This is a genomic window from Siculibacillus lacustris (assembly GCF_004328075.1).
In the GTDB taxonomy this organism is placed as follows: domain Bacteria; phylum Pseudomonadota; class Alphaproteobacteria; order Rhizobiales; family Ancalomicrobiaceae; genus Siculibacillus; species Siculibacillus lacustris.
Map to the genome: position 1 here is coordinate 1 of NZ_SJFN01000033.1, position 50826 is coordinate 50826.

Genomic DNA, 50826 nt, shown 5'->3' on the forward strand with positions numbered 1-50826 from the left:
GGTTATGGCGATCGATGAAGTACGAATGCATCTACCTCCACGCCTACGAGACCGGCTCGGAAGCCCGCAGCGGCATCGGCCGGTGGATCGACTACTACAACTTCGACCGACCTCACTCGACACACGGAGGGCGTACGCCCGTCGAGGTCCACGAGGAGGCCGGCGACATCAGACTGGCGGCGTAACGGACCACAGGCCCAAGCTTACGAAGGCCGCCAATCTGTCCGGCCCGGCGGGACCACCTCAGTTCATCGTCTTCTTCGGCGCGAACGTCCTGGGATTTCAGATCAGCGCCTGGACCGCGGTGTCGGTCGGCCTGACGCTCTACGGCAGCGCGTTTCTCGGCGAGATCTGGCGCGGGTGTCTGGAGGCGGTGCCGAAGGGGCAATGGGAAGCGGCCCGGGCACTCGGGCTTCACGAGTGGAAGACGCTCTACCTGATCATTCTGCCGCAGGCGTTGCGTCTGGCGATACCGCCGACCATCGGGTTTCTCGTCCAACTGATCAAGAACACCTCGCTGGCATCGATCGTGGGCTTCACCGAGCTGACGCGCACCGGGCAGCTGATCAACAATGCGACGTACCAGCCGCTGCTGATCTTCATCACGATCTCGCTCATCTACTTCGCGATGTGCTGGCCGTTGTCCTTGGCGAGCAAACGGCTGGAACGGCGGTTGGCGTCCAAGATGTGACGCCCAGGGGGCACGCGGTGTCCCCGAACTTCAAAGTGCAGAGCGCGCCGGGGAACGGCGCCCGATCGACGTGGCAACTCTGGAGGAGGGCCTGATGAGCAAGGAAAATTCGGTCGCCGGGGGCGATCTCGAGGTCGACGCCTCCAAGATGCGGGTGTCGCAGACCGAGGTCGCGGTGCAGATCACCGACATGAACAAGTGGTACGGCGATTTCCAGGTTCTCAAAGACATCAATCTCACGGTGATGCGGGGCGAGCGCATCGTCGTCTGTGGGCCGTCCGGTTCGGGCAAGTCGACCATGATCCGCTGCATCTGCCGTCTGGAAGAGCACCAGAAGGGCCGGATCATCGTCGACGGCAAGGAACTGACCAGCGATCTGGAAAAGATCGACGAGGTCCGCCGCGAGGTCGGCATGGTGTTCCAGCACTTCAACCTGTTCCCGCACCTGACCATCCTGGAGAATTGCACCCTCGCGCCGATCTGGGTGCGCAAGATCCCCCGGAAGCAGGCCGAAGAGACGGCGATGCACTTCCTGCGCCGGGTGAAGATCCCCGAACAGGCCCACAAATACCCGGGGCAGCTTTCGGGCGGTCAGCAGCAGCGCGTGGCGATCGCCCGGTCGCTGTGCATGAACCCGCGCATCATGCTGTTCGACGAGCCGACCTCGGCGCTCGATCCCGAAATGATCAAGGAGGTTCTGGAAACCATGGTCGGTCTGGCGGAAGAAGGCATGACCATGCTGTGCGTCACCCACGAAATGGGTTTCGCCCGCAAAGTCGCCAACCGCGTCATCTTCATGGACAAGGGGCAGATCGTCGAAGAGAACACGCCGCGGGCGTTCTTCGACGAACCGCAACACGAGCGCACCAGACTCTTCCTCAGCCAGATCCTTCACTAGCAGGCCGCGGACGACGTCGGTTCGCAGACGGCGTCAAGGATCGTGTCGGTTCGGGCTGAAGGCAAGCCCCACCCGGCGCCGTTGCCAAGGCGCGTCTTTCGGCCGAGACCGACATCGTCGAGCAACGGCCGGGGTCGACAGAGCGATCAGAAGGGGCGCGCCTACGGCTGAACGAGGGCGTTTCGATCGTCGTATCGCCAATGACGTGCTGTCCGTTCTTCCCGCCATCCGGAACTGGAAATTTCCAGGCGGACCTCGTTGTCGTCCCTTCGCCAACAACCAACTTGGCCCAGGCGTGGTCGGGCTCATGAACCGGTGGGAGTTTGGCACTCGGCTCGGAACTTCCCGTTCAGGCTTTCGATGAACACGTCGTCGGTCGGCTTGCCCGGCCGAGAGAAGTAGCTTCGCTGGCCTTCGGCTCTGTTCCGTTGTCGCTGACGATCATCCTCGGCGTGCCGCGTCCCACCGATCCAATACGGTTGCCACCCGCAGCACGAGAGCGACGTGTTGGCAGCCAGGGCGATGTTCTGGCGGGTGCAGTCGTCGACGATCGTCATAGTGCGGAAGCGGTGGCCATCGGTGAGCTGGTCCGATACGAGCAAAGGCCGGCGAAGCCATTGCTTCTCGGCGATCTCGGCAGCGAGCATCGCCGCGACGATGCGCCGGGGGTCGTGGTTGCGCTTCAGGGCCGCCGCGACGATCTCATCGTAGGCCGCCTTCATGCCGCCTCAAGAGATATTCCGGCGTGTCAGGCCACGAAACGGCACTGCCGCTCCCCGCGCCAGGGCTTCCGAACAGTCGACCACCCATCCGGCCATCAGTTCCGCCGTCCCTGGCGGCACCATCGATCTGGACGCATTGGGGCCCAAACCGAGCAGCACCTTCGCAGCCGCTACGGTGGCCGTCAGGTTGTCGCGCTGCTCGGCGATTGCTTCGAGCCGATGGATGAGGCGGGCCTTCCCGGAGCAGCGCAGAGCGTCGACCTCGGATCGGTATTTCGCCATGACCGCCGGATGCCGCAGGAGCCGATAGGCGTAGTCCTGGGTGATGCCGACCTTGGCGGCGGCACGGTCGAGGCCGTCCCAGACCATCGCCTCGACCATGGCCGAGGCTGAGGAGTTCAGGCCATGGGCGGCGGAACCCTTACGGGCCGGCTGGCGACGCGGCTGGCGGACTCGGGGCGAGGTATCGGGTGAGCGTTTGGTCATTCCCGCACGGTGCCGAAACGTGGTGGGGGCGACACTGCACTTGGGAGGCGGCGCGGGAATCGAGGAATTTTCAGGCCGGAAAAAATTCCGGGAGACCGACCGGAGTATTTCGGAGGTCAGTCGTGCGGGCGAGGTACGACGTCATCGATGTCGACCCGGTTTTGCCCCCCTGGTCTTCGTGACGGCCTTCCAGGAATCCGCCTGTCAGATTGGGGCGAAGAGTTGAAACCTTGCGATCAGGGGGCGGTGTCAGCCCGTCGAGCTCGACCGGTTGACGCGCTGCGGGCTTTGAGCGGGAGGGCAGGGGAGGGTCGACCGTCCACCGTCGTTCACCGCCATCCGCTCGAAATCACGACGTGGTGGTGGGTGGAGTGGTGGGTGAGGGTCGGATAGTCAGACCGAAACCGCTGAAAACAGCCGTTTTGCGTGGGTGAAGTGGCGGAGAGGGAGGGATTCGAACCCTCGGAACGCTTGCACGTTCAACGGTTTTCGAGACCGCCCCGATCGACCACTCTGGCACCTCTCCGCGAGACGAGCTCGGTCGAACGAGCGAGCGTCCCTATATACGGCGCCTTCCGGGGTGACAAGTCCCGGTCGCGCGCTTCCTGCAAGAAACCGTCGCGGCGGCCGTCTCGCCGTCATTCCCGCGGCCATTGCCACGCCGTCCCGCCATCGCCATCGCCATCGCCGCAGGCCTTCCCGCGCCGTCCCGCCGCCACCGCGGTCGCCGTCCCGCCCCGCGGCAGATGCGCACGAATCGGTTCCCTCCGTCGCCCGCCGTGTCCGCATCGCCGCAGGCGTCGCCGGCGCTCGAACCGGTTCCCGCCGCCGGGACCACCGCCGGATCCGTCGTTCCCACCGCCCCAGGGACCCGCCGCCGCCGGATTGGGCCGCCGCTGCCGGGACCCGCCGCCGCCGGGGGCGGCACGCGCGGGCGCCGGGCGGAGAGCGACGTCGCGGACGTGGCAGCGGTGCGAAGACACCCCCTCGCTCCCCGATCCCATCCCCCCCGACACCCCGCCTCTCCGCGCCCGCCCGCCTCGCTCCGCGCCCGCCCGCCTCGCTCCGCGCCCGCCCGCCTCGCTCCGCGCTCGCCCGTCGCGCTTCCCGCCATCTACCCTCGCTCCTCTCCATCCCCCGCGACGCCCCTCGCCGGCGCCGGCGGTCCGGTCCTCCCCGGTCGCCCGCCCCCTCCMCCCCCGCCCACCGCCCCACGCGGCGTCGCGTCGCAGGTTCGGCGCCACATCGGCGTCCGCAGGGGGGCGGATGCCCGCGCGGCGCCGTTGCGCTTCCCGCGGGGCCGCGTCAGGATGCACTCCCCCGCCTCGACCCGCGTCGCGCCTCGGTGGCGGGCGCGTCCTTTCGGAGCCGTCCCCCATGAAGAGCCTCGACGAAAAACTCGCCCGCATCCGGTCCGGCGCCTGGACGCCGGTCGATTTCGTCATCGCCGACGCCAAGGACGGCGAAATGGGCTTCGGCGCCACCGCCCCCGGGCCGGTGCGCGGCCCCGACGGCACCCCCGGCACGGCGCTGCTCCCCAAGGCCGCCTACCTCGAGGCGATGCGCGCCATGACCCGCTCCGGTCTGGTCGACATCATGCTGACCTCGGCCTCCGCCGCCGAGACGCTGGCCGGCGAGGGCCTGTTCGACGGTTCGCCGGTGACCCTCGCCGCCCGCCTGAACGACACCACCGACATCTGGAACATGCGCGGCGCGATCTATACCAGCCTGCCGTCGCGCCCCTTCCGCTCGGCCCGCGTCGACCGCGTCCGCAGCGTCGCCGATCTCGGCCTCTATTCGGTGACCTTCTCCAACGACCTCGACCGCGATCTCGCCTCGCTCGAGGCCTATGCCGCCTTCCGCGACGAGGCCAGCGCTGCCGGGATGCGGCACTTCCTCGAAGTGTTCAACCCGGCCTTCGACGTCGGCCTTCCCGCCGACGGGCTCCCGGCCTACGTCAACGACTGCATCGTGCGGGCGCTCGCCGGCGTGGTCGCGATCGACCGCCCGCTGTTCCTCAAGATCCCCTACAACGGGGCTGCGGCGATGGAGGAACTCGCCGCCTTCGACCCCGGCAACCTGATCGTCGGCATCCTCGGCGGCGCCCGCGGCACCACCCGCGACACCTTCGAGCTGATCGCCCAGGCCGCCCGCCACGGCGCCCGCGTCGCCCTGTTCGGCCGCAAGATCAACTTCGCCGAATCGCCGCTCGAACTGGTGCGCCTGATGCGCGCCGTGGTCGAGCATCAGGTGACGCCGATCGAGGCGGTGCGCGCCTATCACGACGAGCTGATGCGCCATCACCTGCGGCCCGACCGCGACATCGTCAGCGATCTCGTGGTGACCGACCCGAACCTCACGGCGGAAGCGCTGCCATGACCAGCCCCCGCGCCGGCGTCGTCGCCGCCGGGTCGTGGATCGTCGATCGCAACAAGGCGATCGACCATTGGCCGGCCGAAGAGACGGTCGCCGAGATCGTCGAGGAGCGCCACGAGGGTGGCGGCAACGGCTTCAACGTCGGGATCGACCTCGCCCGGCTCGGCCTACCGGCGCCGATCTGGGCGATGGGCGTGGTCGGCGACGACGCCGAGGGCCGCTTTCTGCGGACGACCGCGCAATCCCGCGGCATCGACACCAGCCGGCTGGCGGTGAGCGATGCCGCCCCGACCTCGGCGACCGACGCCATGTCGTCGGTGGCGACCGGCCGGCGCACCTTCTTTCATGCCCAGGGCGTCCATGCCCTGATGAGCCCGGCCGACTTCGACTTCGACGGCCTTCCCGCCCGCTATCTCCACCTCGGTCTGCCCGGGCTGCACCGTCGCCTCGACGGCCCGTGCGACGGCGAGGTCAACGGCTGGGTGGCGATTTTGAAGAAGGCCGGCCGCGCCGGTCTGGTGCGCAACATCGAGGTCGCCTCGATCACGCCCGAGCGCCTCGCCGCGGTGGTCGGCCCGTGCCTGCCCCATCTCGATCTGCTGGTCGTCAACGACCGCGAGATCGGCGCCTTCGCCGGCATCGAGACGGTGGTCGACGGGGTGACCGACGTCGCCGCCTGCCGCCGCGCGCTGGCGATCGTGCTGGAGCGCGGCGCCATGGATCTGGCGGTCGCCCATTTCCCGACCGGCGCGCTGGCGCTGGCCCGCGACGGCAGTGCCGCGGAGCGTCCGTCGGTGGCGGTGCCGGCGAGCGCCGTGGTCGGCACCAACGGCGCCGGCGATGCCTTCGCCGCCGGCGTCCTCTATGCCCTGCACGAGGGCCGACCGCTCGATGGGGCACTGGCCCTCGGCCATGCCGCGGCGGCGGCGAGTGTCAGGGCGATCACCACCACCGGCTCGGTCGAGACGGCCGAGGCCTGCCTGGCCCTCGCCGAGCGTTGGGGCTGGCGCGCGACGCTGTGATCGGAGGCCCGCCGGGACTTGCGCCGGCCGGCGAGATCGGCCATTTCAGGACCCTCGACCCCAAGCGCCGGGGTCCGGACGAGGGACGATCATGACCGACGACGCAGCCGACGACGACATCGACGTCCTCGCCCCGGGCACCGTGGTGGTGGTGATCGATCCGCTGTGCGGCTGGTGCTGGGGCGCCGCCCCGGCGCTGGAGAAGCTCGCCGCCTCCCATCTGCCGCTGCGCCTGGTCGCCTCCGGCCTGTTCATCGGCGATCGCCCGGTGACCCCGGAATTCGCCGGCTACGCCTGGGACAACGATCAGCGCATCCGCGCCCTGACCGGTCAGGTGTTCTCGGAGGCCTACCGCGAGAAGGTGCTGGGGGCGACCGATTCGAAGTTCGACTCCGGTCCCGCGACCCTGGCCTTCACCGCGGTGCAACTGCGTGAACCCGGCCGCGAACTGGCGGTGCTGCACGCGCTCCAGGCGGCGCGCTGGGTCGACGGCCGCGACATCACCGACGAGGCGGTGGTCGCCGCGGTGCTGCGCGAGACCGGCATCGACGAGGACACCGTCGCCGCGTTCCTGAGCGAAGACGAAGGGGTGATCCGTACCCTCAACGAGCGCGCCACCTTCGCCCGCGACCTGATGCACCATTTCAGCGCCCGCGGCGTGCCGGTGCTGTTGCGGGTGATCGACGGCGGCGCGGTGCGCCTCGACGGGCGGATGCTGTTCGAGGACGTCGACCGGATCGTCGCCAATATCGAAGCGGTGAAGCCGCCGGCGCCGATCACACCGGGATCCGCGTCGTCCGCTTGACGGTGCGCAGGGTCAGCTGCGACTGCACCCGCACCACGCCGGGCAGGCGCGTCAGCACCTCCGAGTGCAGACGCTCGAGGTCGGCCATGTCGTGGAAGATCACCCGGAGCAGATAGTCCGATTGGCCGGCGAGCAGGTGGCATTCCTGGATCTGCGCGACGTGACGGACCTTGGCCTCGAAGGCGTCGAGCCGGTCGCGGTCCTGGCTGCCCAGGGTGATCGAGACATAGGCGGTGCCGGCGAAACCCGCCGCCTTCTGGTCGAGCACCAGATGCGTCCCGGCGATCAGCCCGCTCTCCATCAACAGGTTGACGCGGCGCAGACAGGCCGAGGCCGACAGATGCACCCGCTCGGCCAGCTCGGCATTGGACAGCCGGCCGTCGGCCTGCAGTTCGGACAGAATCTGGCGGTCGCGATCGTCGAGGTTCATCGTCGCAGAATATTCGAAACATTTCGGGTTTCAAGCAAGAAGCGGTTTCTACGAACCGTTTGAAATCCCTAAAATGGCGGGAAATTGCGCGCAACCCGCTTCATTCTTCGGAGATTGTTCGATCGGACGGTCGGTCGACGGCTTCCCCGGAGGAGGGTTCCATGCGCATCGGTGTTCCCAAGGAGATCAAGGACCACGAGGACCGTGTCGGTCTGGTTCCGGCATCGGTCGCCGAACTCACCGCCCACGGCCACGAAGTTCTGATCGAAGGGGGCGCCGGGCTGGGCGCCGGCATCACCGATGCCGACTTCCTCAAGGCCGGCGCCAAGATCGTCGAAGGGCCGGACGCGATCTGGGCGACCGCCGAGATGATCGTCAAGGTCAAGGAGCCGCTGGCGATCGAACGCAAGAAGCTCTCCGCCGGCCAGCTGCTGTTCACCTACCTCCACCTCGCGCCCGATCCGGAGCAGACCCGCGACCTCGTCGCCTCGGGCGCCACCTGCATCGCCTACGAGACCGTGACCTCGGCGACCGGCGGCCTGCCGCTGCTCACCCCGATGTCGGAAGTCGCCGGCCGCATGGCCGCCCAGGTCGGCGCGCATGCGCTGGAGAACGCCTCGCAGGGCCGCGGCATCCTGCTCGGCGGCGTCCCCGGCGTCGCCCCGGCCAAGGTCGTGGTGCTCGGCGGCGGCGTCTCCGGCACCCACGCCACCACCATCGCGCTCGGCATGGGCGCCGACGTCACCGTCGTCGACCGGTCGGCGGAGGTGCTGCGGCGCCTCGAGCGGCAGTTCGGCGCGCGCGTCAAGACCGCCTTCTCGACCCGCGACACCGTCGCCGAGCTGGTCGCCGAGGCCGATCTGGTGATCGGCACCGTGCTGGTGCCCGGCGCCAACACGCCGAAGCTGGTGACCCGGGCGATGCTCGCCACCATGAAGCGCGGCGCGGTGATCGTCGACGTCGCCATCGATCAGGGCGGCTGCACCGAGACCTCGCACGCCACCACCCATTCCAACCCGACCTATGTCGTCGACGGCATCGTCCACTACTGCGTCGCCAACATGCCGGGCGGCGTCGCCCGCACCTCGACCTTCGCGCTCGCCAACGCCACGCTGCCCTTCGCCGTGGCGCTCGCCGAGAAGGGCTGGCGCAAGGCGCTGGCCGACGATCCGCATCTGGCGAACGGCCTCAACGTCCACGCCGGCCGCGTCACCTGCCCCGCCGTCGCCGATGCGCTCGGCTACGACCTGCTGCCCGTCGCCGAGGCGCTGAACCTCTGACGCGAAGCCCGTTCGGCATGAGAACCCCCGCGTCGGAGCGATCCGGCGCGGGGTTTTCGTCGGTGGGTATTGCTGCGGCCGCGTCGGTCGCCGTCGGCATCACACCCGCCGCCACAGTTTCGGCACGGCGTCCCACAGCGTCGCGGTGGCGAAGGCCAGGAACAGCGCGCCGGTCACCCGCACGATCCACACCGCGTGCAGCCGGTAGAGCCGGCGCATGAACGAGGTGCCGACCGACCACACCAGGATCATGTCGCCGATCAGGAAGCCGGCGAAGGCCGCGGCGAGCAGGCCCGGCATCGCCGAAAACGTCAGGCTCTCGGCCTGGCCGGTGAACAGCGCGGTGAACATCGACAGCGCCACCGGATAGCTCTTGGGATTGGTCAGCCCGAACAGCACGCCGCGCCGCCACGGATGGTCGCCGATCAGATCGTCGGCGCCGCGCGCCGAAGCGGTGGTCACCGCCCGCCAGCCGAGCCGCCCGAGATAGAGACCGCAGGCCAGCGCCACCAACTCGAACACCAGCGGATCGAACACCCGCGCCCCGACCATCGCCAGCACGGCGAGCGTGCACCACAGCGTGTCGCCGAACAGATGCCCGGTCAGGAACCACCACGCCGGCGCCCGCCCGCGCGCCGCGCCGATGCCGATCAGCGCCAACACCGCCGGCCCCGGCGACACCACGTAGAGACAGCCGGCCGAAGCCGCGGCGAAATAGGGAAGCAGGGTCATGCGGGACCTCGGGAGCGGGGAGGGACGGAGCGACGACGCGGCGCGAGTCCCCCACTGTCCTACGGGACGCCGCAAAAGCCGAGTCCCGATCGATGCGGCCGGTGGCAGAGCCGACCGTCTCCGCGGCCGCCCGCGCCGCCCCGCCTCGGCACGAATCCTGCTGCGCCCCATCCTCAGAGCGTGCCCGCCGGCCGTCCCGTGTCGAAGATGCGACGATCGCCGGCGGGCCCGCGACATCGACGGAGAGGATGCGACGCAGATGGCGGTACATTTGGTCAAGGTCGCCTACGAGGGTCTGGTCACCAAGGCGCTGAAGAATTCCGAACCCGGGCCGACCAGCGGCGGCACCGTGGTCTACGAGGTCCAGGGCGTGCCGCCCGATCTCGGCATCGACGACGTCGTCGCCGCGGTCAGACGGGTCGGCGGCAAGCCCCGCCGACACGTCGATCACGAGGTCGCCTGGGCCGATCTCGTCGGCTGAGCGCGGCCACGAGGGGAGGGCGGGGCCGCCGCGCGCCCGGCCTCGGCGCCGCCGATTTTTCTTTTCCCCGTTCGCGGGCTAAGCTCCGCCCATGACCCTCGACATCGCCACCCGCGTCTACGACCACGGCTTCCGCATCGACCCGATCGTGCGGACGCTGCTCGACACCGACTTCTACAAGTTTCTGATGGTGCAGCTGATCCGCGCCCAGGCCCCGAACGTGCGGGCGACCTTCGGGCTGGTCAACCGTACCACCTCGGTCAAGCTGGCGGCGATCGTCGACGAGCGCGAATTGCGCGACCAGCTCGACCACGCCCGCACCATCCGCTTCCAGAAGAACGAATTGATCTGGCTCGCCGGCAACACCTTCTATGGGGTGCGCCACATCTTCTCGGCCGATTTCCTCGACTGGCTCGAGACCTTCCGCCTGCCCCCCTACGAGCTCGCCCGCACCGCCGACGGCCAGTACGAACTGACCTTCGAAGGACCCTGGGCCGAGACCTCGATGTGGGAGATCCCGGCGCTGTCGATCCTCAACGAGTTGCGCGCCCGCGCCGCCATGAAGGGCATGAGCCGCTTCGAGCTCGACGTGCTCTATGCCCGCGCCAAGGCTCGCGTCTGGGCCAAGATCGAGCGCCTGCGCGTCCTCGAGCGCGAGGTCGGGCAGGTCCCGGTCGCCGAGTTCGGCACCCGCCGCCGCCACGGCTTCCTCTGGCAGAAATGGTGCGTCGAGGCGCTGAAGGAGGGGCTCGGCGACAGTTTCGTCGGCACCTCCAACGTCAAGATGGCGATGGACGCGGCGCTCGAGGCGATCGGCACCAACGCCCACGAACTGCCGATGGTCTATGCCGCGCTCGCCCGCGACGACGCCGAGTTGCGCGACGCGCCCTACCGGGTGCTCGCCGACTGGGCGCGGATGTATCACGGCAACCTCTTGGTGATCCTCCCCGACACCTTCGGCACCACGAGCTTCCTGCGCGACGCCCCCGACTGGGCCGCCGACTGGAAGGGCGTGCGCCCCGATTCCAAGCCGCCGCTGGAGGCCGCCGACGAGGTCATCGCCTGGTGGCAGGCCCGCGGCCGCGATCCCACCGACAAGCTGATCGTGCTCTCCGACGGCATGGACATCGACACCATCGAGGCCGCCGCCCGCCATCTCGCCGGCCGCTGCCGCCTGTCGATCGGCTGGGGCACCCACCTCACCAACGACTTCCGCGACTGCGCCCCGGCCGGCTCCAACCCGCACCTCGAGGCGATCTCGCTGGTCTGCAAGGTGGTCGCCGCCGACGGCCGCCCGGCGGTCAAGCTCTCGGACAACCCGGAAAAGGCGGTCGGCCCGGCCGACGAGGTGGCGCGCTACGCCCGCGTCTTCGGCACCGAGGGCTTCCGGTCCCATCGGGTGATCGTATGAGCGACGAGATGCCCCCGGCCGCGGCGCCGCCCGTCGCGCCGCCGCCGCGCACCGCGGTGGAGATCTTCGTCGACGCCGACGCCTGCCCGGTCAAGGACGAGATCTTCCGCGTCGCCGGCCGCCTCGGGCTGATCAGCCACGTCGTCGCCAACACCTGGATGCGCCTGCCCGAGGATCCCAACATCCGCCGGGTGGTGGTGGGGGAGGGGCCCGACGTCGCCGACGATTGGATCGCCGAGCGGGTCGGTCCGGGCTGCGTGGTGGTGACCACCGACGTGCCGCTCGCCGATCGCTGCGTCAAGGCCGGCGCCCGCGTCGTCACTCCGACCGGCCGGATCCTCGATGCCGGCTCGATCGGCATGGCGCTGGCGACCCGCGACCTCCTCGACGACCTGCGCTCCGCCGGCGCCGTCACCTCCGGCCCGCGGCCCTGCGCGGCCAAGGACCGCCAGGCCTTCCTGCAGGCGCTCGACCGCGAGGTGCGGCGGGCGGCCAAGATCCTGGCGCAACCGGTCGCGCCGCTCACACCCGCGAAGGGATCCGTCGATGTCTCGTAAAGCTCATGCCGCCGCCGGGGCCGTGGCCGTCGGGCCCTATTCCCATGCGGTCGAGGCCAACGGCTTCGTCCATCTCTCCGGCCAGACGCCGATCGATCCGGCGACCGGCCGCCTCGTCGACGGCGACGTCGGCGTAGCGACGACGCAGTGCCTGGAGAATCTCTTCGCGGTGCTCGCCGCCGCCGGGCTCGGGCCCGACGACGTCGTCTCCTGCGCGGTCTATCTCACCGACATGGCCGACTTTCCGGCGATGAACGCCGCCTATGCCCGCGCCTTCGCGGAGCCCTATCCGGCCCGCACCACCATCGGCGTTGCCGCCCTGCCGCTCGGCGCCCGGGTCGAGATCGGCCTGATCGCCGCCCGGCCGCCGCGCGCCGTCTGAGCCGCCGTTCAGCCCTTGCGGAACACCACCACCGCCTCGACGTGATGCGACCACAGGAACTGGTCTATCGGCGTCACGGGCCCCATGGTCCAGCCGGCGTCGATCAGATAGCGGGCGTCGCGGGCCAGCGTCGCCGGATTGCACGACACCGCGACGATCGTCGCGATCTCCGACTTGGCCAGTTCCTTGACCTGGGGCGCGGCGCCGTCGCGCGGCGGGTCGAACACCACCACGTCGAAGCCGGCGAGCTCCTTGCCCATCAACGGCCGGCGCGTCAGGTCGCGTGCCTCGACGGTGACGGTCTTGAGGCCCGGCGTGTGGCGCGCCGCCTGGGTCAGGGCGGCGAGCGAGCCCTTGTCGCTCTCCACCGCATGGACCTGGGCGAGGGACGCCAGCCGCAGCGCGAAGGTGCCGCAACCGGCGAACAGATCGGCGATCCGCGCCGGCCCCTTGGCGCGCTTCGGCCGACGGGCGAGCGCCGCTTCGACCGCCTCGACCACCAGCCGCGCCATCGCCTCTTCCGCCGCCGCCACCGCCTGGACGAAGCCGCCCGGCGGCGGCATCACCGCCACCGTGCCGAAGCGGATCACCGGCGCCTGCGCCTCGACGACCACCTCGCCGCCGACCGACAGCCGGGCGAAGCCGAGCTCGAGCGCCAGGGCCAGCGCCTGGGCGCGGCGTTCCGGCGGCAGCGTCGCCTCGCCGACCGAGACGTCGAGCCCGGTCTCGGTGTCGAGCACCGTGAAGGTCGCGCCCTTGGTTCCGAAGGCGAACAATTCCGACAGGCGGGCGAGCTTGGGCAGGCTGGCGCGGATCCGCGGTGTCACCAACAGGCAGGCCGAGGCGTCGACCACGTCGTGCGACAGGCGCGCCCGGAAGCCGATCACCGGTGCGCCGGTGCGCCGCTGCAGCGCCACCACCGCCCGCCGCCGGCTCGCCGGTCCGGTGGCGATCGGCTCGGCGACTTCCGCGGTGATGCCGCGATCGGCGAAGGCGGCGACGATCTGCTGCCGCTTCCAGGCGAGATAGGGCACCGAATCCCAATGCTGCAGCGAGCAGCCGCCGCAACGGTCGAACACCGGGCAGGGCGCTTCGACCCGGTCGGGACTGGCGACCAGCAGCTCTTCGACCCGGCCGCGTTCGTTGACGCCCTCGCCGGAGATCGACACCCGTACCGTCTCGCCCGGCAGCGCGCCGCCGACGAACAGGCGCCGCTCTTCGACGCCCTCGCCGACGAGGCCGACACCGTCACCCTTGTGGGCGACGTCGGTGATGGAGACGATGGCGGTGGCATGGGCGTTCAAGGGGCGTGTCCTCTATTGGGGCGTTCGCGGGTTCTGCCCGAAGTCAGGCGTCGTGGCGAGGGGTCCGTTCGGCCGGCTCGCGTGCGTCGGTGGGCTTGCGCGCCGCCAACAGATGTTCCTGGTTGCCGTCGCCGCCGCGGATCGGCGCCGGAATCCGGCCGATCTCCTGCCAGCCGGCCTCGGCCACCACCGCGGCGACCTTGTCGATCGCGGTCGCCGCGACCTCGGCGTCGCGGACGATGCCGCCCTTGCCGACGTGCTCGCGGCCGACTTCGAACTGCGGCTTGACCAGCATCACCGCGATCGCTCCCGGCGCGGCGAGCGCCAAGGCCGGCGGCAGGGCCAGCGCCAGCGAGATGAACGAGACGTCGACCACCACGAATTCCGGCGCGCCGTCGAGATCGTCGGGGGTCAGATCGCGGGCGTTGAGCCCTTCGATCGAGGTCACCCGCGGATCGGCGGCGATCGCTTCGACCAACTGGCCGTGACCGACGTCGATCGCCGTGACATGGGTCGCACCGCGCGCCAGCAGCACCTCGGTGAAGCCGCCGGTCGAGGCGCCGACGTCGAGACAGCGCCGCCCCTCGGGCGACAACGCGAAGGCGTCGAGCGCGGCGATCAGTTTCAGCGCCGAGCGCGACACCCAGGCGGCGGCCGGATCGACCACTTCGACCGCCGCGTCGAGGGCGACCATCTGGCCGGGCTTGGCCGCGACCGCACCGCCGAGCCGCACCTCGCCGCGCCGAATCGCATCGGCGGCGCGGGCACGCGACGGCGACAGGCCGAGCCGCACCAGGGCGACGTCGAGGCGTTCACGGGTCATGGGGGGACCGATCTAGAGGCAGAGGGCGAGGCTCGCGGCGAGCGTGTCGAACCACACGCCCGAGCCCCAGCGCACCCACGCCCACACCGCGCCGGCGAAGGCGAGGACGAGAATCGGGGTGCCGATCAACAGGACCGGGCGAGGAACGGCGAGCGAGGACATGGCCGCATCATAGACCGTCGCGGCGCGGAAGGGAATTCGAGCGGGGCGCGGCCGCAGGTCGATCGCCCGTGAGCCCGCCCGACCCTCGGTGGTGACTCCCCGACCCTCGGCCGTCATCCCCGGCCGGAGCCGGCCTGCCGGCGGAGGGGAAGGGGATCCAGCGATGTTCGGGTTGGAAACCTTCGGCGTTTCCCGTGTGGCCTCTGGGTCCCCTTCCCCTCCGCGCCTTCGGCGCTCCGGCCGGGGACGACGGTGGGGCGAGACGCGACCGACCCGGAGGATCCGGGCTTCGAGGAAATCCCGATACGATCCCCTGCACGCGGCCCCGAGAATCACCGCCGGGTGATCAGATTGCGGATCTTCGCGAGCGCCTTGTCGGTCGGCTCCTGGAAATTGATCACCCCGACGAAGCGGCCCTCGGCGTCGAGCAGGTAGGTCGCCGCGGTGTGGTCCATGGTGTAGTCGCCGTCCTTGCCCTCGACCTTGCGGGCGAACACCCGGTAGGCGGCGAGGATTTTGTCGGTCGCGGCGCGGTCGCCCGACAGGCCGACGAAGCGCGGATCGAACGAGCCGAGATACTCGGCGAGCTTGGCCGGGGTGTCGCGCTCCGGATCGACGGTGACGAACACCACGCGGAAGCGCTCGGCGTCGGCGCCGAGCTGGGCCATCCACTGCGACGCCTCGAGCAGGGTGGTCGGGCAGACGTCCGGGCAATAGGTGTAGCCGAAGAACATCGCCGTCGCCCGCCCCTTGAGGTCGGCTTCGGTGAACGGCCGGCCCTGCTGGTCGACCATCGCAAAGGGACCGCCGATCCCGCTCACCGGCCGCATCGCCGGCACCTGGTCGGGGGGGATGGTGTCGCGCACCGCATAGCGGACGGCGAGGCCGACGATCAGCACGACGATCGCCGCCCAGACGACGGCGCGAAACTTCTGCAGCAGCGTCATCCGCGTCCCCTGTCGCCGCCGAGGACGCGCACCGGCTCGATACGCGGTTCGGCGCGCCCGAGGGCGTCGAACACCCGCCGCACGATTCCCGCCGCGTCGAGCCCGACCGCCGCCATCGTCGCCGCCGGGTCGCCGTGGTCGAGGAACGAGTCGGGCAGGGTCAGCACCCGCACCTTGAGATGGCCGTCGAGCAGGCCGTCGTCGCTGAGCGCCTGCAGCACGTGGCTGCCGAAGCCGCCGACCGCACCTTCTTCGACGGTCACCAGAACCTCGTGGTCGCGCGCCAGTCGGCGCAGCAGATCGCGGTCGAGCGGCTTCATGAAGCGCGCGTCGGCCACCGTCGTCGACAGGCCCGCCGCCTCCAGCGTCTCCGCCGCCTCGAGCGCCGCGGCCAGCCGGGTGCCCAGCGACAGGATCGCCACCTTGGTGCCCTCGCGGATCACCCGGCCGCGGCCGATCTCCAGGATCTCGCCCACCGCCGGCATCTCGACGCCGACGCCCTCGCCGCGCGGGAAACGGAAGGCCGAGGGCCGATCGTCGATCGCCGCCGAGGTCGCCACCATGTGGACCAACTCCGCCTCGTCGGCCGGCGCCATCACCACGAAGTTCGGCAGGCAGCCGAGAAAGGCGAGGTCGAAGGCCCCGGCATGGGTGGCGCCGTCGGCGCCGACGAAGCCGGCGCGATCGATCGGGAAACGCACCGGCAGCTTCTGCAGCGCCACGTCGTGGGCGACCTGATCGAAGCCGCGCTGCAGGAAGGTCGAATAGATCGCGCAGAACGGCTTGAAACCGGCGGCGGCGAGCCCGGCGGCGAAGGTCACGGCGTGCTGCTCGGCGATGCCGACGTCGAACATCCGCTTCGGAAACGCCTGACCGAACAGATCGAGCCCGGTGCCGGTCGGCATCGCCGCGGTGATGCCGAGGATCTTGTCGTCGCGCCGCGCCGCGTCGATCAGCGCCTCGGCGAACACCCGCGTATAGGACGGGGCATTGGCCTTGGGCTTGGCCTGTTTGCCGGTGATCACGTCGAACTTGCCGACGCCGTGATACTTGTCGCTCGCCGCCTCGGCCGGGGCGTAGCCCTTGCCCTTCTTGGTGATGACGTGCAGCAGGATCGGCCCGTCCTTGGCGTCGCGGACGTTGCGCAGCACCGGCAGGAGATGGTCGAGATTGTGCCCGTCGATCGGACCGACGTAGTAGAAGCCGAGCTCCTCGAACAGCGTCCCGCCCATGGCGAAGCCGCGGGCGAATTCGTCGGCCCGTTCGGCCGCCACTTCGAAGAACTTCGGCAGGCGCTTGGTCACCTGTTTGCCGATGTCGCGCAGCTGCATGAAGGTGCGCGACGACACCAGCCGCGCCAGATAGGCGCTCATCGCGCCGGTCGGCGGGGCGATCGACATGTCGTTGTCGTTGAGGATGACGATCAGCCGCGAATCCATCGCCCCGGCGTTGTTCATCGCCTCATAGGCCATGCCCGCCGACATCGAGCCGTCGCCGATCACCGCCACCACGTTGTGGCGGCCGCCGGCGAGGTCGCGGGCTTCGGCGAAGCCCAGCGCTGCCGAGATCGAGGTCGAGGAATGGGCCGCCCCGAACGGATCGTAGGGGCTCTCGTCGCGCCGGGTGAAGCCCGACAGGCCGCCCGGCTGGCGCAGGGTGCGGATCCGGTCGCGCCGCCCGGTCAGGATCTTGTGCGGATAGGTCTGGTGGCCGACGTCCCAGATCAGGATGTCGTTCGGCGTGTCGAACACCTTGTGCAGGGCGACCGTCAGTTCGACGACCCCGAGGCCGGCGCCGAGATGGCCACCGGTCACCGACACCGCATCGATCATCTCGGCCCGGACTTCGTCGGCCAACTGGCGCAACTGACCGTCCGCGAGTTTCCGGACGTCCTCCGGAGTCTTGACGGTGTCGAGCAGGGGAGTCTCGGGGGGAACGGACAAATTCTCGGTCTCTCGCGATGCGGCCGCTCGGACGTCCGGCAGCCCGCGGTCGGGACGCGCGGACCGACCCTCATGGTTACATGAGGGCCCCGGCCCCTGCAAATCATCGTTCGAAGACGGTGCCGCGACGGCCGCGCCGCGCCCCGTCAACGCCCCTCGACGTCGAGCGGCTCGACGCCGACCGGCCGGCCCTCGGCCGACAGGCGGATCTTCTCGACCCGCGCCTCCGCCGCCGACAGGAGGCGGGTGCAGTGGGCCTTGAGGGCCTCGCCGCGCTCGTAGGCGGCGATCGATTCTTCGAGCGCGACGTCGCCCCGCTCCAGGCGGGCGACGATCGTCTCGAGCTCGGCGAGCGCCTTTTCGAAGGTCAGGGCGGCGACGTCGGCGGCGACAGCGGGCAGGTCGGTCACGATCGGGATCTCGTCGGCGAGGGTTGCGAGACCGCGAGGAGGCACGGCGGGGCGCCGACTGTCAATCGCCCGCGGCCTCAACGATCCTCGACGAGGCCGCTGGTCTTGCCGGCCGGCAGCTTCTTGGCATAGACGATCTCGAAGTCGTAGACGGTGACGTCGCCCGAGGACTCGGTCGCCTGGATCACCGCGGAATCGGTGCCTTCGCCCTTGGTCGGCACCGGCCAGGTCACCCGTGACCAGTTGAATTTCTTGCCGTTGCAGGCGGCATAGGGGCCGGTCGGGTCGGTGGTGCCGGGCGCCGTGACCGTCTTGACCGTCAGCTTGGCGAGCTTCGGCTGCTTGGTCACGGCGAGCGCCGGCGCCGGCGCGGCCGAGCAGTCTTCGCGCATCTCGCGGAAAGAATCGACCACCACGGTCTGCGCCTTGCCGGACACGGCGACCCACAGGCGCTTCTCGATCCGATCGGTGTCGGCGCGCGCCGCGCCGATCGCGCAGGTCCCGGCGACCGCCACGGCGACCAGGGCGACAGCGAACGGGCGACCCGCCCGGGTGGCCCAACGATTCGTGTCGAATGCCATGTCGGTGGTCTCCTCTCGTTGAAGTGGCGTCGATCTTTACGGAATCCGTGGGCGAGCACCAGAGGGAAGAACACCGATTCGGCCGAGCCCCCTCAGGGCCTGCGCGCAGGTGCCGCAGCCGCGGCCGCCACCGCCGCCCGTTCCGCCCGCACCAGACCGACGAGCGGCAGGGCGGCGGCTAGCCCGAGCAATCCGCCGACCAGCGCGGTCAGCACGCCGGCGGTCGCCCCGCCGACGCCGATGATGATCGCGAAGGCGGTCGGCGAGGCCGCGAACACCAGATTCTGCGGCAGCATCATGCCGCCGCTCAGCGTGCCGAAGTCGCGCGAGCCCAGCAGCGACAGCGGCAGGGTGGCCCGCAGCACCGCCAGGATGCCGTTGGCGCCGCTCCACAGGATCACGAAGGCGATGATCCCGGCGCTCGGCGCGAAGGGCAGGAAGGCCAGTCCGATCGCCGGGGTCAGAATGGTCATGGCGATCAGCGTCACGGTCAGCGGCCCGAGCCGCCGCCCGAGGGTCAGTTCGATGCCGCGCGCCGCCACCGAGGCCGGTCCGCTCATCGCCGCGATGGTCACCGCGGTGGCGCGATCGAGCCCCATCACCTCGAACATCGAGATGAAGTGCAGGGGCAGGCCCCAGGCCGCGAATCCTTGCGCCGCGAAGGCGAAGGTCATCAGCCCGGCCGCCCAGCGCCGCCGCCGCGGATCGACCAGCGGCCGCACCGCGCCGGTCGGCTCCTCGTCGGGTGCGGTCGGTTCGTCGCCGTCGTGCCAACGCGCGGCGATCCACAGATGGACCGGCAGCACCACCACGAGATTGAGCAGCCCGAAGATCCACAGCGTCGCCCGCCAGCCGACCACCGCGTCGAGCGCCGCGGTCACCGGCCAGAACACCGTCGCCGACAGGCCGGTCAGGAGCGCGATCCAGCTGATCTGATGGCGCGCCTCGACCCCGCCGAGCCGGGTCACCAGGGTCTGGGACGCCAGCGTCAGACACAGCGATTGGGCGAGCCCGAAGGCCACCCAGGTGACGAACCAGGTGGTCCGCGACGGCACCGCCGCGAACAGGAACAGCCCACCGGCGATCAGCATCGAGCCGTAGGACAGCGACCGCGCCACCCCGCGCCGGTCGAACAGCCGCCCCGCCGCCGGTGCGAACACGCCGCCCAACGCGACCATGATGGTCACGCCGAGAAAGGTCGTCTCGGTGCTGAAGCCGAGGTCGCGGGCCAGCGCCTCGGCGAGACCCGAGGGCATGTAATAGGTCGTGCCCCAGCCGATGATCTGGGTGAGCGCGAGGGCCAGGACGAGGGAGAGCGGGCCGGCGGGGCGGGGGCGACGGGTCATCGCCGCACCATGGGGATCTGTACGGATCTCCGCAAGCCGGCTCCGCGCAACCCTCCCTCTCAACTCTTCATCAGGGTCATGACATGGGCGGCGACCGAGCGGGCGAGGCCCTCGAGGTCGTAGCCGCCTTCCAGGATCGACACCACCCGGCCGTTGCAATGGCGCTCGGCGAGGTCCATCAGCCGCGCCGTGGCCCAGGCGAAGTCCGATTCGACCAGATTGATCTGGCTCATCGGATCGCGGGTATGGGCGTCGAAACCGGCCGAAATCACCACCAGATCCGGTCGGAACGCGTCGATCCGCGGCAGAATCGCGAAGTCCATCGCCTCGCGGAACTCCGCCCCGCCGGCCCCCGCCCACAAGGGCGCATTGACGATGTTGTCGGCGATTCCCGTCTCGGCGATCTCGCCGGTGCCCGGGTAGAACGGCATCTGATGGGTCGAGGCGTACATCAGGTCGCGCTCGTTCCAGAAGATGTCCTGGGTGCCGTTGCCGTGGTGGACGTCGAAGTCCATCACCACCACCCGCTCGGCGCCGTGGCGGGCGCGCGCCCATTTGGCGGCGATGGCCGCGTTGTTGAACAGGCAGAAGCCCATGGCGCGCTTCGATTCGGCGTGGTGACCGGGCGGCCGCACCGTGCAGAAGGCGTTCTTGACCTTCTTCTCGAACACCTCGTCGACCGCCTGACAGGCGCCGCCGACCGCCCGCAGCGCCGCTTCGAGCGAGCCCGGCGAAATCGTCGTGTCGTCGTCGAGGCGCAACAGACCCTCGCTCGGCACCGAGCCGGCGATCTCCTCGAAATGGCCGACGTCATGGGCGAGGCCGACCATCTCGGCGGTGCCCAGCGCCGCCGCCTCGCGCTCCAGCGGTTGGAACCGTTCGGCTTCGAGGATGCGGTCGATGACCCGGATCCGGTCCGGCCGCTCGGGGTGGCCGAGCGGCGTGACGTGGCCGAGGCAGGCCGGGTGATGGATCAGCAACGTCGACATCGATTCGTCCTTCCTCCCCGACCCTTCCGTCCTCTGGCGGGACGGTTGGTGCGGCGCGCCGGCCCCGGGCGGCCGGATCGCCGCCGAGCGTACGAAGGACGGCCCCGGTCGATCCGTCGCAGGCCCCTTCGCGATGCCGTTCTGCTACGATGACGGATCGTGGTCCGATCGTCACGCGCGGACCGTGAGAGAAATCAAAAACGCCGTCATACCTTCGGGTATCGCGGCGCTCGCGCGCGCCGGGTCGCGACCAGCGCGCCGGAGGGGCGCCGGCCATCGACGCCTCGCGCCGTGGTGGCGCAGAGCCTTCCGTTACCGCGCGCCTCGGTCGGTCGCCTCGCGACCGTCCGCCGCCTCAGGGGCGCGGCGCCGCTGCCCGCCGCAGCCGATCGACGATCGCTTCGCCGAGCCCGTCTTCCGGGATCGGCGCCACGGCGATCGAGGCGAAGCCTTCGCCGTCGAGCTCGCGCAATGCCCGGAACAGCCGCGCCGCCGCCTCGCCGAGATCGCCCGACGGGCTGAGATCGAGGATCCGTCCCGCCCGTTCGGACCCCGTCGGCCGGGCCCCGGCGAAGGTCAGCAGCGCCTCGCCCGGGGCCACCTCCGTCGCGTCGAGCCGCACCCGGGCGTTCGGCGCATAGTGCGAGGTCAGCATGCCCGGCGCCGCCACCGCCACGCCCAGTGCATCGTCGTCGGCGTCGCGGCTCGGCGGATCGGCGAGCGGCCCGCCGATCACCGCCTCGATCGCCGCGCGCGGGATGCCGCCGGGGCGCAGCAGCCGCGGCGTGCCGTCGATCAGCGCGACGATCGTCGATTCGACCCCGACCGGCGTCGCCCCGGTGTCGATCATCTCGGCGACCGAATCGCCCAGCTCCTCGACCACGTCGGCCGCGGTGGTCGGGCTGACCCGGCCCGAGCGGTTGGCGCTGGGGGCGGCGACCGGTCGCCCGAACCGCGCCAGGATCGCCCGCGTCACCGCATCCGCCGGTACCCTGAGGCCGATGGTGTCGAGCCCGGCCGAGGCGAGATCGCAGATCGCGCTTTCGGCGCGCTTGGGCACCACCAGGGTCAGCGGGCCCGGCCAGAAGGCCGCCGCCAGACGCCGCGCGACGGCGTCGAAGATCCCATGAGCTTCCGCCGCGGCGAGATCGGCGACGTGAGCGATCAGCGGATTGAACCGCGGCCGGCCCTTGGCGGCATAGATCGCCGCCACCGCCCGGCCGTCGGTGGCGTCCGCGCCGAGCCCGTAGACCGTCTCGGTCGGCAGGCCGACCAGCCGTCCGGCGGCGAGGGCTGCGACCGCCGCGGCGATCGCCGCTTCGCGGGTGGTGGGGTCGATCGGGCGATGCACGGCCATGGAGCCTCGGGGGATGGGACGGTGCGGCGCGGCGCCGTCGTCGGGAGATGCGCTCATCCGGGGGAGGGGGCGCCTGAGACCAAGGTCGCAGCGGCCCGCCATTGACCCCGGACGCCGCCTTTCTAGAGTGCAGACGAACCACGCAGTCAACTGCCGTCCGATGCGCAGTCCTGTCGAAACGTGACGCATTCGTGAAGGAGCTGTCCGACCATGCCTTACCGCGCCCCCGAAGCCGACATCCTGTTCGCCCTCAAGCGCGCCGCCGGCCTCGACCGGGCGATGAAGGCCGGCGCCTTCGCCGAACTCGGCGACGGACTGCTCGAAGCGGTGATCGGCGAGGCCGGCAAATTCGCCACCGACCGCATCGCGCCGCTGCTGCGGGTCGGCGACCGCGCCCATACGCCGATCGTCGACGGCCGCGTCACCATGCCGGCCGGCTGGACTGAGACCTATCGCGCCTGGGCCGAGGCCGGCTGGAACGCGCTCTCCGGACCCGAGGCCTTCGGCGGCCAGGACCTGCCGACGCTCTTGTCGGTCGCCACCTTCGAGATGTGGAATTCCGGTTCGATGGCCTTCGCGATCGGTCCGACCCTGACCATCGGCGCGGTCGAAGCGCTGTTCAAACACGGCTCCGACGCTCTCAAGGCGACCTATCTCGCCAAGCTGGTCTCCGGCGAGTGGATGGGCACCATGAACCTGACCGAACCGCAGGCCGGCTCCGATCTCGCCGCACTCAAGGCCCGCGCCGAGCGCGCCGGCGACGGCACCTACCGGATCTTCGGCCAGAAGATCTTCATCACCTACGGCGACCACGAGATGACCGACAACATCGTCCATCTCGTCCTCGCCCGCCTGCCCGACGCCCCGGCCGGCACCCGCGGCATCTCTCTGTTCGTCGTCCCGAAATATCTGGTCAATCCCGACGGCAGCCTCGGCGCCCGCAACGATGTGGTCTGCGCCGGCATCGAATCGAAGCTCGGAATCAACGGCTCGCCGACCTGCACCATGGTCTACGGCGACGGTGGCGGCGCCATCGGCTGGCTGGTCGGCGAGGAGAACAAGGGGCTGGCCTGCATGTTCACGATGATGAACAACGCCCGCCTCGCCGTCGGCATCCAGGGGGTCGCGGTCGCCGAGGCCGCCACCCAGCACGCCCTGGCCTACGCCGCCGAGCGCCGTCAGGCCCGCGCCCCCGGCTGGACCGGCGAGGGCATGAGCCCGATCGCGCTGCATCCCGACGTCCGCCGGATGCTGGCGACCTCCAAGGCGCTGACCGCCGCCGCCCGAGCGATCTGCTATTCCTGCGCCATGGCCATCGACATGAGCCGCCGCAGCGAGGGCTCCGAGGCCGAACGCTGGGCCCAGCGCGCCGGTATCGTCACGCCGCTGGCCAAGGCCTTCTCCACCGACGTCGGCATCGACGTCGCCAATCTCGGCATCCAGGTGTTCGGCGGTATGGGCTTCATCGAGGAGTCTGGGGCTCCGCAGTTCCTGCGCGACGCCCGCATCGCCGCGATCTACGAGGGCACCAACGGCATCCAGGCGATCGATCTGGTCACCCGCAAGCTGCCGCTCGCCCAAGGGGCGGCGGTCGCCGCGCTGATCGCCGAATGGCGCGCCGCCGCCGCCGCGACCGCCGATCTCCCCGGCTTCGGCGAGACGGCGCAACGCCTCGCCGCGGCGATCGACGACCTCGCCGCCACCGTCGCGTGGTTCGCGGCGCCCGGTCGCGATCCGGCCGAAGCGCTCGCCGGGGCGACGCCGTTCCTGCGCCTGATGAGCCTCGTCGCCGGCGGCGCCTGGCTCGCCGGCGGTGCCGCCGAAGCCTCCACCGAGGGCGATGCCGACGCCGGTGCCCAGGTCGCGCTGGTGCGCTTCTTCGCTGAGAATCTGCTGGCCGAAACCGCCGCGCTGCGCGATCGGGTGGTCGCCGGCGCCCCGAGCACGCTGGCCGCCGCCGCCTTCCTCGACGCCTGACCCGAGCCCACCCCCGACGCCGACCCCGGAGACCTTCGATGACCCAAGACCGTCCCCTCGTCGGCGTCACGCGCCGCGGCGCCGTCGCCGAGATCCGCATCGATCGGCCGGAGAAGAAGAACGCTCTGACCGCGCCGATGTATGCGGCGATCACCGCAGCGCTGATCGCCGGCGAGGCCGATCCGGCCGTCGCCGTGCATCTCCTCTGCGGCTCGCCCGGGGCCTTCTCCGCCGGCAACGACGTCGAGGAGTTCCTCGGCTTCGCCCGCGAGGGCCGCCTCGGCGACGAGGTCGTCGCCTTCCTGGTGGCGCTGGCGAGCCTCGACAAGCCGCTGGTCTGCGCCGTCGACGGCCTCGCCGTCGGGGTCGGCACCACGCTCCTGTTCCACGCCGATCTGGTCTATGCCTCGGATCGCTCGGTGTTCCGCACGCCCTTCCTCGATCTCGGCCTGGTGCCCGAAGCCGCCTCCAGCCTGCTGGCGCCGCGGCTGATGGGCCATGCGGCGGCCTTCGAACTGCTGTGCCTCGGTGCGCCCTTCGATGCCCGCCGGGCGCTGGCGGTCGGGCTCGTCAACCGCATCGTCGCCGCCGACGACCTCGAACAGTTCGCCCGCGAGGCCGCCGACGCGCTCGCCGCCAAGCCGGCCGCGGCCTTGGCCGCCGCTCGCCGCCTGCTGCGCAGCGGATCGGTCACCACCCGCGCCGAGGTGCTCGCCCGCATCGATCTGGAAGCCGAGGAGTTCCGTCGCCGCCTGACCTCCGCCGAGGCCCAGGCGGCCTTCGCCGCCTTCATGGCCCGGCGGCGCTGACGCCGCCGCTCAGCCGACCAGACGGAAATAGAGATCTTCGAGGTGATGGCCGTAGTCGCGGTCCTCGGGGCGGCCGTCGCCGCGCCGGTGCAGGATGTAGGGCCGATAGGTGCGGTAGATCCGCTTGACGTCGATCGAGATCGCCCGGGCGATGGTGTCCTCGTCGCAGCGGGCGGTGTCGAGACAGCGGGTGAACTCGTCGAAGGAGCCGATCAGCAGGTCGATCTTGTCGCCGAGCCGATGCTCGCGCACGAAGGCGACCAGCGAGGCGTCGCGTTCGGCGATCAGGCCGTCGCGCACACCGTCGTCGCCCTCCGCCTGGATCCGTCGCTGCAGATCGTCGATCTGGTCCCACCACGGTTTCATGTCGTCGGCGAGCTGGACATAGGCGACATGGGCGGGCGTGTCGACGAAACGGTCGACCAGATCCAGCGCCGTGCCGATGCGAGCGATGTCGGCGCTGCGCGGCAGCACCACGAAATGCTGCCAGGCCCCCCAGGCCCAGCCGCCGAGTGCCACCACCACCACCGCGGCGATCCGCAGCACCCGGCCCGTGTCGAGCCGCGGCGCCGGCGGGGCGTCGGCATCGTCGAAGCTTCGGTCGTCGTCACGTACCGCCACCAGGGTCTCCCTCATCGCGCCGGACGCGGTTTGGCGCAGCACGGACCGCCGCAGCACACGTCCTTCCACGGCGGCCGTTCGACCGGATGGGGCCGCGGCTGCGCGGCGAGCTGCGACAGCGTCGTCGAAACGATCAACAACACCGCCGCGAGGATCGCAACACATGGCAGAAGGAAGCGCAAGCGCTTGGTGATCATGGCTTTCCTGCTCCTGCTCGACGAACGGCGGAGAGTCTCGCCGCTTGACGGAAACTGGCAGTTCGTGAACGTATACGTAAACTACCTGTCTTCGATTGTCCCACGATCAGGATGAACGGCACCCGAATGGCCACACTCAACGGACGCACCCTCTTCATCACCGGCGCCAGCCGCGGCATCGGCCTCGCCATCGCGCTGCGCGCCGCCCGCGACGGCGCCCGCATCGCCATCGCCGCCAAGACCGATACGCCCCATCTGCACCTGCCCGGCACCATCCACGAGGCCGCTGCGGCGATCCGCGCCGCCGGTGGCGAGGCGCTGCCGCTGGTCGTCGACGTCCGCGACGAAGAGTCGGTGGTGCGCGCGCTGGAGACCACCGTGGCGACCTTCGGCGGCCTCGACGCGGTCGTCAACAACGCCTCGGCGATCCGCCTCTCCGACAGCCGCACCACCGAGATGAAGCATTTCGACCTGATGATGGGGGTCAACACCCGCGGCACCTTCATGGTCACCAAACATGCGGTGCGCTTCCTCGAGACGTCCGACAATCCGCACGTGCTGATGCTGTCGCCGCCGCTCGATCTGAAGGAGAAGTGGTTCGCCCCGCACACCGCCTATTCGATCGCCAAATACGGCATGAGCCTTTGCGTCCTCGGGCTCGCCGGCGAATTGCGCGCCGCCGGCATCGCCGTCAACGCCCTGTGGCCGCGCACCACCATCGCCACCTCGGCGATCCGCTTCGTGGTCGGCGAGACCCTGATCCGCCACAGCCGCACGCCCGAGATCATGGCCGACGCCGCTCACGCGGTGTTGACCCAACCCGCGCGCGACTTCACCGGCAACTTCCTGATCGACGACACCTTCCTGGCGTCGCTCGGCGAGACCGACTTCGACCGCTACCGGGTCGATCCGACCCGGGCGCTGGCCCCGGATTTCTTCGTTCCCGAAGACAGCGTACCGCCGGTCGATCTCGGCCCGGTGCCGGGCGCCGTGGCGCCGACGCCCTGAGGCCTCAGCGGGCGCGGCGGGCGCGCAGGAAGGCCTCGAGTTCGGCGTCGCCGCCTTCCGAGAGCACGATGCGCGGCTTGGCGTAGAGATCGCCGCGGCCGCCGGTCTTGTTGGGCAGGCCCTTGCCCTTCAGCCGCAGGGCCCGCGCGCAGGTGGTGCCGGCCGGCAGGGTCAGTTCGACCACGCCGTCGAGGGTGGTCACCCGCACCCGGCCGCCCAGCGCCGCCTCGTCGAGGCTCACCGGCACGTCGACCTCGAGATCGTGGCCGTCGACCTGGAACTGCGGATGGCGGCGGAACACCACGGTGACCAGCGCGTCGCCCGGCGTCGCGCCGGGCTGGCCCTGACCCTTGAGGCGGATCTGCTGGCGATCGACCACGCCCTCGGGCAGTTGCACGTCGAGCGACCGCCCCGAGGGCAGTTCGACCCGCACCTTGGCGTGGGACGCCACCTCTTCGAGGCTGACCGGCACCTGCACTTCGACGTCGTCGCCGCGCCCGCGCGTCTTGGCGCCCGCCGCTCCGGCGCCGGGGCCGGCGGCACCCGCGCCCATGCCTGGGCCGCGCCCGAACCCGGCGCGCCCGCCGCCGAAGGCCTGGCCGAGGATGTCGGTGAGAAAATCGTCGAAGGGCGGTTCGGCACCATGACCGCCGCGCGGACCGCCGCGTCCGCCGCCGAACGGTCCGCCGCCGCGGAAGTCGAAGCCGCCGGGACCGGCCGAGAACTTCGGCTTGCCCTCGGCGTCGATCTCGCCGCGGTCGAACTGGGCCCGCTTGCCCCCGTCGCCGAGGATCTCATAGGCCGAGTTCAGCTCCGCGAAGGCCTCCTTGGCCTTGGGATCGTTCCGATTCTGATCGGGATGGTGCTTCTTGGCCAACCGGCGGAAGGCCTTCTTGATCTCGTCGGCGCTCGCCGACCGGCCGACGCCGAGGACGTCGTAGGGATCGCGCATCGTCAACTCCTCGTGGGCCATGACCATGGCCGCGCGGCCGGCGACCGGGGGCGAAGAACCCGATCGGCGACCGTCGAAATTTCGTCACCCCCACATGTGGGACGGTTCGCCGGCGAAAACCAGAGGAATGTCGCTCAGCTCCCGTCGCGGCGCGTTCACCCGGCCGGTGTCGCGTCGGCGGGATCGAAGCGCACCAGGTCCCAGGGGCCGACGTAGCCCTGACAGGCGCGCCCGGAATAGAGCCGCACGCCGCCGATCGTCGCCACCGTCGCCTGGAAGTCGCGGCAGGCGGCGCCGTTGCGCGCCCGCCCGGCGACCAGGCCGGAGATCGTCCCGGAATTGCCGGTGGCCGGATTGTGCCAGGCCAGGGGGGCGGTCGGGGAGGGCGCGGTCGCCGAGCGCTCGACGGTGCGGCGGATCACCTCGCCGTCGCTGTCGGCCGCGGGGTTGGCCGGCTTCGGCTTGGGGATCGCTCCGGTGATGTCTTCGGCCGGCGGCGCGGCCGGCGGGGTCGAGGTCCAGGCCGACAACGGCATCATCACGCCGCAGCCGCCGAGGCCCGAGGCGAGGAGGACGACGCCGAGCGTCGACGCAAGGCGCCCTTGCGCCGGTCGCGGCTGGCGCGACGGGCCGTGCGGCCTGTAGGATGGCGTACCGAGACCGGCCAAGGGGACACTCCAAAACACGATGACCGACCGACCCACAGACGATCCGCGATCTGCGTTAACGTTGGGTGACTTTTCTGCGGCGGAAGAACCGGTTCGCCTGTTCGCCACCTGGCTGAAAGACGCCGAAGCCAAGGAGATCAACGATCCCAACGGCATGGCCCTGGCGACCGTCGATGCCGAGGGCTTCCCCGACGTTCGTATGGTGCTGCTCAAGGGCTTCGACGCCGCGGGCTTCGTGTTCTACACGAACTACGAGAGCAAGAAGGGCGCCGAGCTGCTGGCCACCCGCAAGGCGGCGCTGCTGTTCCATTGGAAGTCGCTGCGCCGGCAGGTGCGGGTGCGCGGTCCGGTCGAACTCGTCACCGAAGCCGAGGCCGACGCCTATTTCGCCACGCGCTCGCGCACCAGCCGCATCGGCGCCTGGGCCTCGCGCCAGTCGCGGCCGCTGGAGAGCCGCTTCGCGCTGGAGAAGGCGGTCGCCGAATACGGCCTGAAGTTCGGCTTCGGCGAAGTGCCGCGCCCGCCCCACTGGTCGGGCTTCCGGGTGGTGCCGCGCGCCATCGAGTTCTGGCACGACGGCGCCTTCCGCCTCCACGACCGCATCGAATTCACCCGGGCCGCCCCCGATGCGCCCTGGGACAAGGTCCGGCTCTACCCGTGACCGGCGTTGCGGTCACAGCCAGCGCCGCCACTTGAACACCGTGAAGGTGGTCGCCACCGAGGCGACCATCAGGCCGAGGGCCATCGGATAGCCCCAGGTCCAGTCGAGCTCCGGCATGGCGTGGAAATTCATGCCGTAGATCGAGGCGATCAGGGTCGGCGGCATGAACACCACGGCGAGGATCGAGAAGATCTTGACGATGGTGTTCTGCTCGAGCGCCACCAGACCGAGGGTCGCCGACAGCAGGAAGTTGACCTTCGAGTCGAGCGACTTGGCGTGATCGGCGAGCGAGCGTGCGTCGTGGCCGAGGGTGGCGAGCCGGGCGAGCCCGTCGCGATCGAGGCGATCGTTGCCGTTGGCTTCGCCGAGGAAGTGGAACAGCCGCGCCAGCGAGACGATCGAATCCTCGTAGCGAGCGACCGCACCGCCGAGCCGACCGATGTTGGTCAGGGCCGTCTCCAGGTCTTTCTCGCGCTGGCCGCGCGGCCGAAACACCGCGGTCGACAAATGGTCGATGTCGGCGGCGATCCGCTCGAGCCCGTCGGCGACCCGGTCGATGATCGTCTCGAGCAGCCCGATCAGGATCGATCGCCCGTCGACCAGTTCGGCCCCCGGCCGTTCGGCCCGCGCCCGGAAGATCTCGAAGGAGCGCGGCCGGTCGTAGCGCACCGTCGCCAGCCGGTCGCCGAGCAGAATGAAGGTCACCGGCGTCGACCGCGGCGTCTCGGTTTCCGACTGGACCGGGATCAGGGCGGTCATGAACAGCGCCCCGTCCTCGACGTAGAGCCGGCTCGACGCCTCGATCTCCTGCATTTCGTCGCGGGTCGGGATCGACACCCCGAGCATCGCCTCGGCCTGACGATCTTCCTCGGGCGTCGGCTCGAGCAGGTCGAACCACACCGCGCGGCAGTCCGGCGGTGGCGTCGCCGCCAGCATCGAGGTCACCAGATGGGCGTCGCTGAGGCCGTAGATGGTGAGCATGGCGGATCCGGTGGCCGGTCGGGGCGTCGCACCGAAGGGGACGGCCCTGTCGCCCCTCGGTCGACTTGGATAGCCTGCCCGCCGGCCGCGGTCCACCGCCGTGGCGAGCGGCAGGCCGCGAATCGACGACGCCGCGAATCGGCCGATTCGCGGCGCCTTCTTCAATCATCGGTTCGCGGCAGGTCCGACCGTGTCGAACTCAGTTCCACTGTTCCGTCGGCGCCTTGACCTTCGGCCCCTTGGCGGCGGCACAGGCGGCCGACAGGGCGGAGATGCCGATCGACTTGTACTGGCAGTCGAGCATATCGGCGGGTTGGGCCTGCGGATGGGCTTCCTGGGTGAACTGCTTGGGAGTGCTCTTCTCGTTGGACATCGTCGACCTCGAACCGGAAACTTGCTCCCGGCGGGATCCGTCCCGGCCCGTCCGGCCGAGGCTCCCGCGGGAGTGAGGCGTCGTCTCGGCGCCTCGCGTGCGACTTTGGGGCGGTGAATGTGGCGGGTCCGTGTCCGGCCGTGGCGGTGACCGGACGACCGTTCGGATCACCTTCGATCCCCTCGTCGCTCGATCTCGGAGTCTGCGGCCGAAGTATTAAAAAAGAAATGCGGACTATTACAGTCGACAGGCAGTATCGCCATGCGAATTCATGCGGTCGCGGCACTTCTGATATGCACCAGATTGATCTCCGGCGGTACCAGGAAGCGCATCGGCAGAAACGATACGCCGAGCCCCGACGACACCAGCAGGTGGCGTCCGCCGACCTCGTAGTGACCGCGAATCCACCGCTGTGACGAGCCGGTCCGCAATGCGATCAGGCCGCGCACCCCGGGAATGCCGACCTGGCCGCCGTGGGTGTGGCCGCTCACCGTCAGTGCCACCCGCTCCGGCACTTCGGCGAAGAGGTCGGGCTCGTGCGCCATGTGCAGGACCGGCAGATCGTCGGAGATCCGCGCCAGCGTCGCCGACAAATCGTCGCGCCCGACGAAGCCGTGGGCGCCGAGCCGCCCGGCCAGCGTGCTCTCGGTGCCGGTGATCCAGAACCGATGGCCGTGGGCGTCGATCCGCGTCGCCTGGTTCAAGAGCACGTCGATCCCGACCTCGCGCAGCGCCCGGACCACCGGATCGGGTCCGCCGCGCCACCAGTAGTCGTGATTGCCGAGGATCGCATGGACCCCGAGCGGCGCCGTGAGCTTGGCCAGCACCGCCGCCCATTCCCGCGGCGGCGTCACCCGATGGGCGAAATGCACGCCGCTCATGTAGTCGCCGAGCAGCAGGATCACGTCGGCCTGAAGCGCATTGGTCGCCACGACGATCTCCTCGATCCGTGAGATCGGCATCCACGGCTCGACCGCGTGGAGATCGGCGATCATCGCCACCTTCAGCGGCTTGGCGTGCGCCGGCCAGCCGGGCAGGGCGAGATCGTTGCGGGTCACCGTGAGGCGCATCCGCGGCTCGACCGCCACGGCATAGCCGCCGAAGGTCACGCAGCCTGCGGTCCCGGCGAGGAGCGTGGTGAGCAGGCGGCGGCGGGTGATCATCGGCGGGCGGATCCTCGGGGAAATTACGCAGTGCACAAAGCCGGACGATCGCGGCGAAATCCGGGCGGCAGCGGGGACGCCCCGCTCTCGCTCTCCGCCGAACGGCGCTCTCGACAGACGCCCGGCGACGCGCTTCGATGCGTCTCCAATACGTCAAGGCGATGCCCATAAGGGCACGAGCGGGAGGACGCGATGCGCGGAACGATGCAGGACTGGCCGTTGCTGTGCCCGAAGATACTCGATCACGCCGCCCGGCTCCATCCGCACCGCACCATTCTGTCGCGGTCGGTGGAGGGGCCGCTCCACACCACGACCTGGGCGGAGGTCCATTCCCGCGCCCGCCGGGTCGCCAAGCGCCTCGCCCGCGATCGTATCGGCTTCGGCGACCGGGTCGCGACGCTGGCCTGGAACACCTGGCGCCACCTCGAGGTGTGGTACGGCCTGCTCGGCCTCGGGGCGATCTATCACACCGTCAATCCGCGCCTGTTCCACGAGCAGATCGCCTGGATCATCAATGACGCCGAAGACCGCCTGCTGTTCGTCGATCTGACCTTCCTGCCGATCGTCGAGATCCTCGCCGACAAGCTGCCGACCATCGAGCGGATCGTCGTGCTGACCGACGGCGCCCACCTGCCCGAGACCCGGCTGACCAACGTCGTCGCCTACGAGGACTGGCTGGCCGAGGCCGACGACGACTTCGCCTGGGCGACCTTCGACGAGACCACCGCCGCCGGCCTCTGCTACACCTCCGGCACCACCGGCCACCCCAAGGGCGTGCTCTATTCCCACCGCTCCAACGTCCTCCACGCCTGGCAGGCGGCGACCGTCGACATGTTCGGCTGTTCCTCGCGCGACGTGGTGATGCCGGTGGTGCCGATGTTCCACGCCAATTGCTGGTCGCTGGCCTTCACCGCGCCGCTGGTCGGCGCCGCCCTGGTGATGCCGGGGGCCAAGCTCGACGGCGCCTCGATCCACGAGATGCTGGAGGTCGGCCGGGTCACCCTGACCGCCGCGGTGCCGACCGTCTGGCTGATGCTGCTGCGCCACATGGAGGCCAAGGGGTTGGGCCTGTCGCACCTGAAGCGCGTGGTGATCGGCGGCGCCGCCTGCCCGCGGGCGATCACCGAAGCCTTCGAGACCACCTACGACGTCCGCGTGGCGCACGCCTGGGGCATGACCGAGACCAGCCCGCTCGGTACCGTCTGCGGCCCGAAGCCCGAGACCGCCGATCTCGATCTCGCCGGCCGCCTCGATCTGCAGATCAAGCAGGGCGTGCCGCCGTTCGGCGTCGAGATGAAGATCACCGACGACGAGGGCCGCGAGCGCCCGCGCGACGGCCGCGCCTTCGGCCGCCTCAAGGTGCGCGGGCCGGCGGTGACCGGCGCCTATTTCAAGGGCGCGGGCGCCGAATGTTTCGACGCCGACGGCTTCTTCGACACCGGCGACGTCGCGACCATCGACGCCAACGGCTACATGCAGATCACCGACCGCGCCAAGGACGTGGTCAAGTCGGGCGGCGAATGGATCTCGACCATCGATCTGGAGAATCTGGCGATCGCCCACCCGGACGTCCAGGAGGCCGCGGTGATCGGCGTGCCCCATCCCAAATGGGACGAGCGGCCGTTGCTGATCGTCGTGGTGAAGGACGGCCGCAGCCCGACCAAGGACGACATCCTCGGCTTCTTCGAAGGCAAGATCGCCAAATGGTGGATGCCCGACGACGTCGTCTTCGTCGACGAGATCCCCCACACCGCGACCGGCAAGATCCAGAAGACGGTGCTGCGCGAGCGCTACGCCAAGTGAGCCGCGCGCCCGCCGGGCGCTTCGACGGCCGTGCCTTCGGCTGGGGCGGTCAGGGCGGCGGCGCGCCGGCGCCGAAGCCCGAGGCGACCGGCGCCGGCGCCGGCCGCAGGCCGATCCGTTCGTCCCAGGCGCGGTTGGCGGTGCAAGGACGCACCGCGGCGATCGAGCGCGGCGGCAATGTCGCGGCGATTGCGAAGGTCGACTGTTCCGACGGCGAGACAGAGACCTTCGACGGGTGCATGGGCACCACCGACGCCGAATTCCGCCGGCGCAGCCGCCAGGGTTTCGAGGGCGCGCTGGAGACGGACTGCGGGCGGATCAGTTGAAAAGCGGCGTTCGATGCGCCCGCAGCTTATAGAAGTTGGTCACCGAGAAATGTCGCCGCTTGAAATTGCATGAACAATAAAATCATACAGATTCTGAATTGATACGCCTGATATTTCATAAGATACCGCATCAACGGAAGCTTCGAAATAAAGTCCTCTTCGGGGATTTATGATCCCAATATTCGTAATATCAAATTGTTTAGATTGATTATTTAGAGCGCAATATGTAATTAGTTGTCTGACATCCATACTTCTGAATGGGCGATCTACCGTTTTAATTTCATATAGGCAGCCGCCGATCACGATATCGCCTTCTGAAGTATCTATATATCCGCAGCCCGCAAAGACCGGCCTAGTGATTATTCTTTTCTTCTTTGAAATAAAAAACGAATGGAGAATCCTTTCCATGTGAGATGTTTGAGAATCTTCCTCAGGCGTAATACTATGATCCAGTGTCAGAGGGTCCTGCAATAGTGGGCGCATTCGTCTTCTGGCGTCCGCTAAAGCAATATTTTCAATTTTATCTGCTTGAATATCCGAAAGTTTGGCGCAAACGCGAGCAAAAGCAAGCTCTGCAACGAGTGCTGCCCGTATAGGAACCATCGGTTTATCGAGCGGTGGAGACCAGCGCTCTGCATATTCCAAATTAATACGGCGAACATAGTGTTCTGATGTCGGAGTGTAGTTCGACCAAAACGCATTGTGGCGTGAAGAGAAACTAGAGGCGTCGATCAAAGTGGCAACCCCTTTTTATCTTTATTGGTGCGTTCGCCGGCCCAGCTGAGAATGAACTTCTCAAATGGGTTTAGTTCCTTCTTAATACTTTCGCGCCAATGCCTGCCTTCGTCCTTTAGCGAATATGATGCTAAGAGAAATGCGCGTTTTTCCGGTGCACTCAGTTGTCGATAGTGATTTCTAAGGTCCGATATCCAGTACCAATCATCCCAGAGAGCCATAATAAGTATTATATCGCGACGTACGATTTCCAAAGTTCTGCTTTCAAAAATATCCCTTAGTAGTTGCTGGACCTCCTCGGTATGAGAGTGCTGTAAAACTCTCAGTGCAAAACATAAGTGGACATCAATCCGAAAGACATGAGAGTCCGATTTTATAATATCAACAATTTTCCTAGAAACCTCCATTTTTGTTTCCGCCCCAAGATCATCATAAATCTTGTCAATCATTATAAGGGCAGACGAAAATATAGGATAAAGTATATCACAGTTATCTAATATAGACAGCACCGCATCATCTTTTGTTTTTCCGTCTAGATATCGAACCGCAGAAATAATCTTTCTTGAAAGAGCGACATGTACTCGTGACTTTGTTAGTTCTTCTTTTAGCAACCCTAGTATATCAAATTGTCTAATTTCCTTCTTTAACTTGTCGTAATCTTCATCTGCAGTCGGAGAGTAAGGATCAAAGCGCAATGAAAAGCTCATGAGAAGTCTTGTTCTTGCATGCAAATCGGCGGCACGCTTCCCTTCGTCTTCGGCGTGTTCTTCAATATCCTGCGTCGCAACTGGACTTGTTGCCCGGAATTCGGCTGAGGTCATTATTCGGGTCTTCGATTTTTGAAGCGACAATCCTTGATTTTCAAATAGTTTTTCAGAAAGAAATATGGTATATCGGTATGCTTCTTCTCGTGTCTTTGCAAAAATATGAAAATCGTCAGCGAACCGCGTGAATTCAATCTTTGCGCCGCGAAGTAGCCTGTCAATTTGATTGATTGTTAACTCTGAAAGTATCCTGGCCGCCGGCCCACCGATCGGCAGCCCAAATGATCTGGTATTCGAAAAATTTGATAAGAAATCCATTATTCGCTTAGGGTATTCTGTATCACCAGCAATTTGCTGTAGGGCATTCTCAAGCCTATGATGGCCAAGTCTCGGGTAAAATTCGCTGATATCGCAGGCCACAACGTATTCATATTCTTCAGATTTTCTAATTGATGCGGACATGAATGCATGCCAGCTATAATCGCGATCGAAAAGATCTCCAGTTTCTTTATCTAGCTTAATCCTATACGAAAATATAACATTTTCAGCCGATGGAATGCGCGCGGCTTCTATCTTATCTGATATTGCAATAACACAACTCAATAGATAGGCATTCCAAATTGGATCTAATTGAGTAGCCCATCGGAACCCATAGTAGGAGACGGGTGTCAAGGCGTTGATGTTTGACGGCGGAAACCGGACAAGGTAGTCGGTAAAATTTTGATCATATTCACAAATTAAATTAGTAAGATCTTCTTTCTTATCAAAAAAAGGATAGTTTTCAAAGGGAAGCGGGAATATATCAGTATCCCCGTGCCTTGTTATGTTTTCAATCGCGATTTTTGCCGCACGCGCGAATTGATCCCTTGTAACCATTTCGTAGGGTCTTTCATTGTTCAGAGAAAATACGAAATTTGTAAAATAGTAGCGATTATCTGAAAGCTAAAATTATTGCAGGACTGGTGTTCCAATAATTCTATCTCATTTTATTGCGTATGAAAGATCGCACAAAGCCGCCAGAGAATTGAGTGGGCCGATTGTGTATCAGTTGTGACACAAGTCAACATCGCTTTCCACCGCCCCATCCCCCCTCCGGCGACCACGTGCCGCACCCTTCTCCCTTCCCTTTCGCCCCTCGAAAGCGTTGGTGGCCGGCGCGCGAGCGGGCCGCCGGGAGCCCGAGTCTTTCCGAGACGAACGAAGAGGACGCCATGGCCGACACCGAATCCGCACGCTGGTTTCCGACCTGGACACCCACCACCGCCGATCGTGTCGCCCCCGAAGAGCGCCTGCCCTGGCCGCAGACCCTGATCGCCGGCTTCCAACACGTCGTCGCGATGTTCGGCTCGACCGTGCTGGCCCCGATCATCATGGGCTTCGATCCCAACGTCTCGGTGCTGTTCTCCGGCCTCGGCACGCTGATCTTCTTCCTCGTCGTCGGCGGCCGCGTGCCCTCCTACCTCGGCTCGAGCTTCTCCTTCATCGCCGTGGTCATCGCCGCCACCGCCTATTCCGGCGCCGGCCCCAATCCCAACATCGCCACCGCGCTCGGCGGCATCGTCGCCGCCGGCGTGCTCTATCTGGCAATCGGCCTCGTGGTAGTCCGCGCCGGCCATCGCTGGATCGAGACCCTGATGCCCCCGGTGGTCACCGGCGGCATCGTCGCGGCGATCGGCCTCAATCTCGCGCCGATCGCCGTCAAGGGCATCTCGGCCTCCGACTTCGACCGGGTGATCGGCCTCGTCACCATCGTCTCGGTCGGCGTCGCCGCGGTCTATGCGCCGGGCGTCCTGCGCCGCATTCCGGTGCTGATCGGCGGCTTCGTCGGTTATGTCGCCTACGCCGTCGGTGCCGGCGTCTTCGGACAGGCCAAGGCGATCGACTTCTCGGGGCTCGCCGCCGCCCCCTGGCTCGGCGCGCCGCAGTTCACCACCCCGGTGTTCTCGGGCTCCGCCATCGCCCTGATCGCGCCGGTGGCGATCATCCTGGTCGCCGAGAACCTCGGGCACATCAAGGCGATCGGCGCCATGACCGGCCGCAACCTCGACGGTTTCGTCGGCCGCGCCTTCGTCGGCGACGGTCTGGCGACCATCCTCTCCGGCTTCTGCGGCGGCACCGGCGTGACCACCTATGCCGAGAACATGGGGGTGATGGCGGTCACCAAGATCTATTCGACCCTGGTCTTCGTGGTCGCCGGGGTGATCGCCGTGCTGCTCGGCTTCTCGCCGAAGTTCGGCGCGGCGATCCTCACCATCCCCGGCCCGGTGATCGGCGGCCTGTCGGTGGTGATCTTCGGGCTGATCACCGCCACCGCCGGCCGCATCTGGGTCGAGCACAAGGTCGATTTTTCCGAGACCAAGAATTTGATCACCACCGCCGCGGCGGTGATCGCCGGCGCCGGCGATCTGACCCTGCGCTTCGGCGGCTTCACCCTCGGCGGCATCGGCACCGCCACCTTCGGGGCGATCCTGCTCTATGCCCTGCTCAACCGGCGCCCGGCGGAGCCGGTCGATCCGGCCGCCAAGATCTCGCCCTTGCCGTGAAGACGGGTCCCGCGCCGGCGGATCTTCGCCGGCGTCGGGCCCCTCGGCTCACTTGAACCACACCTCGACGTCGCCGGTCAGCTTGATCAGCAGCGGGCGGCCGCGGCGATCGGTGCCCTTGCCGACCGGCAGGCGCACCCAGCTCTCCGAGACGCAATATTCCTCGACGTTGAACTTCTCGACGCCCTTGAAGCGCACGCCGACGCCGCGCTGCAAGAAGTCGGCGTTGAAGTAGGGGCTCGACGGATCGGCGGCGAGCCGATCGGGCGGGGTCTCGACGGCGACGGCGGCGTCTGCGGGGGCCGCGTCGGCGGCGGTGTCTTCGGTCGGAATCGGCGTGTCGGTCATCGGTGCTCTCGATTGCGGGTCGGGGGAGGGGGCGTCCGGCTGCCCCGTGGGGCGACGGCGGACGGCACCCCGGTCCCCGCTCCCATAACGCCCTTCGCCGCCCCGGTCCAGCGATCGCCCGCCCGCCGGCGCGCTGCGCCGGTGCCGGGAACCCGCCGATGCGCCCGCGCCGCCGCTCGCCCACGCCGCCGCCGCGTGCTAGACGGAACGTCGGCCGCCGCCGCCGCCGTCCCGTCCCCGTGAGCCCGAGTCGCCCCATGATCTACCGACCGCCCGAGCGCCGTTCGCGCCTCGCCGACTGGAGTCGGACGCTCGGGGCCTTCGCCGTGCCGCTGCTGGTGATCGCCGTGATCGGCCATCGCTTCGGCCGCTTCGCCACCGATCCGGCGGTGGTGCTGGTCGCCTGCGCCTTCGCGCTGGCGGCGCTGGCGCTGCTCTGCGGCCTCGCCGCGCTGGCGGTGATCTGGCGCGACGGCCGTCCCGGCGCCGGTCACGCCGTGGTCGGCCTGATCTGGGCGGCCCTGGTGCTGACGCCGGCCGCCGCCCTGGTCTGGCAATGGGTCGCCCACCCACGCCTCGTCGACCTGTCCACCGACGCCCTCGATCCGCCGTTGTTCCACGCCGCCGCCTTCGAGCGCGCCGGCCGCGCCAATACGGTGCGCCCGCCCGATTCGGAGGAGCGCGCGCGGCTGCGTGCCCTCGTCCCCGACGTCGTGTCGCGGCGCTATTCGATCGGCTCGGATCTGCTGTTCTCGGTGGTCCGCCGGCAGGTCGAGGCCGAGGGCTGGACCGTCGCCGAGCTCCAGGCGCCGCGCGGCGACGGTGACCGCGGTCGCATCGAGGCGGTGGCGCGCAGTCTGATCTTCGGCTTCCGCGACGACGTCGTGCTGCGCGTCCTGCCCGAGCCCTCGGGCGCCCGCATCGACCTGCGCAGCTCGACGCGCTGGGGAATCCACGACCTCGGCCGCGGCGCCCGCCGCATCCGCGCCTTCCTGGAAGATCTCGACAAGGCGGTGGTCGACACCTACGGCCGCTGAAGCCCCGTCGCGCCGTGCGGTCTCACGCCAGCCGAAAGCGGGTGGAGAGGCTCAGCGGCCCGTCGCCGACGATCCGGCCGCGCTCGACCAGATCCTCGACATGGGCGAGCAGCGACAGCGCCGCCGCGCCGTGCAGCGACCCGTCGACGTCGACATAGATCGCCGCGACCAGCTCCGGCACCGTGCCCGGCCCGGCCTCGAGCTGGGCGATCAGCGCCGCCTCGCGCCGCCGGCGATGGCCGGCCAGCGCCGCGAGATAGGCCGCGCTGGTCGCCTCGCACAGGCCCGGCCCATGAGCCGGCAACAGCCGCCGTTCGGGCCGGGCGGCGAGCTTGGCGAGCGAGGCCATGTAGGCGGCCATCGAGCCGTCGGGCGGCGCGACGATCGACGTCGACCACGCCATGACGTGATCGCCGGTGAAGATCGTCGCGGTCTCGGCGAGGGCGAAACACAGATGGTCGGCGGTGTGGCCGGGCGTGGCGATCGCCTCCAGCGTCCAGCCGTCGCCGGAAATCCGCGCGCCGTCGGAAAGGATCACATCGGGCCGCAGGCCGGCGTCGCGGGCGGCGTCGAGCCGTTCCCCGGCGCCCCCGTCCGGGACGACCCGCGCCGGCCCGGCCAGTACCGGTGCGCCGGTCGCCGCCGCCAATGCCGCTGCCGCGCCGGTGTGGTCGCGGTGGCCGTGGGTGATCAGGATCGCCGACACCCGCGCCGACCCGATCGCCGAAAGCAGCGCTTCGACGTGGGACCCATCGTCGGGGCCCGGATCGATCACCGCGACTTCGTCCCGGCCGATCAGGAAGCTGTTGGTGCCGTGGAAGGTGAAGGGACCGGGATTGCGCGCGGTCACCCGCCGGACATGGTCGCCGATCGCCACCGCCTCACCGTGGCGGGGTTCGAACCGGCGATCGAAGCGGGGAGGGGCGTCGTCCATGGGCGTACCTCACAGGACCGAGACGAGGAACCGCAGCCCCATCGCCGCCAGGAACACCGCGAAGGAGATCTCCAGCCGGCGTTTCGACAGGCGATGGGCGAGGCGGGCGCCGATCGGCGCGCAATAGATGCTGGTCGGCATGATCAGCGCTGCGCCGAGCAGACTGACGAAACCGATCGACAGGGGCGGCAACAGCGCCGCCTGCGCCCCGCCCGCCCACATGTAACCGATCGCGCCGGGAATCGAAATCAGCACCCCGAGCCCGGAGGCGGTGGCCACCGACTGATGGATCGGCCGATTGCAGAAGCTCATGATCAGATTGACGATCGAGCCGCCGCCGATGCCCATCAGCGCCGACAGGAGTCCGGTGACGAGCCCCATCACCGTGCGCCACGGCTCGCCCGGCACGTCGTCGGCGAGTTTCCACGACACGCGGCCGAAGCCGAGCTTGATCGCCGTCACCCAGGCGACGAACACGAACACCAGCTTGAACACCGCCGGTGGCGCGAAGGAGGCGATCCAGGTGCCGAGCAGGACCCCGACCACCGTCGGGATCGCCCAGGAGCGCAGCAGCGCCCGGTCGACCCGCCCCTGCTCGAGATGGGCCATGAAGGAGCGCACCGAAGTCGGCACGATCACCGCGAGCGAGGTGCCGACCGCCAGCTGCATCTGCACCTCGCTCGGCACGCCGATCACCGCGAACAGCTGGTAGAGCACCGGCACCATCACCGCGCCGCCGCCGACCCCGAACAGCCCGGCGAGCAGCCCCGAGGCGACCCCCGCCAGGAGCAGCACCGCGGCGAGACCCGCCAGTTGCGAGACGTCGAATGCGCCGGTCATGTTTCCCCCTCGCGCCGGCCGGGCTCTCGGTGGCCCGCTCTCGCGCCCGTCAGTCCGTCAGTCGGTCAATCGATCCCGGCTCAAGAGCCCCGGAAACAGTTTCGCCCAGGTCGCCGCCACCGCGAGCGTGCCGAGGCCGCCGATCACCACCGAGCCGACCACCCCGACTAGTGCGGCGAGCGCCCCGGATTCGAACTGGCCGAGCTCGTTGGAGGCGCCGACGAACACCGCGTTGACCGCCGAGACCCGGCCGCGCATCTCGTCCGGCGTGTCGTGCTGGACCAGCGTCTGGCGCACCACCACCGACACCATGTCGGCGGCACCGAGCAGTACCAGGAAGCCGAGCGACAGCGGCAGCGAGGTCGACAGGCCGAAACCGACGGTCACCGCGCCGAACAGCGCCACCGCCGCGAACATCTTGTAGCCGGCGCGTCCGCCCAGCGGTCGATGGGCCAGCACCAGCCCCATCGTCGCGGCGCCGAGCGCCGGTGCCGAGCGCAGCAGGCCGAGACCCCACGGGCCGGTCAGCAGGATGTCGCGGGCATAGATCGGCAGCAGCGCCGTGGCGCCGCCGAGCAGCACCGCGAACAGATCGAGCGAGATCGCCCCGAGCAGGCTCGGGCGCGAACGGATGAAGCGGATGCCGGCGAACAGGCTGTCGAGCGTCGGTTTCTCGCGTCGCGCGGTGCTCGGGCGCGGTTCGATCCCGGTGACCGCCAGGGCCGCCACGCCGAAGCCGGTCAGCGCCGTGGCGAACACCACCGCCGGCCCGACCGCATAGAGCAGGCCGCCGATCGCCGGACCGGCGATCACCGAGACCTGCCAGGTCGACGACGCCAGCGCCAGCGTCGAGGCGAACAGCCGGCGCGGCACCAGGCTCGGCAAGAGCGCCTGCAGCCCGGGCATGGCGAAGGCCCGCGCCGCACCGATCACCATCGCGAAACCGTAGATCGGCCAGGGACTGCGCCCCTCGAGCAGCACCGTCACCAGGAGCCCGGTCGCGGCCAGCGCCATCGCGCCATAGGCCGAGGCGATCACCAGACGTCGGTCGAAGCGATCGACCACTTCGCCGGCCGGCAGTGCCAGGACCACCGCCGGCACGAACACTGCGAGGCCGATCAGGCCGAGCGACCACGCCGATCCGGTGATCGAATAGACGTACCAGCCGACGCCGACGTCGTGGATCTGCATGGCGATGCCGAAGGAGAAGCGGGCGGCGAGGAAGCGGCGCACCGCGGCGATCGCCAGCAGGTCCGACGTCGGTCGGGATGTCGCGGCTTGAAGCGGCGCCTCGTCCTCGACCTCGTCCGCCATCGATCGTCGCCACCCCGCATCGGCGGGCCCCGCGGAGCCCCGGAAGGCGGCTTCTAGCATCACAGCGGCGGCTTGTCTCGCGCGCTCGCGCGCAGCTCCTCGGCGTCCACCGCCGCCCGCGAGTGTCAGCGTCGCGGCAGGAATTCGGCCACCGCCGACGGGCGGATCACCAGCGCCGCCGCGCCATAGACGACGATGCCGACCACGACGCCGACCCCCAGTTGAACGAGAACGCCGGTGCCGGCGGTCAGCGGCCTGACCGCCCATACCGCGGCGCTCATCACCGCCGTCGCCGCGACGATCCGGCCGAGATCGCCCCAGGGGATCGGGAAGGGCATCAGCCGTCGGGTGACCACGAAGGTGGTGGCGAACAGGAAGGCGAACTGGATCAAATAGGCCAGCGCGCAGCCCCAGATGCCCCAGCGCGGCACCAGCAGCATCAGGGCGGCGAGCCCAACCAGGGCCGCCGGCAGCGAGATCGTGGCGTTGAGGCCGTTGCGTTTGACCATGTGGAAGATCTGGTCGAGGACGAAGGTCTTGAAGCCGGCGAACAGCGCCGTCGCCACCGCCAGGGGCAACACCACCACCGCCGCGTCGACATAGTCGTGCGCGAGCAGCAGCCCGGCCATCGGCTCGGCCACCAGCACCACCCCGGCCGCCGCCGGCAGGGTGATGAAGCCGACCCCCGAGATCAGTTCGGACAGCCGCCGCCCGGCGACCTCCGGGCCGCCGCGCTCGTAGTCCTCCATCAGCAGCGGAAACACCCGCACCCCGGCGAGGCTGAACAGGAAGTCCATCGGCTGTTTGGCGAGCATCACGCCGGCGGCGTAGAGCGCCACCGCGGCGGCGCCGTCGGAATGGTTCAGCCACAGCCGATCGGACGAGGCGAGCACCGAGGTGACGATCGCCGCCGGGACGATCGGCAGGCCGTAGCCGAGGAAACCGCGGAGCGGTTCGGCGGTGCCGACCCGTGCGGCGATGCCGCGCCACGACCGCCGCCAGCCCCACGCCCCCGCCGCGGTGGTGACCACCGCGAACACCAGGGTCTGGACGAAGAACGATCCCGACAGCCAGGTGACCGCGACGCCGAACACCAGCACCCCGAGCGCCTTGCCGACCTCCACCGCGACGATGCCGTTGCGGTCGCCCTGGACCGACAGGATCGTCGAGGGAAAGCGCAGGACCGCCGTCGCCACCATGTAGACGATCACCGCCACCGCGAATTCCACCGGCCGCTCGACCTGCATCGCGGCGGTCAGCCCCACCGCCACTGCCGCCGACAGCGCAAGCGTGGCGGCGTGGATCTTCAGACTGCGCAGCGATTCCGCGCCGATCGCCCCCGCTTGGCCCGAGGCGAACCGCGCCAGCGCGATCCGTACCCAGTTGCTGCAGATCGCGTCGACCGCTTCGCCGATCGTCGTCACCAGCACGTAGAGCCCGTATTCGTTGCGCGAGATCAGGCGCGTCAGCACCACCACGAGGAGCAGCGACACCAGTCGCGGCAGCACCACCGCGGGGGCGTAGCCGATGAGCGAACGAACGATCGACATGCTGTCTCCGGATTGGATCGCCGACGGCGACCGGGTCCGCGCCCCTCGGCGCCGGGGTGTCGCGGGGGTCTAGAAGCCGACGTCGTCGACGTAATGGTACCAGTGTTTGGCGATCAGCCGGCGCAGCGCCCGCGGCGCCACCGCGATCACCGTCAGCGCCACCATCGCGACGATCCGCCGGCGCGCGCCGATGGTGGCGAGGTGGCGGAAGTTGGCGAGCCCGGTCGCCAGGCCCGACCAGCGCGGCACTGCCGGGATGTCCCAGTCCGACGCCGGTATGCCGCGCAGCAGCAGGTACCAGGTGAGGTAATAGGGACCGATCAGATGGGCCGGCGGGGCGATCTCGACGCCATAGCTCCGCGCCACCCGGAACGCCGACTGCTGGGCGTGGTAGGCGTAATAGATGTCCTGGCGGATCGCCTTGAAGCTGCGCCGGCGCCCCGGTTGCGACATGTTGGCGGGATGGACGCGGTAGTCGCCGAGCACCTCGTCGACCGAGATCACCTGCTCGGTGACCGCCGCGGCGAAGCACAGCCAAGTGTCGAAGCCGGAATATTTCATGCCGTCCGACAGCGCGAACACCCGCCGGGCGAATTCGGTGGAAAACGCGTTGCCCGAGGTCGGCGGATAGGTCAGCGATCCGGTCTTCAGCACGTGATCGCGGGTGGCGCCGTGTTCGAAGGGATAGCGCGGCAGGGTCTCGCCGGCCCGCTCGACCGCACCGATCAGCTCGAGGCGGAACTGCAGGGCGTGGAGGTCGTCGCGCCACAGCGCGGCGATGCGCGCGCAGGTGGTCGGCCGCAGCCGGTCGTCGGCATCGAGGAAGATGACGATGTCGCCCCGCGCCTCGTCGAGCGCCCGGGCGGCGGCCGCGACGTGGCCGCGGTTCTCCTGGAAGATCGTCCGGATGCCGGCGCGGGCCTCGATCACCGCCCGCGACCCGTCGCGCGAGCCGTCGTCGACGACGATCACCTCGACCGCCGGATGGGTCTGGCCGAGCGCCGAGTCGATCGCTTCACCGACGTAGTCGGCATAGTTGTAGTTGGCGATCAGGATCGAGAACACCGGCGTCATGCGATCATCCTTGTCGGGGCGGCGGCGCCCCGGCGTCCGGTCGGCCGTCCGACGGTGGCGAACCGGCCACGGTCGTCCCCGTTTGACCCGATTCTGGCGCCCACGGCGAGGACAATCGCCGCCCTCCCGCACCGCGGCGCGGCATCAGCACCAGGACCATCACCACCAATTGGGCGAGGCTCAGCGACTTGGCGGCGATGCCGTTCGATCCCGACATCACCACCACGAAATAGAGCACCAGCCATCCCGTCCGCGGCCCGGTCGCCCGCATCAGCTCGTGCAGGAACAGCCCGAGCCCGGCGAGGAACACCAGGGTCACGGCGAGGCCGTAGAAGGCGACGAAGGCCACCTCGGTGCTCTCGACGCCGACGCGGATGCCGTATTCGCGCTGGGCCTGGGCGATCAGCCGATCGTCCGACCACAGCACGAACTGTTCGGGGGTGAGGTCGCCGAAAATCTTGAACATCGCCACGCGCGCCTGGGCGCTGCCGTGGTCGGAGGAGAAGCGCTCGAGGAAGCGGTCGGCACCGCCCATGTCGACGAACACCACCACGAACAACGCCGCCACCGTCGCCACCGCGATCGCCGCCGCCGCCGCGTCGAGGCGGAAGCGCCCGCCGAGCAGCACGCCGACGCCCCGCGTCGCGCCGATCGCCCCGAGGATCACCACCGCGAAGACCATCGCCACGCGCCCGCCGAAGGCCACCATCGCCACCGTCGCCAGCGCCATCAGACCGAGCCGCAGCACCACCGGCAGGCGCGGCGTCGCCCCGCAGGCCAGCGCCAACAGCCAGGTCCCGTCGAGAAAGGCGTTGACCAGCGGATGGCCGAAGATCGCCGAGGCGCGCCAGTCCTGCGCGAGGATGCGGCCGTCGGCGTCGAACATCGGCGTCAGCCGCCAGCTGGAGGCATATTCGACACAGCCGATCAGCGCATTGATCACGAACAGCAGGTGCAGGAACACCACCAGGCGCCCACGTTCGGCCTCGGTCATCGCCCCGACCACCGAGACCAACAGGATCGGCAGCAGGAATGTGTCGATCACCGGCGACACCGGCAGGCTCGACACCGTCACCACGTGGAAGAACAGGAGCACGGTGGCCAGGGCGAAGGCGGCGACGCCGGGGCGATCGATCGCCTCGCCGGCCATGAAGCGCACCACGCCGCCGCGCGAGGCGATCAGCGGCAGCATCGCCAGCGCGGTCGCCCAGGTGGCGGGATGGATCTTGAGGGCCTGCGAGCCGCCCGGCGCCATGTAGGGAACGCCCAGCGCGATCAGCAGCGCCGGCGACACCGTCATCAGGATCACGACGGCGACAAAGCCGAGGATCACCGCGCCGCGCCGCGCCGCCCGCCGCCCGGCGGTGGCCCGCGGCGGCGCGAGATACGACGGGTTCGCCTCGGCCGCGGTCATCGACCAGCCTCCCGCGCCGCGGCCGGCCGCCGGCCGTCCTCGGTGGTCGTGGGAGTGGTCGTCACCCGCCGTCCCGTCCCCATGCCGCTCCGTCTCCGATCGCCCGCGTGCGAGCACACGAGTCTCCAAATGCCCCGTGAGATCTGAAGAATTTACGCCGTTTCGAGGTATCCTGGCAAAACCGGTTAATGAAACGTGAAGGCGGCGACGATCGCCGGCGCGCGCGCCGAATTCGAATACGACGGCGGCCGTCACAAACTGCGATGACGCATCGCCACCTCGTTTGTAAATTTCCACGAAGTCTATAGGTCCACTGGGAAGGGAATGATAAATTAACCTTAAGAGGTGGTGAGGGAAATCTGTCGACTTTTGCCGGTTCGTCTTCGGTGATGATTCATGATGCCGATGACTTCGCCTTTAAAAATTGAAGGAAATCAGCTAGCATTAAGCCTAGTCGACGATGGTCATCGCGTCTACGATGATCCACTCCGTGTACCCGAGGTGAAACGTGTCCAGGCCCGTCGCGCAGACTTCGTCGAATCCCCCCCGCGATCCGGCTCCCACGGGTGCCGTTCGGATCGACTCCTGGGTCGTGAATGTTCCGAGCGAGAACTACCTGATCGATCACCTGATCGAAGATGCCGGCAACGGCCGCGGCGGTATGGTGTTCACCATCAACCTCGACCACTTCTCGCAGTTGCGGGTCGATCCCGATTTCCGTGCCGCCTACGAGTGCGCCGACTACGTCACCGCCGACGGCATGCCGGTGGTGCTGATGGCCCGCGCCGAGGGCGCGCACATCGACCGCGTCACCGGCGCCGATCTGGTCGTGCCGCTGTCGCGTGCCGCCGCCGATGCCGGCTTTCCGGTGTTCTTCTTCGGCACCAGCGACGCCGTTCTGGAACGCGCCATCGCCGAACTGCGTCGGAAGATCCCCAATCTGGTGGTCGCCGGCAGCGAGTCGCCGCCGATGGGCTTCGACCCGCACGGCGAGGCCGCCCGCGACGCCGCCCGCCGCATCGCCGCCTCGGGTGCGCGCTTCTGTTTCATCGCGCTCGGCGCCCCCAAGCAGGAGCTGTTCGCCCGCACCGCGGTCGCGACCGTCGAGGGCACGTTCTTCCTGGGGATCGGCGCCGCGCTCGACTTCATCGCCGGCACCCGCCGACGTGCCCCGCGCTTCCTCCAGTCGATGTGCCTCGAATGGTTCTGGCGCCTCGCCCAGGAGCCGCGCCGCCTGACGCCCCGCTACCTGCGCTCGTTCCGCTGGCTGCTCGGCTATCTGACGCGCGGTGTGCTCGGCCTGCCGAACCAGCCGCAGAACGGGTCGTCACGCGACGTGCGCATCGTGGTGCGCGAAGGCCGCGGCGTCTCGCCGACCCGTCTCGGCTGAACCGCCGCGCCAAACGCCGGTCACCCGCGCGCGGCGGCGAGCCGTCGCGCCGCGCGTTCGGCCCGCTCGGCGACCACCTCGTCGATCAGCGCACTCCAGCCGGCGATGCCGATCTCCGCGGAAAAGGCCTCGGCGCGCCGGATCCGTTCGGCCGGATCGCCGGGACGGTCGAGCGCCGTCTCGATCGCCGCCGCCATCGCCGCGACGTCGCCGATGCCGACCAGCTGACCGAAGCGCCCGCCGGCGAGAATCTCCGCCGGTCCGCCGCAGGTCGTCGAGACGATCGGCAGACCGTGCGCCAGCGCCTCGACCACCACCATGCCGAAGGCCTCGGTCCGCGACGGCACCACCACCAGCCGCGCCGCGCGATAATAGGCGGTGGGGTCCTCGTGCCAGCCGACGATCTCGACCCGACCGCCGAGCCCGAGTTCGCCGATCAGCGCCGTCAGTGCCGCGCGGTCCGGTCCGTCACCGAGCAGGGTGAGGTGCGCGTCGGGCCGGGCGACCCGCGCGAAGGCCCGCACCAGATCGTCCATGCCCTTCTCGCGGCTCAGCCGTCCGACCGCCAGGATCGCCGGCCGCCGCGTCGCGAGATCGCCGGCTCCGGCCGCCGCGCCGGCGAAGTCCATCTCGACCGGGTTGTAGATCCGCCGGGTCTTGGCCGGCGCTGCGCCCCAACGGCCGACCAACTCGTCCTTCAGCGCATCGGAGACCGCGACGATGCGGCTCGACAGGCGGTTGAGCACCGGCATGCCCCAATAGGCGGCGGCGGCGAGCTTGCCGGTCTTGTACTCTTCGAAGCCGTGGTAGGAGAGCACCAACGGCGTGCCGCTGCGCGCCAACAGCGCGGCGATCGCCAGTTTCGAGCAGGACCCGGAAGTCGCCGCCAGCGCGATCTGCGGTCGGCCGTGCCGCAGCAGGCGGGCGAGATGCAGGATCCCGGCGCCGAAATGCTCGCCGATCACCTCCACAGCGACATCCGCGTCGGTCGCCGCGAACCCGCGGCCGGCCCGATCGACCGCCAGAGTCACCCGGTCGCCGCGCGCCGCGAGCCCCCGGGCGATCGTCGCCCAGACCCGCTCGGCGCCGCCGTCACCGGGGGCCCGCGTGGTCATCAGGATTTCGAGCGGGCGTCTGTCTGACATCGATCGACCGAAGCGCATGAACCGAATGAGAGGATTACAATCCAAGAAAGCATCCCGACACTATATTGCCAGGATGAACGACAAGTCACCCGCCGAGTACCGGGCAGTGTCGCAGGGACTTCGCACCACCGGGGCAGGCCGGTCGGTGCGGGACGGCGGCGGCCGGCGGTGCGCGGGGCGACGCGGCGCCGGCGACGCCGCCGGGTGCACCTTCGGCGATTTGCGGCTATGATTTAAGCTTCGTTAAGCGCTTTCCCTGTCTTGTGTGGGAGAGTGCGGGTCGACCACGGCGGGGGGCCGGCGGACGGGCGAATCCGAGCGTCGCGGGGCGGAACCTCGCCCGGCGTCGGTTGCGGCCGGTCGTGGGCGAAGGAACGGCGGGAGCGCATGTCCGATCGAAGCGTCAGAGGGCATCCCACGAGATCGGCCGCCGGCCACGCCGACGACGACGGCGTCGATCTCGCCACCGTTCTGACCATCCTGCGCCGCCAGTGGTTCGTGATCCTGGCGATCCTCGCCCTGTTCCTCGGGGCCGCCGCCGCCTATGCCGTGCTGACCCCCAAGACTTGGCGCACCTCGACCCGCGTCCTGCTCGATCCGCGCGAGAAGCAGATCGTCGGCATCGATCTGTCGAAGGCGCCGAACTCCACCGAGCTCGGCTGGGTCGAAACCCGGCTCGAACTGGTCAAGGCCTTCGGCACCTTGGCGGTGGTGGTCGAACGCGAGGGCCTGCTCGACGACCCGGAGGTGACCGGCACCGCCCCCGCCGCGGATCTCGCCGCGACCGAAGATCCTCGCGTCGCCAACGCGGTGCGCAACCTCTCCGAGATGGTGGTGGTCGAGCGCCCCAAGGAGAACAATCTGATCGACATCACGGTGACCGCGCGCTCGCCCGAGAAGGCCGCCCGCCTCAGCCGGGCGGTCGCCCGCGCCTTCGTCGACGGTCTCGCCCAGTCCAAGGTCGATCAGATCCAACAGGCCAACGGCCTGCTCGCCCGGCAGGTCGACGCCATGCGCGCCAAGATGCTGGAGGCCGAGACCAAGGTCGAGGAATACAAGCGCGCCAACGGCATCGCCGTCACCCGCGGCAGTCTGGTCGACGAGGAGACGCTGCGCCAGTCCAACGAGAACCTCAACAACGCCCGCACCAAGACCCAGGAGGCCAAGGAGCGCTGGGAGCATCTGCGCCAGGTGCTGCGCAGCGGCGACCTGCAGACCCAGTCGCAGACCGACGGCGTCGGCTCGACGGTGTTGTCGCGGTTGAAGATCGACGCCGCCGCCGCCCAGCGCCGCCGCACCGAGGTCGAACAACAGTTCGGGCCCAAGCATCCGCGCGTCGCCGCCGCCATCTCCGACATCGAGCGCACCCGCGGGTTGATCCAGGAAGAGCTGAAGTCGCTGGTCGCCACCGCCGAGATCGACTACCAGATCGCCCGCGCCAATGAGGACAACGTGCGGCGCAACTTCGATCGCGCCCAGACCCGGCTGTCCGACACCGGGCAGGCCTCGGTGGCGCTGCAGGATCTGGTCAACGAGGCGGCTGCCCGGCGCGAGCTCTACAAGTCCTTCGTCAGCCGCATGGAGGAGACCAACCTCCAGAAGAACACCCAGGTCTCCGACGCGACCATCGTCTCGCCGGCCCAGGTACCGCTGCGCCCCTTCTCGCCGCGCGTGACCCTGGCGCTGGCCCTGGCGCTGGTCGCCGGCCTCGGCTGCGGCATCAGCGTCGCGCTCTACCGCGGTCGCGGGATGGTCGCCGCGGCCCATGCCGCCCACGCCCGTCCCCACGGACCACCGCCCGGCTATGCCCCGCTCGGCCCGCCCTATCAAGTACCGGTCGCCGCTCCGGCCGCGGTCGCCGAGCCGGTCCCGGCCGCTGCTCCGGTGGCCCCGGTCTCGACGCCTCCCGCCGCAACACCGCCCGGGGCGCCGCCGGCCGTCGCGGCCCCGATGCTCGCAGCGGCCGCGGTGACGCCCGCCCCGATCCCCGCGCCCCCCGCTGCGCCGCCGGCCGCCGTGGCCTCGGTGACGCCTGCGCCGATTTCCGCGCCGCCGGTGGCCGAT

At 69.1% G+C, this 50826-nt stretch carries 52 protein-coding genes and 1 tRNA gene; 21 read left to right on the forward strand and 32 right to left on the reverse strand.

Annotated features, from left to right (window positions below; translation table 11 throughout):
• From EYW49_RS18015 to EYW49_RS18025, 3 genes are all read left to right on the forward strand, one after another.
• Positions 1-185, forward strand: a 185-nt coding sequence (locus EYW49_RS18015; RefSeq protein ID WP_165498092.1) for an integrase core domain-containing protein, incomplete at its 5' end; no start/stop codon positions are given.
• Between the two features lie 89 nt (positions 186-274).
• Positions 275-691: an amino acid ABC transporter permease gene (locus EYW49_RS23070; protein ID WP_407695484.1), complete on the forward strand. Its 417-nt coding sequence runs from the start codon at positions 275-277 to the stop codon at positions 689-691.
• Between the two features lie 94 nt (positions 692-785).
• The gene (locus EYW49_RS18025; RefSeq protein ID WP_131311023.1) at positions 786-1589 is read left to right on the forward strand and encodes an amino acid ABC transporter ATP-binding protein; all 804 of its coding nucleotides are present in this window, start codon (positions 786-788) and stop codon (positions 1587-1589) included.
• Between the two features lie 305 nt (positions 1590-1894).
• Here EYW49_RS18025 and EYW49_RS23740 read toward each other — a convergent pair whose 3' ends face one another.
• The 3 genes from EYW49_RS23740 to EYW49_RS18040 all read right to left on the reverse strand — a co-directional run bounded on the left by EYW49_RS23740 (position 1895) and on the right by EYW49_RS18040 (position 3323).
• A complete protein-coding gene (locus EYW49_RS23740) occupies positions 1895-2311 on the reverse strand; it encodes a hypothetical protein (RefSeq protein WP_131311024.1) in 417 nt (138 codons plus the stop codon).
• 6 nt (positions 2312-2317) lie between these two features.
• The gene (locus EYW49_RS18035; RefSeq protein ID WP_131311025.1) at positions 2318-2692 is read right to left on the reverse strand and encodes a hypothetical protein; all 375 of its coding nucleotides are present in this window, start codon (positions 2690-2692) and stop codon (positions 2318-2320) included.
• Positions 2693-3233: 541 nt separating this feature from the next.
• Positions 3234-3323 (reverse strand) — tRNA-Ser (locus tag EYW49_RS18040).
• 851 nt (positions 3324-4174) lie between these two features.
• Here EYW49_RS18040 and EYW49_RS18045 point away from each other — a divergent pair.
• From EYW49_RS18045 to EYW49_RS18055, 3 genes are all read left to right on the forward strand, one after another.
• Entirely contained in the window at positions 4175-5176 is a 1002-nt protein-coding gene (locus EYW49_RS18045; RefSeq protein WP_131311026.1) for a beta/alpha barrel domain-containing protein, read from the forward strand.
• Positions 5173-6195, forward strand: a complete 1023-nt coding sequence (locus tag EYW49_RS18050) for a carbohydrate kinase family protein (protein ID WP_131311027.1) — start codon at positions 5173-5175, stop codon at positions 6193-6195. The genes EYW49_RS18045 and EYW49_RS18050 overlap by 4 nt, the downstream gene beginning before the upstream one ends.
• A 91-nt stretch (positions 6196-6286) precedes the next feature.
• The gene (locus tag EYW49_RS18055; protein ID WP_131311028.1) at positions 6287-7000 is read left to right on the forward strand and encodes a DsbA family protein; all 714 of its coding nucleotides are present in this window, start codon (positions 6287-6289) and stop codon (positions 6998-7000) included.
• On the opposite strand, the gene EYW49_RS18060 is transcribed toward EYW49_RS18055, so the two are convergent.
• Positions 6972-7430: an Lrp/AsnC family transcriptional regulator gene (locus tag EYW49_RS18060; RefSeq protein ID WP_131311029.1), complete on the reverse strand. Its 459-nt coding sequence runs from the start codon at positions 7428-7430 to the stop codon at positions 6972-6974. The genes EYW49_RS18055 and EYW49_RS18060 overlap by 29 nt on opposite strands.
• 161 nt (positions 7431-7591) lie before the next feature.
• Between EYW49_RS18060 and ald the strand changes: the two genes are divergently transcribed.
• Positions 7592-8710, forward strand: coding sequence for an alanine dehydrogenase (ald, locus tag EYW49_RS18065; protein WP_131311030.1), 1119 nt, complete (start codon positions 7592-7594; stop codon positions 8708-8710).
• Between the two features lie 99 nt (positions 8711-8809).
• Here the strand turns inward: ald and EYW49_RS18070 are convergent, their stop codons facing one another.
• The gene (locus tag EYW49_RS18070; RefSeq protein WP_131311031.1) at positions 8810-9442 is read right to left on the reverse strand and encodes a LysE family translocator; all 633 of its coding nucleotides are present in this window, start codon (positions 9440-9442) and stop codon (positions 8810-8812) included.
• Positions 9443-9701: 259 nt separating this feature from the next.
• Here EYW49_RS18070 and EYW49_RS18075 point away from each other — a divergent pair, with 259 nt between their 5' ends.
• The 4 genes from EYW49_RS18075 to EYW49_RS18090 all read left to right on the forward strand — a co-directional run bounded on the left by EYW49_RS18075 (position 9702) and on the right by EYW49_RS18090 (position 12273).
• A complete protein-coding gene (locus EYW49_RS18075; protein ID WP_131311032.1) occupies positions 9702-9923 on the forward strand; it encodes a hypothetical protein in 222 nt (73 codons plus the stop codon).
• A 91-nt stretch (positions 9924-10014) separates the two neighbouring features.
• Entirely contained in the window at positions 10015-11334 is a 1320-nt protein-coding gene (locus tag EYW49_RS18080) for a nicotinate phosphoribosyltransferase (RefSeq protein ID WP_131311033.1), read from the forward strand.
• Positions 11331-11891, forward strand: a complete 561-nt coding sequence (locus EYW49_RS18085) for a YaiI/YqxD family protein (RefSeq protein WP_407695483.1) — start codon at positions 11331-11333, stop codon at positions 11889-11891. The genes EYW49_RS18080 and EYW49_RS18085 overlap by 4 nt, the downstream gene beginning before the upstream one ends.
• Entirely contained in the window at positions 11881-12273 is a 393-nt protein-coding gene (locus EYW49_RS18090; protein WP_131311034.1) for a RidA family protein, read from the forward strand. Before EYW49_RS18085 ends, EYW49_RS18090 begins: the two co-directional genes overlap by 11 nt.
• An 8-nt stretch (positions 12274-12281) precedes the next feature.
• Here the strand turns inward: EYW49_RS18090 and EYW49_RS18095 are convergent, their stop codons facing one another.
• The 10 genes from EYW49_RS18095 to EYW49_RS18135 form a co-directional block, all read right to left on the reverse strand.
• On the reverse strand, positions 12282-13577 hold the full coding sequence (locus EYW49_RS18095; protein ID WP_131311035.1) for a class I SAM-dependent RNA methyltransferase: 1296 nt from the start codon (positions 13575-13577) through the stop codon (positions 12282-12284).
• Positions 13578-13620: 43 nt separating this feature from the next.
• Positions 13621-14400: a TlyA family RNA methyltransferase gene (locus EYW49_RS18100; RefSeq protein WP_131311036.1), complete on the reverse strand. Its 780-nt coding sequence runs from the start codon at positions 14398-14400 to the stop codon at positions 13621-13623.
• Positions 14401-14412: 12 nt separating this feature from the next.
• Positions 14413-14562: a hypothetical protein gene (locus tag EYW49_RS23075; RefSeq protein WP_165498323.1), complete on the reverse strand. Its 150-nt coding sequence runs from the start codon at positions 14560-14562 to the stop codon at positions 14413-14415.
• 332 nt (positions 14563-14894) lie between these two features.
• Positions 14895-15509 (reverse strand): SCO family protein, encoded by a 615-nt coding sequence (locus EYW49_RS18105; RefSeq protein WP_131311037.1) that lies wholly within the window; start codon positions 15507-15509, stop codon positions 14895-14897.
• Positions 15506-17452, reverse strand: coding sequence for a 1-deoxy-D-xylulose-5-phosphate synthase (gene dxs, locus EYW49_RS18110; RefSeq protein ID WP_131311038.1), 1947 nt, complete (start codon positions 17450-17452; stop codon positions 15506-15508). Before dxs ends, EYW49_RS18105 begins: the two co-directional genes overlap by 4 nt.
• A 146-nt stretch (positions 17453-17598) precedes the next feature.
• Positions 17599-17862 carry an exodeoxyribonuclease VII small subunit gene (locus EYW49_RS18115; RefSeq protein ID WP_131311039.1) on the reverse strand — a complete coding sequence of 88 codons (264 nt, stop codon included), beginning with the start codon at positions 17860-17862 and terminating at the stop codon, positions 17599-17601.
• 77 nt (positions 17863-17939) lie between these two features.
• Positions 17940-18443 (reverse strand): hypothetical protein, encoded by a 504-nt coding sequence (locus tag EYW49_RS18120; RefSeq protein ID WP_131311040.1) that lies wholly within the window; start codon positions 18441-18443, stop codon positions 17940-17942.
• Between the two features lie 92 nt (positions 18444-18535).
• On the reverse strand, positions 18536-19789 hold the full coding sequence (locus EYW49_RS18125; protein ID WP_131311041.1) for an MFS transporter: 1254 nt from the start codon (positions 19787-19789) through the stop codon (positions 18536-18538).
• A gap of 59 nt (positions 19790-19848) precedes the next feature.
• Complete coding sequence (locus tag EYW49_RS18130) at positions 19849-20778, reverse strand: histone deacetylase family protein (RefSeq protein WP_131311042.1); 930 nt, start codon at positions 20776-20778, stop codon at positions 19849-19851.
• Between the two features lie 355 nt (positions 20779-21133).
• On the reverse strand, positions 21134-22135 hold the full coding sequence (locus tag EYW49_RS18135) for an L-threonylcarbamoyladenylate synthase (protein ID WP_131311043.1): 1002 nt from the start codon (positions 22133-22135) through the stop codon (positions 21134-21136).
• Positions 22136-22345: 210 nt separating this feature from the next.
• Here EYW49_RS18135 and EYW49_RS18140 point away from each other — a divergent pair, with 210 nt between their 5' ends.
• Entirely contained in the window at positions 22346-24112 is a 1767-nt protein-coding gene (locus EYW49_RS18140) for an acyl-CoA dehydrogenase (RefSeq protein WP_131311044.1), read from the forward strand.
• Positions 24113-24150: 38 nt separating this feature from the next.
• Positions 24151-24921, forward strand: a complete 771-nt coding sequence (locus EYW49_RS18145) for a crotonase/enoyl-CoA hydratase family protein (protein WP_131311045.1) — start codon at positions 24151-24153, stop codon at positions 24919-24921.
• A 9-nt stretch (positions 24922-24930) separates the two neighbouring features.
• Here EYW49_RS18145 and EYW49_RS18150 read toward each other — a convergent pair whose 3' ends face one another.
• Both EYW49_RS18150 and EYW49_RS18155 read right to left on the reverse strand, forming a co-directional pair.
• Positions 24931-25542 carry a hypothetical protein gene (locus EYW49_RS18150; RefSeq protein WP_131311046.1) on the reverse strand — a complete coding sequence of 204 codons (612 nt, stop codon included), beginning with the start codon at positions 25540-25542 and terminating at the stop codon, positions 24931-24933.
• An 11-nt stretch (positions 25543-25553) separates the two neighbouring features.
• The gene (locus tag EYW49_RS18155) at positions 25554-25739 is read right to left on the reverse strand and encodes a hypothetical protein (protein WP_131311047.1); all 186 of its coding nucleotides are present in this window, start codon (positions 25737-25739) and stop codon (positions 25554-25556) included.
• A gap of 126 nt (positions 25740-25865) precedes the next feature.
• Between EYW49_RS18155 and EYW49_RS18160 the strand changes: the two genes are divergently transcribed.
• Positions 25866-26747 (forward strand): SDR family oxidoreductase, encoded by an 882-nt coding sequence (locus EYW49_RS18160; RefSeq protein WP_131311048.1) that lies wholly within the window; start codon positions 25866-25868, stop codon positions 26745-26747.
• A 4-nt stretch (positions 26748-26751) separates the two neighbouring features.
• Here the strand turns inward: EYW49_RS18160 and EYW49_RS18165 are convergent, their stop codons facing one another.
• Together EYW49_RS18165 and EYW49_RS18170 are read right to left on the reverse strand one after the other, a co-directional pair.
• Positions 26752-27699 (reverse strand): DnaJ C-terminal domain-containing protein, encoded by a 948-nt coding sequence (locus tag EYW49_RS18165; RefSeq protein ID WP_131311049.1) that lies wholly within the window; start codon positions 27697-27699, stop codon positions 26752-26754.
• 155 nt (positions 27700-27854) lie between these two features.
• Positions 27855-28367, reverse strand: a complete 513-nt coding sequence (locus EYW49_RS18170) for an RT0821/Lpp0805 family surface protein (RefSeq protein ID WP_131311050.1) — start codon at positions 28365-28367, stop codon at positions 27855-27857.
• A 19-nt stretch (positions 28368-28386) separates the two neighbouring features.
• Here EYW49_RS18170 and pdxH point away from each other — a divergent pair, with 19 nt between their 5' ends.
• Positions 28387-29028: a pyridoxamine 5'-phosphate oxidase gene (pdxH, locus tag EYW49_RS18175; protein WP_131311051.1), complete on the forward strand. Its 642-nt coding sequence runs from the start codon at positions 28387-28389 to the stop codon at positions 29026-29028.
• 12 nt (positions 29029-29040) lie between these two features.
• Here pdxH and EYW49_RS18180 read toward each other — a convergent pair whose 3' ends face one another.
• From EYW49_RS18180 to EYW49_RS18185, 3 genes are all read right to left on the reverse strand, one after another.
• Positions 29041-30009, reverse strand: coding sequence for a magnesium transporter CorA family protein (locus EYW49_RS18180; RefSeq protein WP_131311052.1), 969 nt, complete (start codon positions 30007-30009; stop codon positions 29041-29043).
• A gap of 199 nt (positions 30010-30208) precedes the next feature.
• On the reverse strand, positions 30209-30382 hold the full coding sequence (locus EYW49_RS23080; protein WP_165498324.1) for a hypothetical protein: 174 nt from the start codon (positions 30380-30382) through the stop codon (positions 30209-30211).
• Between the two features lie 269 nt (positions 30383-30651).
• Complete coding sequence (locus EYW49_RS18185; RefSeq protein ID WP_131311053.1) at positions 30652-31545, reverse strand: metallophosphoesterase; 894 nt, start codon at positions 31543-31545, stop codon at positions 30652-30654.
• A gap of 192 nt (positions 31546-31737) precedes the next feature.
• Here EYW49_RS18185 and EYW49_RS18190 point away from each other — a divergent pair, with 192 nt between their 5' ends.
• Both EYW49_RS18190 and EYW49_RS18195 read left to right on the forward strand, forming a co-directional pair.
• Positions 31738-33348: a long-chain-fatty-acid--CoA ligase gene (locus tag EYW49_RS18190; RefSeq protein ID WP_131311054.1), complete on the forward strand. Its 1611-nt coding sequence runs from the start codon at positions 31738-31740 to the stop codon at positions 33346-33348.
• Positions 33345-33674, forward strand: a complete 330-nt coding sequence (locus EYW49_RS18195) for a hypothetical protein (protein ID WP_131311055.1) — start codon at positions 33345-33347, stop codon at positions 33672-33674. Before EYW49_RS18190 ends, EYW49_RS18195 begins: the two co-directional genes overlap by 4 nt.
• A gap of 39 nt (positions 33675-33713) precedes the next feature.
• Here EYW49_RS18195 and EYW49_RS18200 read toward each other — a convergent pair whose 3' ends face one another.
• Together EYW49_RS18200 and EYW49_RS18205 are read right to left on the reverse strand one after the other, a co-directional pair.
• The gene (locus tag EYW49_RS18200) at positions 33714-34409 is read right to left on the reverse strand and encodes a hypothetical protein (protein ID WP_131311056.1); all 696 of its coding nucleotides are present in this window, start codon (positions 34407-34409) and stop codon (positions 33714-33716) included.
• Positions 34406-36049: an RNA-directed DNA polymerase gene (locus EYW49_RS18205; protein WP_131311057.1), complete on the reverse strand. Its 1644-nt coding sequence runs from the start codon at positions 36047-36049 to the stop codon at positions 34406-34408. Before EYW49_RS18205 ends, EYW49_RS18200 begins: the two co-directional genes overlap by 4 nt.
• A 335-nt stretch (positions 36050-36384) precedes the next feature.
• Here EYW49_RS18205 and EYW49_RS18210 point away from each other — a divergent pair, with 335 nt between their 5' ends.
• Positions 36385-37716: a solute carrier family 23 protein gene (locus EYW49_RS18210; RefSeq protein WP_131311058.1), complete on the forward strand. Its 1332-nt coding sequence runs from the start codon at positions 36385-36387 to the stop codon at positions 37714-37716.
• Positions 37717-37764: 48 nt separating this feature from the next.
• Here the strand turns inward: EYW49_RS18210 and EYW49_RS18215 are convergent, their stop codons facing one another.
• Positions 37765-38049, reverse strand: a complete 285-nt coding sequence (locus EYW49_RS18215) for a DUF3297 family protein (protein ID WP_228259673.1) — start codon at positions 38047-38049, stop codon at positions 37765-37767.
• Between the two features lie 272 nt (positions 38050-38321).
• Between EYW49_RS18215 and EYW49_RS18220 the strand changes: the two genes are divergently transcribed.
• Positions 38322-39101 carry a DUF1499 domain-containing protein gene (locus EYW49_RS18220; RefSeq protein ID WP_165498325.1) on the forward strand — a complete coding sequence of 260 codons (780 nt, stop codon included), beginning with the start codon at positions 38322-38324 and terminating at the stop codon, positions 39099-39101.
• A gap of 22 nt (positions 39102-39123) precedes the next feature.
• Here EYW49_RS18220 and EYW49_RS18225 read toward each other — a convergent pair whose 3' ends face one another.
• From EYW49_RS18225 to EYW49_RS18250, 6 genes are all read right to left on the reverse strand, one after another.
• Positions 39124-40035 (reverse strand): MBL fold metallo-hydrolase, encoded by a 912-nt coding sequence (locus tag EYW49_RS18225; protein WP_131311061.1) that lies wholly within the window; start codon positions 40033-40035, stop codon positions 39124-39126.
• A gap of 9 nt (positions 40036-40044) precedes the next feature.
• Positions 40045-40875, reverse strand: coding sequence for a sulfite exporter TauE/SafE family protein (locus EYW49_RS18230; protein ID WP_131311062.1), 831 nt, complete (start codon positions 40873-40875; stop codon positions 40045-40047).
• Between the two features lie 57 nt (positions 40876-40932).
• The gene (locus EYW49_RS18235) at positions 40933-42189 is read right to left on the reverse strand and encodes an MFS transporter (RefSeq protein ID WP_131311063.1); all 1257 of its coding nucleotides are present in this window, start codon (positions 42187-42189) and stop codon (positions 40933-40935) included.
• 125 nt (positions 42190-42314) lie between these two features.
• Positions 42315-43739: a lipopolysaccharide biosynthesis protein gene (locus EYW49_RS18240; RefSeq protein ID WP_131311064.1), complete on the reverse strand. Its 1425-nt coding sequence runs from the start codon at positions 43737-43739 to the stop codon at positions 42315-42317.
• 69 nt (positions 43740-43808) lie between these two features.
• Positions 43809-44813, reverse strand: a complete 1005-nt coding sequence (locus tag EYW49_RS18245; RefSeq protein ID WP_131311065.1) for a glycosyltransferase family 2 protein — start codon at positions 44811-44813, stop codon at positions 43809-43811.
• Positions 44814-44817: 4 nt separating this feature from the next.
• Positions 44818-46227, reverse strand: a complete 1410-nt coding sequence (locus EYW49_RS18250; protein WP_131311066.1) for a VpsF family polysaccharide biosynthesis protein — start codon at positions 46225-46227, stop codon at positions 44818-44820.
• A 592-nt stretch (positions 46228-46819) separates the two neighbouring features.
• Between EYW49_RS18250 and EYW49_RS18255 the strand changes: the two genes are divergently transcribed.
• Entirely contained in the window at positions 46820-47617 is a 798-nt protein-coding gene (locus EYW49_RS18255; RefSeq protein WP_131311067.1) for a WecB/TagA/CpsF family glycosyltransferase, read from the forward strand.
• Positions 47618-47637: 20 nt separating this feature from the next.
• On the opposite strand, the gene EYW49_RS18260 is transcribed toward EYW49_RS18255, so the two are convergent.
• Positions 47638-48732 (reverse strand): glycosyltransferase, encoded by a 1095-nt coding sequence (locus EYW49_RS18260; RefSeq protein ID WP_165498326.1) that lies wholly within the window; start codon positions 48730-48732, stop codon positions 47638-47640.
• A 417-nt stretch (positions 48733-49149) separates the two neighbouring features.
• Here EYW49_RS18260 and EYW49_RS18265 point away from each other — a divergent pair.
• Positions 49150-50826, forward strand: a 1677-nt coding sequence (locus EYW49_RS18265; protein ID WP_165498327.1) for a GumC family protein, incomplete at its 3' end; no start/stop codon positions are given.

Bases quoted from the DNA above. Each gene is read 5' to 3' on its own strand.
- EYW49_RS18140 (WP_131311044.1), top strand. From the start codon at position 22,346: ATGCCTTACCGCGCCCCCGAAGCCGACATCCTGTTCGCCCTCAAGCGC.
- EYW49_RS18070 (WP_131311031.1), bottom strand. From the start codon at position 9,442: ATGACCCTGCTTCCCTATTTCGCCGCGGCTTCGGCCGGCTGTCTCTAC.
- EYW49_RS18090 (WP_131311034.1), top strand. From the start codon at position 11,881: ATGTCTCGTAAAGCTCATGCCGCCGCCGGGGCCGTGGCCGTCGGGCCC.
- pdxH (WP_131311051.1), top strand. From the start codon at position 28,387: ATGACCGACCGACCCACAGACGATCCGCGATCTGCGTTAACGTTGGGT.
- EYW49_RS18160 (WP_131311048.1), top strand. From the start codon at position 25,866: ATGGCCACACTCAACGGACGCACCCTCTTCATCACCGGCGCCAGCCGC.
- EYW49_RS18180 (WP_131311052.1), bottom strand. From the start codon at position 30,009: ATGCTCACCATCTACGGCCTCAGCGACGCCCATCTGGTGACCTCGATG.
- EYW49_RS18075 (WP_131311032.1), top strand. From the start codon at position 9,702: ATGGCGGTACATTTGGTCAAGGTCGCCTACGAGGGTCTGGTCACCAAG.
- EYW49_RS18085 (WP_407695483.1), top strand. From the start codon at position 11,331: ATGAGCGACGAGATGCCCCCGGCCGCGGCGCCGCCCGTCGCGCCGCCG.
- EYW49_RS18135 (WP_131311043.1), bottom strand. From the start codon at position 22,135: ATGGCCGTGCATCGCCCGATCGACCCCACCACCCGCGAAGCGGCGATC.
- EYW49_RS18230 (WP_131311062.1), bottom strand. From the start codon at position 40,875: ATGACCGGCGCATTCGACGTCTCGCAACTGGCGGGTCTCGCCGCGGTG.
- EYW49_RS18185 (WP_131311053.1), bottom strand. From the start codon at position 31,545: ATGATCACCCGCCGCCGCCTGCTCACCACGCTCCTCGCCGGGACCGCA.
- EYW49_RS18100 (WP_131311036.1), bottom strand. From the start codon at position 14,400: ATGACCCGTGAACGCCTCGACGTCGCCCTGGTGCGGCTCGGCCTGTCG.
- EYW49_RS18080 (WP_131311033.1), top strand. From the start codon at position 10,015: ATGACCCTCGACATCGCCACCCGCGTCTACGACCACGGCTTCCGCATC.
- EYW49_RS18130 (WP_131311042.1), bottom strand. From the start codon at position 20,778: ATGTCGACGTTGCTGATCCATCACCCGGCCTGCCTCGGCCACGTCACG.
- EYW49_RS18120 (WP_131311040.1), bottom strand. From the start codon at position 18,443: ATGGCATTCGACACGAATCGTTGGGCCACCCGGGCGGGTCGCCCGTTC.
- EYW49_RS18125 (WP_131311041.1), bottom strand. From the start codon at position 19,789: ATGACCCGTCGCCCCCGCCCCGCCGGCCCGCTCTCCCTCGTCCTGGCC.
- ald (WP_131311030.1), top strand. From the start codon at position 7,592: ATGCGCATCGGTGTTCCCAAGGAGATCAAGGACCACGAGGACCGTGTC.
- EYW49_RS18190 (WP_131311054.1), top strand. From the start codon at position 31,738: ATGCGCGGAACGATGCAGGACTGGCCGTTGCTGTGCCCGAAGATACTC.
- EYW49_RS18055 (WP_131311028.1), top strand. From the start codon at position 6,287: ATGACCGACGACGCAGCCGACGACGACATCGACGTCCTCGCCCCGGGC.
- EYW49_RS18035 (WP_131311025.1), bottom strand. From the start codon at position 2,692: ATGGTCGAGGCGATGGTCTGGGACGGCCTCGACCGTGCCGCCGCCAAG.
- EYW49_RS18205 (WP_131311057.1), bottom strand. From the start codon at position 36,049: ATGGTTACAAGGGATCAATTCGCGCGTGCGGCAAAAATCGCGATTGAA.
- EYW49_RS18220 (WP_165498325.1), top strand. From the start codon at position 38,322: ATGATCTACCGACCGCCCGAGCGCCGTTCGCGCCTCGCCGACTGGAGT.
- EYW49_RS23740 (WP_131311024.1), bottom strand. From the start codon at position 2,311: ATGAAGGCGGCCTACGATGAGATCGTCGCGGCGGCCCTGAAGCGCAAC.
- EYW49_RS18050 (WP_131311027.1), top strand. From the start codon at position 5,173: ATGACCAGCCCCCGCGCCGGCGTCGTCGCCGCCGGGTCGTGGATCGTC.
- EYW49_RS23080 (WP_165498324.1), bottom strand. From the start codon at position 30,382: ATGTCCAACGAGAAGAGCACTCCCAAGCAGTTCACCCAGGAAGCCCAT.
- EYW49_RS18145 (WP_131311045.1), top strand. From the start codon at position 24,151: ATGACCCAAGACCGTCCCCTCGTCGGCGTCACGCGCCGCGGCGCCGTC.
- EYW49_RS18245 (WP_131311065.1), bottom strand. From the start codon at position 44,813: ATGACGCCGGTGTTCTCGATCCTGATCGCCAACTACAACTATGCCGAC.
- EYW49_RS18105 (WP_131311037.1), bottom strand. From the start codon at position 15,509: ATGACGCTGCTGCAGAAGTTTCGCGCCGTCGTCTGGGCGGCGATCGTC.
- EYW49_RS18225 (WP_131311061.1), bottom strand. From the start codon at position 40,035: ATGGACGACGCCCCTCCCCGCTTCGATCGCCGGTTCGAACCCCGCCAC.
- EYW49_RS18025 (WP_131311023.1), top strand. From the start codon at position 786: ATGAGCAAGGAAAATTCGGTCGCCGGGGGCGATCTCGAGGTCGACGCC.
- EYW49_RS18045 (WP_131311026.1), top strand. From the start codon at position 4,175: ATGAAGAGCCTCGACGAAAAACTCGCCCGCATCCGGTCCGGCGCCTGG.
- EYW49_RS23075 (WP_165498323.1), bottom strand. From the start codon at position 14,562: ATGTCCTCGCTCGCCGTTCCTCGCCCGGTCCTGTTGATCGGCACCCCG.
- EYW49_RS18060 (WP_131311029.1), bottom strand. From the start codon at position 7,430: ATGAACCTCGACGATCGCGACCGCCAGATTCTGTCCGAACTGCAGGCC.
- EYW49_RS18210 (WP_131311058.1), top strand. From the start codon at position 36,385: ATGGCCGACACCGAATCCGCACGCTGGTTTCCGACCTGGACACCCACC.
- EYW49_RS18165 (WP_131311049.1), bottom strand. From the start codon at position 27,699: ATGCGCGATCCCTACGACGTCCTCGGCGTCGGCCGGTCGGCGAGCGCC.
- EYW49_RS18260 (WP_165498326.1), bottom strand. From the start codon at position 48,732: ATGACCACGCGGGCCCCCGGTGACGGCGGCGCCGAGCGGGTCTGGGCG.
- EYW49_RS18235 (WP_131311063.1), bottom strand. From the start codon at position 42,189: ATGGCGGACGAGGTCGAGGACGAGGCGCCGCTTCAAGCCGCGACATCC.
- EYW49_RS18250 (WP_131311066.1), bottom strand. From the start codon at position 46,227: ATGACCGCGGCCGAGGCGAACCCGTCGTATCTCGCGCCGCCGCGGGCC.
- EYW49_RS18155 (WP_131311047.1), bottom strand. From the start codon at position 25,739: ATGATCACCAAGCGCTTGCGCTTCCTTCTGCCATGTGTTGCGATCCTC.
- EYW49_RS18240 (WP_131311064.1), bottom strand. From the start codon at position 43,739: ATGTCGATCGTTCGTTCGCTCATCGGCTACGCCCCCGCGGTGGTGCTG.